Below are 57,671 nucleotides of genomic sequence, written 5' to 3'. Positions count from 1 at the left end.
GGCGCGCCGGCGTCATCGGCAACCAGGCTCTTACCATTAACAGAAACGGGAGAAAATGACATTGAAAATATGGGCAGCAAAACGAATGAGGCCTCAGCCGATGATAACCTCATTGTTCAGCTCGTTTTCATCGTCCGGCTTGACCGGAAAATGGGCGGCAAGGATTTCCCCGACATGCAGAATTTCCCGGCAGAGAAGCTCGGCGGCTCTGCCGCTCTTGAAGCCTGCGGCAACGGCAGCGGCATACTCCTGGAGTGTTTCCTGACTGATCTTGGCATAGATTCCCTTGTCGGCCAGAACCCACACCTTGTGTTCAAAAAGGGAAACGAAAAACAGCACTCCGCTTTCATCCCGGGTTTTGTAAAGTCCCTTTTCATAAAAGGCGGTGAGCGCCCTGTCCTTCACCTGCTCCTCCAGGCGGGCATCCGGGGTAAAAAACCTTTTGATTGCCGGCAGATAGTTGACAAGCCAACCGCACACCAGGGCGGACGGCAGAAAAAAAGAAAGAAAAATCCACAGGGAGTCTCCCCACAACAACTCGGTCAGTCCAAGCGCGGCCAGACCTCCCAGAAAAATCCCGGCCGACAGCTGCCCTTCCGGATAGGAATCGCTTGCATCAACCACCATGACCGCCACTTCACCCGATGTTTTAATTTCCACCCGGCGGACAGCCTCGGCTATCGTCTCTTTTTCCGCTTCTGAAAAAAACGTCTCAGCCTTCATTCTACCACCCTCCGGACGCACCGCCGCCGCCAAAACCACCCCCGCCGAACCCCCCGAAGCCGCCGCCGCGGCCGCCGAGGCCTCCCCCCATGCCGCCGCCGTAATAAACCAGCCCGCTGCGAAAAAATCCGCTGAGAAGAAACGGCAGCAACCAGCCCGCCAAGGCGCCGATCGGCATCAGAAAAAGGAGAAACAGGATGCTGAGCGAGGGCAGCAGGCCGAAGAGAAAACCCAGGGGGAAAAGAAGCCCGCCGACAACCACCCCCAGCGGACGCCAGATATTGCCGAGAAATGCGGCGAAAAAAAAGCCCATGACAACGAATTTGAAAAAGGGGGAGGCCTCTTCGCCCTGACCAACCCTTCTGCCCTCCGCCTTGAATTCGCCGCGGGTGGCCTGAACAATCGCGGCAAGACCCGCTTCAAAACCCTGGTCAAAACGGCCCGCCTTGAAGGAAGGAGTGATAATCCGGTCAATGATGCGGCCGCTGAGCAGATCGGTCAGCACCGGCTCCAGGCCTCGGCCCACCTCGATTCGCACCTTGCGCTCATCGCGGGCCACCAAAAGAAGAACGCCGTTGTCCTTGCCCTTCCGCCCCACCTGCCAGCGGTCAACCGTTCTGATGCTGAATTCCTCCAGGGAATCCCCCTGCAGGGAGGGGACGGTCAACACGGCGATCTGGGTGGAATCGGTCAGGTCAAAGGACTGCAATGCCCGCTCAAGCCGCACCTCGACCTGCGGCGATATCATATCGGCATAATCATTGACATAGCCCTTGTACGGAGGAACCTCCAGGGCGAAAGCGGGCCGCGCCATGCCAAGCAGGACGGCCCAGCAAAGCATCAGCACCCCGATGCGCCCCGTCCATCCTCTTTTGCCGTCAACAGGTGTGTGCACTTTTTCCCCTTCCAGACCGGCGCATTTGTTAAAAAGAGACCTTCGGCGCTTGCTCCGCCCCAGCCTCGGCCTTGAACGGTTCCCGCCGGGGCAGCTTCAACAGAAAATTATTGGTCAGGTTGCTGGGAAAGGTGCGGATCGAGGTGTTAAAGACCCTCACCGCGTCATTATAGCGCACCCTGGCGACATTGATCCTGTTTTCCGTGCCCTCGAGCTGATGCTGCAGGTCGAGAAAATTCTGGTTGGCCTTCAGGTCGGGATAACGCTCCACCACCACCATCAAGCGGGAAAGGGCTGAACTGAGCCCGCCCTGGGCCTGCTGGAAACGGGTAAAACTCTCCTGATCATTGATCACATCGCTGCCGAGCCGCAGCTTGCCCACTTCGGCCCGGGCCTCGGTGACCGCGATCAGGGTTTCCTGCTCATGGGCCGCATATCCCTTCACCACCTCCACCAGATTGGGAATGAGATCGGCCCGCCGCTGGTAGGCGGCCTCCACGTCACCCCAGGCCGCGATCACCCCTTCATCGTTTTCCTGGATGGTATTGTAGCCGCAGCCGGATAAACCCATGCCCAGCAACAAAAACAAAGAAATCAACAAAGCAGTTCGTTTCATAACACACCTCTTCCTCACATGTATTTGTTCATTTGGAATGCAATAATCAATGGTTTGGCAGAACATCCTTGCAATACATTATTTTTTCACAGCCCGCCTTCACGGGACAAACGCTCTGTACTTCTTGACAAAATCCACCGGTTTATAGCTGAGCTTGGCCTGCCGCAATCCCGGGTTCCCCAGATCCTGCTCCCGGTTAACGGTTTCATAGTGTTCCGGCAGGATGGAAGCAAAGGCCTGGTTGACAAACTGCCAGAGTCCCTTGTATTCAGCCACCGCCTTTTCAAAATGGATGGCAAAACTCCTGCCCCGCATCAGCTCCTCCCCCAGGGAGTAGGCAACCGGCCGATCGTCAACATAGTAAATGCCGCCGCACAACTGCAGCTCCTCCGCCCTTTCCAGCCCCTCCCGGGCGGCAAGGTAGTCACCGGCATCATCCCGCCCCTGCCGCCACTCCTCCAGAATCCGCAGGGCATCCGGCATGTACTCCGCAAGCAACGGCTTGCCCTCATACGAATAATTGCTCAAAAAAGCCTTGATCAGATTCCGCTTGCTGTGAAATTTGCCGCCGGTCAGTTCCGCCAGATCGCGGCGCAGGTAAAGATAATCAAAGTTATCACGATCTTCGGAAATATTGTAGCCCATTTCCTTTAAGCGTGTCGCCTGAGAATCCGACACGCACTTCATCATCCCGAACGCGGCAAACAGCGCCCGCAGGGTGTGGGTTTCCGGGAGGCCGAAGGGGAGCATGAAAAAAGGGTTGCCCGTGTCCGATCCGCTCAGCAGGATGGTCCCGTCGGCAAGCCGTGCGATCCGGTATCCGTGGGCTGCCCGAAAGAGATAGATATTGGCGAAGGTAAACTCCGATATGCCATCCGGCAACTGCTGAAAGAGCGGGTGCAGCAGGTCGCGCATCGCCAGGCCAAGCTCGGCGGAATCGGGGTAGGGAGGTATCATGGACGCATGGTCTCCATGGATAAAGAGCGTTCAGGGCCAATGAAAAGAAGCAGGGTTGTCGGCGAATCAGCCATTTTTTTCTGTACTTCCCGGAAAAATTAAAGGATACCTTTATGCAGAAGGCTGGACAGGGTTCATTTTATGGTTCGGCATGAACCAAAGTCCAAAAAGGAGATCTTTATAATAAAACCGCTGCCCATCCTTTGTCCATCCTTTTTCAACCAGGCACGAAAAGGACGGCGGACAGGCCGCGGAATCACCATACATTGACACGGAGAGTGCTGATGGCGGAAGAAAAAACATCCAGGCTGTTTCTGCTTGCCGCGACCATTGCCTACATCCTCATCGGGGTGGAGATCATCATTATGATATCTCCCTTTGCCCTCTATTTTTACTCGGTCTACGGGCCGATCCTCGATTTTTTCTCATCCACGCCGCTTCTGAGCTGGACCACCGAATTTTTCCTGCCGCACATGACCTTTCCGGATGACCCGGCAATTGTCGCCCTTTCCTCTCTGCAACTGCTGCTGCCTGTCGGCCTGCTGCTTTTCTTTTCCGCCGCAGTCCCGCTTTACTACGGCCGCTTTACCAACAAAGGCGTGGTACGGATGAGTTTTTACTCAAAAATACGACATCCGCAATATCTCTTTCTGGCCATCTCCGGATTCGGCCTTCTTCTTTACTGGCCTCGCTTCATTATCCTCATCATGTATGTGACCATGCTCTTCATCTACTACCTGCTTGCCCGCAATGAGGAATGGCGGATGAAGCAGGAAGCCCCGGCAGGCTATGAGGAGTACATGAAAAAGACCCCCATGTTTCTGCCGGGTGAACCGGGGGGCAGAATCCACTCCCTGCTTCTCGGCTGGATCAAGCCGAAATGGCTCGGCATTCTCGCCCTCTACTGCCTTGTCCTTGTGCTTTCCGTGGGAACGGCCATGGGAATCAGGGAGTATACCGTCAGCAGGCTCCCCCTTGTCACGACCGACACAATGACCCTTCTGCCGGTGTTTCCACGTCCGGCTGATGAAGTCAAAAAATTGTACCGGGCGATTCTCTCCTCCGCCGAGGCGGGACCGATTCTGCGGGAAAACAGGGCCGCACACCTTGCCTATATTTTCCCGGCTGATTTTTTTCTGACGGCACTGGTCACCGACGAGGACCGTCGCTTCTCCGATGATATCATTGAGCGCTTTCCGGAGGTTCTTGAGTGGCACCAGCATAAGTTCAGCGGCGGCTTGGGGAAATTCTTCAGGATTTTCTATAATTTCTTCAAAACCCTGGGATCCGTGGAAACAAACTATGACGTCGAACGTTTTGTTTTTGTGTCGGTGCAGGACGAAAAAGGAAAATTGGCGGCAGGCAAGGATCTTTTTTCATTATTCACCCGCAGAACCCCCATGCTGCTGATCGACGTTGATGCCCACGATCATCGGGTTCTTTCCATCATCCAGACATCCGGCCGTCATAAATGGGGCGCCATGCCGATGCCCTCGTTTTAGGAAACACGAACAGGGCCGGGTGCATCGCCGGTTCAGCATTTGCGCACAGGTCATTGCTCCCTTCATGCCTCCGGCGGGGAAGGCTATGATGCCTCGGCCGGCGGTATTGTAATCATGTCAAAATAAGACCCGGTAAGACACCTGCCTCCGCCGGCGGTCACTTCAAAGGTGTTTTCCACCCCGACCATGCCGATTTCAGGGATGCCGATTTTCGGCTCCACCGCCAGGACCATGCCTTCTTCAAGCGGCAGATCAAATCCCCTGGCCAGCACCGGGTACTCGTCAATGGCCAGGCCGATGCCATGGCCGACAAAAGCAACCTTGTTGCGGCCCAGCGCCATGAACCCTTCCGCCCAGCCGCTTTTTTCCGCCCGCACCAGGCACTGTTCCCATATCGCTGCCGGAACAGCCCCCGGCCGGAGCAGGTCGGCAATCCACTGCTGAATTTCAATGCAAAAATCATGGGCCGCCCGTACACGACCGGGGATGCTTTCAGCATTTCCCAGCCAGTAAACCTGGGTTTTATCGGTATGATACCCCTCAAAGATGAAACCGATATCAATCGTCAACGCCTCGCCGGCCGCCCACAGCTTACCGGCCGATCCCATATGGGGTACGGATGGATGCATGCCGCGCAGCCCCACCGGCCCATTGAAGACGCTCGGATAGTTGGCGCTGTCTCCTGCCGCAATATGGCCCAGAAAAACCTCTTCGCCGTAATTCTCCATCCGCAGCATCCCATGATGGCCCTGATCAAGCAGCAAAGAAAAAAGGGTGCGCGATATTTCCAGTTCACTTTGTCCCTCGCGCAGCAAAGGCGGCAGCAGTTTTGTCAGACATCGGTCGTGCCGCGCCCCTGCCTCGCGGATTTTAGCAAGTTCCCAGGCTGATTTCGTCCCCCTGGCCATGGCAAGGATTTTATCCCCCGGCAAAAACTCATGCCGGCCCAGATGGCCGGTGAAGCTTTCGGCCAGCGACCAGGAAAGGCCGTTCATTTCCGCGGCTACTTTTGCCGCCAATGGGGATCCGCTGTTTTCCAGAAGGCCTTCGACGTCCTTATACGACCTGAAAGGAAAAATTCCGGCCATGGATGATTCAAGTGCCGCCCGCTCCAGCCCGCGGCGGCAAAGCAGCACCGGTTCCCCCTCAAGCGGCAACCAGAAAATGCCGTTGCCGAAGGTGCCGCTCAGGTAATAGATATTCAGTCTGGAAAAAACAATAATCCCTTCCGCCCGGGGGACGAAGCGGACCAGCAGTTCGCGGCATCGCTGCCAGCGCGATTGAAGTTCCGTTAATGGAATTCGTTCCACATCACACTCCCTTGTCGTCATGGCATTGCCTGCTCGGCGCGCCGCCCCGTAATTCATTTCTTCTCGCAATCATCCTTGCGGCCAACATCAAAATCCGGATAGAGTTTCCTGATGCATTCCGGACAGATTCCATGGGAAAATTCCGCGCCGGAATGCTCTTTGATATAAATCTCGATCTGGCGCCAGTATCCTTTGTCATCGCGAATCTTTTTACAGGAGCAGCAGATCGGCAGAATCCCGCGCAATGTTTTTATTTCCGCCAGGGCCTTTTCCAGGCTGACGATCAGCTGTTCTTTTCCCCGCTCGACTTTCCTGCGCCTGGAAATATCATGAATAATGGAATACAACAACTTTTGCTTGTTGATGGTAATCGGGCCGCTAGAGACCTCCACCTCCCGAATCTCGCCATTTGCCAGCCGATGGTGAAAGTTGAAATAATTTCGCCGTGCAAGTTCGGCGTTTTGCATCTCCTCGCGCACCTGCTCCGGGGAAAGGACATTAATGTCCATGATGTGCATTGCCGCCATCCGTGCTTTGCTGTAGCCGTAATATCGGCAGGCCATTGCATTGGCATCCCTGATGGCCCCGCTTTCCGGATCAATAAGAAGCATAACCGAGTGATTGTTCTCAAACAGGCTGTCGAAAAGCTCTTTCGCCCTGACCGCCTTGTCCCGATATTCGGCGACCAGCTGATGCAACTTGTTCCACGGTTAATGATTCATCCGCCATGATGCCCCCCCTTGCCCAGGCTGCGGCTGCTCCCGAGCCCGCGCCGCTCATAAGAACCATTACACCATTTCATGCAATTGCTTGACAAGCGATATTTCTCGGGTTTAAAGAGTGCTATGCTTTCACTGCCCGACATAGATCCCGTCATCTTTCAACTGGGACCGCTGCAGATTCGCTGGTACGGCATGATGTACGTACTCGGCTTTGCCGCTTCCTATTTCCTCGTTCGTCATCAGATGAACACCTTCCGGCTGGACAAACTGGCCGCTGAATTTGAAAACCTCAATTTCATTCTCATCATCAGCCTGGTGCTGGGCGGGCGGCTCGGCTATGTCTTTTTTTACAACGCCTCGTACTACCTGAGCCATCCGCTGGAAATACTCGCAACCTGGCACGGCGGCATGTCGTTTCACGGCGCGGTGCTCGGACTGCTGCTGGGCGGATATCTTTTCTGCCGCAAAAAAGGGCTGAACTTTTTAGAGACGGCGGACATCTATATCGTGACAACACCAATCGGATTGGGACTCGGTCGGATCGGCAACTTCATCAATGCCGAGCTGTATGGGCGGGTAAGCGATGTTCCCTGGGCCATGCTCTTTCCCGGGGCCGGCCCCCTGCCCCGTCATCCCTCCCAGCTTTATGAATCCTTGCTCGAGGGACTCCTTCTTTTTGTTCTTCTCTGGCGCCTGAAAACAGAAAAACAGCGTCACCGCTGGGGTCACGGCACCATGCTGGCCGCATTCCTGATCCTGTACGGTGTGTTCCGTATTTTTGTCGAATTTTTCCGCCAGCCGGACGCCCATATCGGCTTTCTTCTCGGCGTTGTCACCCGCGGCCAGCTGTTAAGCGCATTCATGATTTGTGCTGGATTAATTCTTTATTTTAACGTAAAAAACAGATCTGCATCGTGACGCAGGACATGCCATGAAACGGACCCCCCTTCTTTTACTGCTGACAACACTATTAGCCATTATTATGACGACACAGACAACAGAGGCCAAAGAGCTTGCCCCGCATCTTTTCAAGGAAACCCTTGCCAACGATCTAACCGTCATTGTCAAGGAAACGCCGGGAACCAAGGTCGCCACCGTGCAGATCTGGGTGAAGGCGGGCAGCATTTACGAGGATGCGGATGAAGGCGGCATTACCCACTTGATCGAACATATGATCTTCAAAGGGACTCCCACCAGGGGGCCGGGCCGGGTCGCCGGAGACATAGAAGAGGTGGGTGGCCGCATCAACGCCTACACCTCCTTTGAATACACGGTTTACCATGCCACCCTTTCCTCCAGATTCTGGGAAAGGGGCCTTGACGTGCTGACCGATGCCGTCCTCAACTCAACCTTTGACGCCGACGAGCTTGAACGGGAGAAAAAGGTCATTCTGGAAGAGATCAGCATGCGCAACGACAGACCGCAGACCAGACTCTTCCAGGAACTGATGAATACCGCCTATACCGCCCATCCCTACCGGCTGCCGGTCATCGGCACGGTGGAGAGCGTCACCGGTTTCAGCCGCGACGACATCCTCGCCTATATGGAAAAACATTACCATCCGAAAAACCTGACCGTGGTGGTGGTGGGCGATGTCCGCTTCGGCGACGTGATCGCCTCGGTGAAAAAACAAATGGGCCACCTGGAAAAAGGTTCATACCCGGAACCGTCTCTTCCCCGGGAACCGTCCCAGGATACCGCCCGTTTTTTTTGCCTCAAGGACGATACCAGCCAAAGCCACCTGGCCCTGGCCTTTCCCATTACCCCCTTTACCCATCCGGATACCCCGGTGCTTGATGTTATTGCCAGTATCCTGGGCCAGGGCGAGACCTCGCGTCTGTACAATGCGCTCCGTAACGAAAAGGGGCTGGTGTACCGGGTCAGCGCCGCTGCCTTTACCCCCAAGGACCAGGGACTGCTCGAAGCCACCGCCACCCTGGAGTCGGACAATGTCGGCGCCGCCCTTGCCGGGATTCTTGAAGAGTTTTTCAAACTGAAATACCTGCGGGTGGGGGACGATGAACTCAACCGCATCAAACGCAACCTGGAAGGAGACTTTGTCTTCAACCTGGAACGGGCGGAGGGACAGGCACGCACCCTCGGCTCTTTCGACTTTCTCACCGGCGATCCGCGGGAGGATGATTATCTGGCCAAGGTACGCTCGGTCAGCGCCGATGATATCATGGAGGTGGCCCAGCGCTACTTTACCCCTCGCAACATTTCCGCCGTCTGTCTCGTTCCGTCGGCGGTGGACATCCCGCTTGACAACGGAGCCCTTGCCGATATCATTGCCAAGGCGGATGAAGCGGCGCAGCGTGCCGTTCCCCCCTCGCTGCTGCTTGACGCCTACCTTAACGATGTCCACCGTTTCAAGCTGAAAAACGGTATCACCCTGCTTGTTCGGGAAGACAACACGGTTCCCACCGTCTCCCTGCGGGCCATCTTTCCCGGCGGTCTGCGCGGTGAAACCGAGGCCACCAACGGCGCGTTCGCCTTTATCACCGAGCTGCTGCCCCGGGGAACAGAAAAGCTCACTCCCAGGGAAATTGCCATTGAGATCGCTGATATGGCCGGTTCCATTTCCGGCTTCAACGGGAAAAACACCTTTGGCGTGAAAGCGGATTTTCTCGCCCGCTTTTTTGATGAGGGGCTCAAACTGGTGAGAGACATCGTCATCACGCCGCGATTCGACCAGGCTGAGGCGGAAAAAATCCGGCCGGAATTGCTGTCGCAGCTCAAACAGCAGGAAGACTCCCTTCCTTCTCTCGGTTTTCGCGAATTCAACCGCCTGCTTTTCCAGGGGCATCCCTACGGGCTGAACACGGCTGGTTCCGAATATGCCATCAAAAATTTTTCTCCAAGCGCGCTGAAAAGCATCTACCAGCGCCATGCCGTGCCGGAGAAAATGGTGCTTGCCGTCTCCGGCGCCGTGAAGGCCGAGGAGGCGTACGAATTGGTCCAGAGTTACTTCGGCTCCTGGCCCGGCAAGGCCACGGCTTCTCAGGAAATAACAGAATCGTCTCTTCCCCCTTCGCCTCCGGCTGTGCCGGAAATCCTCACCGTTGAGCGCGACAAGGAGCAGATCCACTTTATCCTTGGTTTTCTCGGCGCCACCCTGACAAGCGCCGACAGATACGGGCTGGAAGTTATTGAAACCGTGTTAAGCGGCCAGAGCGGCCGGCTTTTCACCGAGCTGCGCGACAAGCAGAGCATGGCCTACAGTCTTTCCGCCTTTACCCTGTTCGGGCTTGATACGGGTTCATTCGGCATATACATCGGCACCAACCCGGATAAAAAGGACGATGTCCTCAAGGCGGTCTGGAAGGAGCTTTCTCTTCTCCAGGAAGAGGCGGTGAGCGAGGAGGAACTGACCAAGGCGAAAAACCTGCTGATCAGCAACTATGAACTGGGGCTGCAGACCCATGGCGCCCAGGCCATGGAGATGGGACTGAACGAAACATACGCCCTGGGCCAGGATTACGGCAACCGCTATATCAGCGAAATTGAAAAAATTGACGCGCAAAAGGTCCTTGAGGTTGCCCGCAAATATATCCTGCCGGACCACTATGTCCTGGTGACGGTCGGAGCGAAATAAGGCACAAAGGAAAACAGCGATGCAAAACAAAATGATTGCACCTTCCATATTGTCCGCGGACTTTGCCCGTCTGGGCGAAGAGATAAACGCGGTGATCGAGGCCGGGGCGGATGTCATTCATGTCGACGTCATGGACGGCTGCTTCGTGCCCAACATCACCATCGGCCCGCCGGTGGTGGCGGCGGTGCGGAAAATATGCAAGCATCCCCTGGACGTGCATCTGATGATCCAGGATGCGGACAGATACATAGAGACCTTTGCCGCCGCCGGCGCGGACTGGATCACCGTGCATGTGGAGGCCTGTCCCCATCTGCACCGGACGGTGCAGCAGATAAAAAAACTGGGCAAAAAAGCCGGGGTCGTGCTTAATCCCGCCACCTCTCTTGCCACCCTGGACTATATTCTGGAAGATGTCGATCTGGTCATGCTGATGAGCGTCAATCCCGGGTTTGGCGGCCAGTCCTTCATCCCCTCCACCCTGGATAAAATCCGCGCATTAAAAGGGCGTATCGACCAGCTTGGGCTGAAAGTCGGCATCGAGATCGACGGCGGCGTGAGCCCGGAGACCATCGGTGCCATTTCCCAAGCCGGCGCCAATATCTTTGTCGCCGGTTCCGCTGTTTTCAACGGTGACTACAGGGAGAAGATTTCCTCCCTGAAGGAACGCTGGTAAATCACGCACAGCCCCGCTTTTAAGGAATCACCCTGCCATACAGGGGCGAATTACTACCACCACTTCCGCTATTTTCACCATGCCAGAGAGCGGTACGACGACGGGAAACGGCGCGTATTTTAATGTTCTTCACCGCTGTTTTTCCCGTTTCATCCACTGCGGTCAACCGCAGGACCGGCCCCGGATCGGAAACCGTGTTGAAAGAGGAAGGGGTGGAAAAGGAAATAATGGATCCTTCGTCATTGAGGTTTTCAATGACCACCGGGGTTCCCGATAACTGATCCCAGCTGAAACTGACATTGGACCTGGACTCGTCCCGTGTTTGACTGGCGTCAACAAGCACTGTTTCACCGACCTGGTAGCTGTCGGCCAATCCGGAGATACGGATTTCCGGGGGCATATTGGCCGGGGGAGCCGGCCGGGCCACCCTCTTCGTGCTTCTTGATTTATTCAATGTCTTCTTTTTCGCCACTTTAACGGTTTTTGCCGCGGCCAGTGCTTTCTTGCGCGCCTCCTCTTCCTTCTTTTTCTCCTCCTCGGCCAGTTGCGCCAGATTAGGCCCGCTGATGACAACAGACGCCGGGCAGCTTGAATCCTTCCCGTCGCTTGCCACAAATTCAAACCTGTCCTCGCCGGGAAACTCTTTGTTCGGCAGATAGGTCAGCGCCGGAGCCTCGCCGGAAAGGCGACCATGCAGCGGCTGCGATGCGACCTGGAAGGTCAAGGGATCATTGTCATCATCCCGGGCTGCCAGCACAACGGCAACTTCTCCGCCACCGACCGGCATCTGGAAATGCCCGCCGCTTGCGACCGGAACAAAGTTCCGTGCGGGCGGGGCGCTCTCCGGCGCCTGGACCAGCGGTTCGCCGATGGGCGGCAGCGGTTCCGGTCCGGAAGATCGGAAAAAATAAAGTCCGATCCCGGCAACAAGCACCAGACACGCGGCAACGGCGCCGGCTACCGCCTTATTGATGGCTTCCGGAAAAAAGGCAAAACCGCCCTTTTTTTCCGCTTGCGTCTCCGATTCCGCCTTTTCCTGGTCGGAGTGGATAGTTGCCATTGTCGCTTCCCTGTCGCCGCCGATGGTCATTCCTCCGATCGAAGGTTCCTTCTCGTCGCCGAGTTCCAGAAAATCATCACCACTTTCCAGCACATCGGCAAGGTCCATGTCATCCGACTCAAAGGGCTCGTCCACCTCCCCTTCATCGTCATCAAGTCCGGCAAAGAGCTGATCAATCTCGTCCTGATCCACATCAATGCCGCCGGCCATCTCGCCCTGCGGCGGAGCGCCCCCGCCGAGCAGCGAATCAATGCTGCTCTGACCGAGCGGGTCGGCCTCTGATTCCGTTTTTTCATCTCCGCCAAGCAGCATGTCGATATCCGACTGATCAAGCTCGCCGCTTTCCTCCGCTTGAGCCGGCATTGCTTCTTCCCGGGCCGGGGCATCGGCGCCGCCATTAAGCAGACTGTCAATATTCGCCTGATCAAGCTCCAGACTCTCTCCCGGCTCTCCGGCGGCCGGCTCATCCCGGCTCGAATCATCGGACATCTCACCAAACAGGGCGTCAATATTCGCCTGATCAAGCTCGGCCGGCACCTCGTCGTCAGAGGCGGCCTTTTCTTCGTTTTCCGCGCCGGCCTCTCTGCTGCCGCTTAACAGGGCATCAATATTGTCCTGATCAAGTTCCCCGGAAAAATCATCCGCATCATCCAGATCATCGAGCCAGTCATCAATATCCGCAGTCTTCTGTTTTTCATCCGCCATGGTCAGCGCCTTTCCTTTCTCTTTTCAGTGACTTTCCACATAGGAATGCAGAAATCTGTAAATCGGTTCGGACATTTCCACATTGGCCACATAGCCGCGCCGTTCCCCCATGATATTTCTGCCGCTGATATGCACCCGCAGATATCCGTCCATCTCTTCGATCACCCCTTCCATTGTCTGGGCATAGTGTTCCCCCTCGCGAAAACCGGCGGCAGGAGCACTATTGATCATGGCGGTCATCTGATCGGCCATGGTTATGCCGAGCATGGTCATTTTTCGTACCCGATAATCGCTGATAACGGCAAAGGGAGAGACGGCCACATCGGCCGGCCCGTAAAATCCCCTGAAAACCTCGCCGGCATCATCACAGACCCCGGTGACAAGCTCGGAAAGATTTGAATATCTGAGATAACTGACGCGCCTCTCAACCGGACTTTGCCCCATCGACGCCATGCCGTCGTTACTTTCCGGCGCCGCGACCGGCTGCCCGGCGGTACATCCGGCCAGAAACAGCAGACACCAGGATGTGATTCCGAATATGCCTTTCCCTTTTTTCTTCATTTTTTCTCCTCAAACACGGAAATTACTTCTTCACATTCCCTTCACGGCAATGGTCGACGGCTGCTCCCCATCATGAAACAAAGCAAGCAGCTCCCTGGTCAAGGGCATGGTGTAACGCCAGGATGACTGTATCAGCCCGTCATGCAGGCTCACCAGCCTGCCCTGAACGATCAGTGTTTTCCTGGTGTTGGAAAATGTGGAGACGACAACATAATCAAGCTCCGGCGCAACATTGGCAAGCTCGCCGATATTGCGGGACAGGATAAACTCGCCGGTTTGGGCGAGGATATTGATTTCCTTTCCCAAACGCAGTTCGGTCACCTTGATGCCGCGATCGGCAAGATCGGTCAAAAAGAATTCAGCCAGCACACGGCCGAATTCCGTTTCCCGTTTGAGATCGGACAAAGGCACCGCCGCCACGACAGCTATGCGCGCCGTGTAGTTCTTTTCGCCATCCTCCTTCAACTCATAGTAGACCTTTCCCGCCACTTCCCTGGAAATATCGGAAAGCTGGCCCTCGGTGCCCTGCGAGCGGGAACTTTCCGGCATGTATTGATAGATTCGGTAACGGGGAGAAGGGGCGGTACGCACGGCATCCTTTTTCCCCATGGCCTCCGCTGCTTCATCTTCTTCAAGATGGAGATAGGCGCTGGGGTATGATCTGTTCCGTGCCGCAGCAAGAGATGGGTCATCCGGATCATTGCTGTCTGCCGCGACATCACCCCCTGCCGCCAAAAAAATACCAAGCATCATCAGAGCACCGCAAAGCGCCGCTTTTTTCATCAGATCCTTCATTTTTTTCTCCCCATTGTCTGGAAAACCGTTTTCTTCCCGGTAAATTCTTTCATCTTTATCATCACAGTTCAAGTTTTTTCATATAAATGACGCTCTCCGAATCCGAATCCTTGCGAATGGAAGCGGAGTCTTTCAACATCAGATTATTCAAAGCATTACGCGGCAGGATAAGCGTCCCGCTGGACAGCAGTCTGGCCCTTTTATTGTCCACAATTTCCGCGTTGACGATGATTTCACTTTCCCCCACGAGGTAGGTGCCGGTAAGCACGGCTCCTGCCGCGTGAGCGGCCGGAATCTCTTCCGGGTCCCGCGAAAGACCGAACTCTCCCCGCTTTTCCTGAACCATGATGCTGAGACTTTTCCGCATATCGATGACGGGATAGAAATTACGCTGGAACTCATTCATCAACTGGACGGCCACATAACGGCCGAAAGACGATGTCCGGTACAACTTATTAATGTCGACAAAGGTGCAAACCAGCAGGCCGTCGGCCACGCCTGCGCCAAGAGGATCATCATCCCCCAGGTTGACGATCAGCTCCTTCGCCAGACCCTCCAGCATCCGTTTCATTTCGCCGGCTTCCCCGCTCGATGCCGCACCCGGCTCAAGAATGTTTGCCGGTTTTTGATAAGGCGGTGGATTATTGTCTTCAAAGGGTTCATAAGCCAAGCACTTCCCAGCGGCAAGGGCGAGAAGAAAAATCATCATAAGGGCAATGGATTTAACGGAAATCATTGTCTTTCCTTTGTCTGGCGTTCTTCATCATATGGGGTATGCGAAACTCCCGGCCGGAAAAGACAGGGTTTCACTCTTTCTGTAACCGTAACCATCGGTATAACCTGCCATATTCTTTAAAAAATAATAATACGGCACAAAAAAAATCCTCGCCGCCGTCCCGCTCCGGTTGCGCACATGGGGGAAAGAGCTGGAAAAGGTACGCCTTTTTATGGTAAATCTGCGTCATAAATCCCTGACACGAGGCCACGAAACGCCTGATACTCACCCGCAAATTAAAAATATTTTTCCGTGCAGCCACGACAATGAACCCTCTGGATATCTACCTGGAAGATGAAGCCTTTATCATAGAAGATTCAGGCGAAATGCCTGAAGTAGCGCTGCACGGTTCCCTCTATTTTCTCTGCGGGGATCCGGACGGACCGGGACTCACCTTGCGCCCGAAAGATCTGCTGCCGCTGAAGAAGGCGGTCATCAATCGTTACCAGACCATTATTCTCCGGGATCTGACCCCGGAAAACAGAAGAAAAAGGATTTACCGGGGATTGCAGCGAAGTGCCGTTAACTGGCAGCGCATGAAACTTTTCGCGGAAAAAGAAAACCTGGAAATCAGCCAGGTACGCCGGAAAGTCTCCGCCGCCCTGATCTCTTTCCTTGCCCATGAAACGAAATGCGTCACTGAAGATGGTGAAGCGTCGTGCATCAACTGCAGCCTGGAAACCTTGCTGGAATTTGCCCGTGATCTGGAACTTGCCGGAGAAGAACTGATGGATGACTGGGGAAAAATCCGCCCCCCCGAGTGATGGCTCGGTTCCGGCCGTTTGCTGAGAACCGGAGACCGGGCGGTGAACAAAAGGCCGCCCGGTCTCCGATTGATGTAATGAGAAAAAACTATTCCGTATACTGAATGGTGATAAGCACGGTCCGATTCAATGCCCTGCCTTCCGGCAACGTGTTGTCATAGGGGGGATCATTGGGCCCGACACCCTCATGGGAGATCTGCGGCCCGACAGCCAGCCCGGTTTCAATCATGGAACCGTAAACAGCGGCGGCCCGCCGCTTGGACAGCTCAATGTTATACTCTTCGGTGCCGATGATATCGGTGTGACCGGTAATCTGCATCAAGGGTGACGATAAGACCGCCATTCTGTTGATAACCCGGTTGACGATAATCTGATTTCTTCCTTTGACCTGGGCCCGGTCATATTCAAAGAGGATCAAACCGTATTTCTCAACCACCTTGGATTCAAGCTTCTGGGCAATGCGCTCTTCCCGTTTGAGGAAATTGATGGTGGTCGGCGCCGTTGTCGATGTCCAGAAGACGTTGCCCTCATTGTCGGTCACACTGATCTCGGCGCTGAATTGTCCAAGCGCGGCAATCTTGCGCATGCCGAGCGACTCAATGTCAAAGGAAAATTCCGCCGGCGGATTTCCGGTTCCTTCCTTGGTCACCAGCACCTCGTCACCGCCCAGCAGCTTGAAGTTCCAGCTCGAAATGGCGGTTTCACCCTGGATTGCCGGGATAACCTTTATCACCTTGGTATCGCACTGCTCCACCGTATAGGTGCTTTTGATGGTATCGAGAATGGCGGGATGGTCGGAATGGATCTCAACCCGCTGGTTTTCCGCCACCCCTTCCGGGATCCGGCTGGTGCTGGGCACCTCGGGAAGATTGCGCGCCTTGGCTTCCATCCGGGCCGGATCAATGCCCCAGACATAACGAAAATAGGATAAAACCGCATCAGCCCGGCTCCGTGACAGGGTGATCTGTCCTTTTTCCTCGCCGGTATTGGAGTTATAACCGACAATGCTTATCCTGGCATCCGGATTCATCGCCAGACGTTTGCCGATAACATTCAGCACATGGTGATACTTCTCCATGGTGCCGGTGAGCTTTTCCTCGGCAAAATCCTTGGTCTCCTCGGAACGGGTAAAGGTGACGTATCTTTCGGGAATGTCGCTTTTTCCGGTGTCAAAGTAGATATAATTCAACAGGGGAGAGCTGTCCACCATGGTCACCTCTTCGAGGTTGACGACCGCGGGTTCAATGGTCAGGGTTCCGCTGGGCGGATTGAGAAAACGAAAGGTAACCGCATACCGGTGGAAAATCGTGGTGGAAAACTCTTGAAAAATGGAAAGAAAATCATCCGCTGAATGGGCCTTGCGGATTTTCCCGCCGGTGCCTTCGGCAAAGGACTGGAGAAAGGGATCAAGACCGGGCCGGTCCATGTAATCCACCGCATAGGTCACGAAATTCTTGAGACCACGAGCGGCGAACTGTACCTCCTGACTCTTGATGATACTGTTGATGTCCTCGCCGTCCGAAAAAACAACCATGAACTTCTGGCTCTTTTCCGGCATTGATTTAACGACTTCAATGCCTTTCAGCATGGCTTCATAGAGGTAGGTGCCGTCGGTGGGATCGCTGTAGCTGTCCTTGAGGGTCAGACCGAGCGTGGTGGGATCACTGCCCCGGGTGGCGGTGGAGGAAACCCTCTCCCGTCCGCTTTTCGGGTCGGCAAAGGTGATGATGTGGACATCATCAATGGGCCGCACCAGGGAAAGGAATTCATCAAGCGCGGCAAGCACCGGATTGACGGCCTTGCGTAATTTCATGGAATAGGAATTGTCCACCACCAGAACGATATTCAAACCGATGTCCCGTTGTTCCGCGACATCTTCCACCGAGATGATTTCCGCCTTTTTCGGCCCCTGGGTGATGAGAAAATCTTCCTTTTGCAAACCAAGGATGGCATCTCCCTCTTCATTTAAGACGGAAACCAGCACCTTGCCTTCATGAAGCGTTTGAAAGGTGAGTTTTCCCTTCTGACCGGGCGTCTCCACCTTGAGGTCGTCAAAGGCGAAACCCGTGCCCGCCCAGGAAAAAACGAACAAGAGCATGCAAAGCATAAAAGCTGTTTTTTTCATGATGTTCCTCCTTTTGTGATCATCATTTTCAGACCGGGACCATGAAATCTTAGCGGGGGTGTCATATCCCCGACCGTCCCCCTTTGTCCGGTCATTCATCATTACTGATAGCTCAAAAACCTGACTTTTTCAACTTCAATCAACAGGCCTTTTTTTTCGGGCCCGTCACAGATTCCTGATTTTTTTGATGAGTCCGCTGGTGGAAAAATCAGCCACCAGCTCGATGGTCTTCACCTCGCCGCCGGCCGCCAACACCTCGTGGGCGCCGACGATTTTTTCCACCGGCCAATCTGATCCCTTCACCAGCACATCCGGCATGAGGGAGGTAATAAGCGAGTGCGGCGTCAGGTCGGAAAACAAAACAACATGATCAACACAGCCAAGGGCCGCCAGCAAACGGGCCCGGCTTGTTTCACGGTTGACCGGCCGTTCCGGCCCTTTGATGGCGGAAATCGAGGCATCGCTGTTAAGTCCCACCACCAGGTAATCACCCTGCCTGCGTGCCGCTTCCAGATAGGTGACATGCCCTTCATGAAGAATATCGAAACAACCGTTGGTAAAAACCATCCTTCTGCCGCATCGCCGGTAACGGCCCACCTTTTCCAGAAGGTCGGGCAGATCGCAGATCTTGTCCCTGTCCTGAAATCGGTAGGGGGTATGCCCCCCTGTCTGAAATCTTTTGCGGATTGCCTGGAAAAGAAGGGGGTCAAGCGGGGCCAGGCCGTTTTCCATCTCCTCGCCCGCCTCGGCCAGTATCGAGCCGTCCGGCGCGACGATCATGGAATGGCCGCCGAAAGCCGTATTGTCCGTCATTCCGCAGCGGTTGCAGCCGATAACATAAACCTGGTTTTCGATGGCCCGGGCCTGGAGGAGAATGCGCCAATGGTGTATTCTTGCCGCCGGCCACTGGGCGCTGACCGCGATGACGGCCGCCCCGTGCGCCACCTGGCTTGCCGCGAGCTGCGGGAAGCGGAGATCAAAACAAACCAGCCCGGCCGCAACGCCCCAAGGGGTCACCACCGGCAATGGACTGTCACCGGCGGTAAAGTGACGCTCTTCCGCCATGGGGCCAAAGAGCTGCTGTTTGCGGTACGACCCGAGCAGGCCGCCCGGTCCGCAAAAATACAGGGTATTATAATAACAGGTCCTGCCGTCCACAATTTTCTTTTCCGGCAGGGAACCCGCCAGACATATGCGGTGGCGCGCCGCCAGCTCGGAGAGAGCCGCCAGCATGGCATCGGTCATTGCCGCATGGACTTCCAGCTCCTCATAAACGAAACCGGCCGACCAAAGCTCAGGCAGGACAATGAGGGATCCTTCCGGTGGGTCCAGCCGGGCAAGAGCCCCTTTTACCGCCTCCATGTTTTTCCCGGGAAGGCCGGCTTGAACGTCCATCTGGAGAAAGCCGCCATGGGAAGGAAGAGATAACCATGATTCATTACTTGAGTTTTCTGCGCTTTTCATGATAATTTGTCCCTGATTTAAAAATGACCCACCCGTCACACCACATCAAATCATCCGAAGCCATCTTTAATGCAATGGCTTCTTTTTGTAAACGCGCAGAGGAGAAAAACATGGCGATTATCCAGAACCTGTTTCGCAAATCACCTTTTGGCCCGATCGTTCTGCATGCCAAAAAGGTCCACGAATGCGTGGAAATGATCAAACCCCTGATGGAGGCTCTGGCCTATGAAAACTATCCGCTGCTCAGGGAACTGCGGGACAAGGTTTCCAGCATAGAACACGAGGCGGACAAGATCAAACATGATATCCATGAAAACCTGACCAGGCGTTATTTCCTGCCGGTTGACCGGCAGGAGCTGGACGGTTTCCTCGAGTGCCAGGAAAAAATGGCTGACTATGCGGAGGATTTTGCCGTTATCCTCATGATTCGCAAGACACGTCTGCACCCGGATATCCAGGACAAATTTTTTGCCCTGGTCGACCAGATGTTCCAGGTCAGCGGCACCCTGCTGACCGCCGCGGTGGAGCTGAAAAATCTCGCCGAGGTTTCCTTCGGCGGCGCCGAGGCAAAACAGGTCCTTGATCTGATCAAGGATCTGGGCAAGGAGGAATGGAAGGCCGACCGGCTGGCCAGTGATCTGAGCATCGATATCTTTCAGCTTGAAGGCAAGGTAAGCGTTCTTGATATTCTTTTCTACGAAAAAATGCTGCTGAAAATAGGCTCCATCGCCAATGAGGCGGAAAACGCTGGCGACTTTCTCCGGGCGATGATTGCCAAGTAAAAAAAGCAGCCCGACGCCGCACCTCCCTTCAGACCCTTAACAAAGGTTTCCTCATGGAAGTTTATATCATACTTTTCACCGGTCTCATCGGTTTTTACATGGCCTGGACCATCGGGGCAAACGATGTGGCCAATTCCATGGCCGATGCCGTCGGTTCCCAGGCACTGACCATCAAACAGGCAATCATCGCCGCCGGCATCTGCGAGTTCGCCGGCGCCGTACTGGTCGGCTCAAGCGTGACGGAAACGGTACGCCAGGGCATCGTCAACCCCGGCACCATCGCCGCCCTGCCCGGCCTGCGCGAGGGAGAAGCCGCCGCCCTGGTGATTATCGGCATGACCGCCGCCCTGCTCTGCGCCGCTTTCTGGCTCCATTTCGCCACCTGGGCCGGCATGCCGGTTTCCACTACCCACTCCATTGTCGGCGCGGTGGCGGGCTTCGGTATTGTCGCCGCGGGCTGGAATTCGGTCAACTGGAACAAGATGAGCCAGATTGTCGCCAGCTGGTTTATTTCTCCCCTGGTCGGCGGCATTATGGGTTTTCTGCTTTTTACCTTTATCACCAAGGCTATTCTGGGACGCGAGCGCCCGGCCGAGGCGGCCCGGTTTTATTCGCCACCCATCGTCTTTCTCCTTATTACCGTGGTCAGCCTGGCCACCATTTACAAGGGGCTCAACCATGTCATCGACGGAATCGAGTGGCTCTCCGGCACCAACGCCGTCATCGTTTCCATCCTCTTCGGCCTCTTCTGTGCCGCCTTTTCCAGCATCTGGATCAGCAGTCACCTGAAGGGCAAGGAAAAACTGTCCCTCTCCAGGCAGCTTGAGGAGGTGGAAAAAATATATGTGCCGCTGGTGATCATCAGTTCCTGCTCCGTGGCCTTTGCCCATGGCGCCAACGATGTGGCCAATGCCATCGGTCCCTTTGCCGCCATTGCCCATATCATCCAGCACGGTACGGTGGAAATGAAGGTGGGGGTGCCCCTTTCCATCCTGGTGCTCGGCGGCGCGGGCATTGTCTTTGGTTTGGCAACCTATGGCCATAAGGTCATGACCACCGTGGGCACCAAAATCACGGAAATCACCCCTTCCCGCGGCGTAGCCGCCGATATCGCCGCCTCCGCCACCGTTCTCATCTGCACCAGACTGAGTCTGCCTGTTTCCACCACCCATACCCTGGTGGGCGCCATCATGGGCATTGGGCTGGCCCGCGGTTTAGGCGGTATCAACAAATCAGTGATAAAAAAGATTTGCACCTCCTGGCTGATCACCGTTCCCGCCGCCGCCGGTCTGTGCATTCTCTTTTTTATCGTCGGCCGTTATTTTTTCCTTGATTGCCTGATCACCATCGTGCTTGACGCCAGGAAGTAATTGTGCGCCGGATACTCGCTTTTCTCGTCTTTGTCGGCGGAAGTATCGCTTTTTTCCCCTTCACCCCTTCCAGCCTCGCCCTGAGTCCCGCCGAGATTGGCGTTGTCGCCAACCACAATAACGGGGACAGTGTCAGGCTTGCCCGGTTCTACATGGAAAAACGGGGTATTCCGGCGCAAAATCTCATCACCATCACTCTTGATCCGGCTGAACAGTGCGATCGCAGCAGTTATGAGAAACGGATCGCCGCTCCGGTCCGCAAATTTTTAACCTCATTTTCTCCAGCAGGAACAATCAAATGTCTGGTCACCATGTATGGGGTACCGCTTGCCATCACCTCGCCGGCAATGAGCCGGCATGGGGAAAAAACCATCGCCCAACTCAGGAAGAAAAAAGAAACACTTCGCACCTCTGGTGATTTGTTTGAAAACAGTATTGCGGAACTGACAAAACGAATCAGCTATCTGACCAAAACAAGCGACATGCGCGCCTCGGTGGATTCGGAACTGACCCTGGTGCGGCTCAACCAGCCGGTGTCCCATTGGCTGGCCAATCCTTTTTATCGAGGGGAAACGCCTGGATTTGCCTTCTTTGACCAACAGGACGTGGTGATGGTCAGTCGGCTCGACGGCCCAAGCCCGTCGCTTGTCGAAAAAATAATTGAGGATTCCCTTGTCGCGGAAAAGGAGGGCCTCACGGGCGGGGCATATTTCGACGCACGCTGGCCGGATCCGGGATTAAAGGAGGTCACGAGGTACGCCTGGTATGACCGCTCCATCCACCGGGCGGCGGAGCTTGTCGGTAGAAGCGGGGTGGTGGGAAACGTTGTGGTTGACCAAAAAAGCGATCTTTTTCAGCCGGGACCGATCCGCCTGACGGCGCTTTATTGCGGCTGGTACAGCCTGGGCAAATACATTGACGCCTTTTCCTGGCAGAGGGGCGCGGTGGGGTATCACCTTGCCAGCAGCGAATGCTCCACCTTAAAAAAACGGGGAAGCAGGGTCTGGTGCAAAATGATGCTGGAAAAAGGGGCGGCCGCCACCATCGGACCGGTGGGAGAACCCTATGTCGATGCATTTCCACCGCCGGAGCTCTTTTTTTCTTTTCTCACCGCCGGCCGGAATCTGGTGGAAAGTTATTTTTTCAGCCTGCCCCATCTTTCCTGGAAAATGGTGTTGATCGGCGACCCGCTGTATCGGCCGTTTGCAAGGCAAGGACAAGCCAATTAACGAAGCACGATTTTCCCCGCCGTTCCCGCCGTCACCGTGCCGATAACGGCACAGGGCAATTTCCCCTCACGCCCTATCCTCTCGGCAATGACGCGGATCTGTTCCGGGGCCCCGGCAATGAGCAGGCCGCCGGAGGTTTGCGGGTCATAAAAAACCATCTCCAGCGGATCAAGCTCTTCCAGACCGTTCTCCACCCATTTCTGATAAAATTTTTTGTTCTTGTGGGCGCCTTCGGGAATGATGCCCATGGCGGCGAAATCAAGCGTCCCCGGCAAAAGCGGCACGGCGGTGCTGTCGATTTCAATGGTCACCCCGGAGGCATGGGCCATTTCAAACAGATGGCCGATGAGGCCAAAGCCGGTGATATCCGTGCAGCCGTGCGCCCCTATCTCGGCCATGGCTTCGCCGGCCACCCGGTTCAAGGTTGCCATGCAGTCGCTGATCATCACCTCAACCTCTTCAGCGGCGAGCCCGCCCTTGATGGCGGTGGAGAGAATGCCGGTGCCGAGCGGTTTGGTCAGCAGCAAGAGATCGCCGGGACGTGCGCCGGAATTGAGCATCACCTTGTCCGGATGGACCAGGCCGGTGACGGAAAGTCCGTATTTCAGCTCCTTGTCCTCGATGCTGTGGCCGCCGACCAGGAGCGCTCCGGCCTCGGTGATTTTTTCCAGGCCGCCGCGCAGAATGTCCTTCAGCACCGATTTGTCCATATCCGCCAGGGGAAAGGCCACCAGGTTCATGGCGAGAAGCGGTTTTCCTCCCATGGCATAGACATCGCTCAAGGCGTTGGCCGCGGTGATCTGGCCGAAGCGGTAGGGGTCATCGACAATGGGGGTGAAAAAATCCACCGTCTGGATAAGGGCGCATTCGTCATTCAAACGATAGACGCCGGCATCATCACAGCCGTCCGTGCCGACAATCAGATTGGGATCGGTCGGGATATTCAAGCCGCACAGAATAGTGTCCAGGTCCCCCGGACTTATTTTGGCCGCTCAACCGGCCGCCTTGACCGTGCCTGTCAGTTTTATTTTTTTTTGCAATGCCATGTCCACAAAGAGTTTTCTGAAAACGTCCCGGTTTCAGGTTGGATTGATGCTTCCCACGCTTCTTGTGCTCATTAAATCAGACCGCGACCCCTTTCACAATGAGAAAATAAACTTGTTGGTGTCCCTCTTCTTTTGTGGTTAATATTGTTCATTATGAAAAAAACCGTCATTGATATCAAAAACATGAGTTTTGCCTACAACAGCCATGAGATCCTGGAAAATGTCACCTTCACCATCAAGGAACAGGACATGATCGGCATAGTCGGCCCCAACGGCGGCGGCAAAACAACCCTGCTGCGGCTCATGCTCGGCCTGCTCACACCGAACAGCGGCACCATCACCGTGCTCGGCACCTCGCCGGAAAAGGCGTCGTGCCGCATCGGCTATGTTCCCCAGCATCGGATTTTTGATCCGCTTTTCCCTGTTTCCGTGCTGGACGTGGTGTTGATGGGGCGGGTGGGAAAGTCCTGGGGCGGCCGTTTCTCCAGGGAAGACAAGCAGCATGCCCTTGATGCCCTGCGCGATGTCGATCTCTACGACAAGCGGACAATGGCTTTTGCCGACCTGTCCGGCGGCCAGCGCCAGCGCACCCTGATTGCCAGGGCGCTTGCCTCCAGCGCCGAACTGCTTTTTTTCGACGAACCCACCGCCAACGTCGACAGCTTCTCCGAACGGAATCTTTACAATCTGCTCGCCAAATTAAACGAAAAACTGACCATTCTCGTGGTTTCCCATGATGTCGGTTTTGTTTCCAAATACGTCGGCTCCGTGGTCTGCGTCAACAAGGTGGTGCATATCCACCCCACCAGCGCGATTGACGGCACCAATATTCAGGATATCTACGGCAAGGATCTGGCCATCATCCGCCACGACCACCGCTGTTCGGAAAAAGGACACACATGGGTCAATTTATAAGGGATCTGCAGACATACACCTTTCTCCAGTATGCCTTTCTGGCCGGGGTGCTGTCGTCCATCGCCTGCGGCATCATCGGTTCCTATGTCACGGTGCGGCGCATCACATACATTGCCGGGGCAATTTCCCACTGCACCCTGGGCGGCATGGGCGTGGCCCGTTATCTCCAGAAGGAGCATGGTTTTTCCATCACCCCCCTGCAGGGAGCGGTGGTGGCCGCCCTGCTTGCCGCCGTCATCATCACCGTGGTCAAACGCTACACCAGCCAGCGGGAGGACACCGTTTTAAGCGCCATCTGGTCCATCGGCATGGCGATCGGTATCTTTTTCATCAGCAAGACCGGCGGCTACAACGAGGATCTGATGAGTTACCTTTTCGGCGATATTCTCATGGTCTCCCAAAAGGATCTGCTGCTCATCGGCGCCCTTGACCTGATTATTATCGCTGTTGTGCTGCTCTTTTACAACAAGCTGATCGCCATCTGTTTTGACGGGGAGTTTGCCAGGATAAGCGGGGTGAAGGTCGATCTTTTTGAAATGCTTCTGCTGCTCATGATCGCACTTACCGTGGTGCTGCTGGTTCAGGTGGTGGGCATCGTCATGGTGGTTGCCATGCTGACCCTGCCCGCCGCCGCGGCCGGGCAGATGGTGCGGCGGCTGTGGCAGATGATGGTGGCGGCCGTGGTACTCTGTCTTTTCTGCACAACCGGTGGGCTGGCGATCAGTTATCAGCCCGATTTTCCCGCGGGAGCCACCATCATTATTCTGACCGGCATGGTCTATTTTTTAGTAACCATGGTGAAAAAGATCAGGAAGTAAGTTTGTTTGTAGAAGTGCGATATACTGATCATCTGTATAATTACTTGTTACTCTACAGAACAGGAGGTATCTTTGGACCTTGGAACGATTCATCAAGTAGCCTTGAAAGAACTCTGGTCGGGTGAGGCCACACACTTTACCCCGTGGCTTGCCGAACACTTGGATGTATTGGGCGAGAAGTTGGGTATGGACCTTGAGCTTGAGGCCACAGAAGCTTCGGCTGGTGATTTTTCAGCCGATATCGTTGCTCGCGATCTCTCAACCAACAAGCTCGTGGTCATCGAGAATCAGTATGGTGGCACTGACCACAAGCACCTCGGTCAGCTCATCACCTATGCCTCGGTCCTTGGTGCCGGAGCAGTGGTTTGGATCGCCGAGGCCATTCGCCCTGAGCACAAGTCTGCTATGGATTTCTTGAACCAAAACCTGAAGGAGAGTCTGGGCCTGTACGCGGTCAAAGCCTCTGCCATTCGTATAGATGAGTCCAAGCCTGCATTCGTGCTTACCCTTGTGTCGATGCCGAGTGAGGCTTCAATCGCCCAGGACATCGCGCCTGCACCCTCCGAAACCAAGGAACGCTATCGCACTTACTTCCAGGGCTTGATCGACGAGCTCCGCGAAGCCCATAAATTCACAAACGCCCGCGCGGGCCAACCGCAGAACTGGTACACATTCGCTTCCGAAAATTCCAGGGTCTATACATATTCGACTTCCTTCGCGCAAGGTGGCCGAGTAAGGGTTGAGCTGTACATTGACTGCGGTGACAAGACCAAGAACGAGCAACTCTTCGAGTTCCTTCAGCAGCGAAAGCAAGAGATAGAGGGCGCCCTCGGTCTAGATCTCAACTGGGAAAAACTGAAGAACCGTCGAGCCTGTCGTATTGCGGCCTATCGAGATGGAGACATCAATGCCGATTCCGAAACGCTCGCCGATATCAAGAATTGGACGGTTCAGAACTTACTCAAGTTCAAGGCGGTTTTCCCGAACGAGGTGCGGCAGTACACCTTAATAAGCCCAACTAGCGGGTCAATCTGACTGCGAGAAAGTCTACGGTGCTGACGCTACAAGTAGGGATGGCACGGCAGGCCACCCTTATTGTTATGTATGTAAAAGAAAATTTGCATGAGTGATGAAGATAAGAAATATGATGCCATGTTCGATCGTTCCCACGCTCCAGCGTGGGAATGCAGCCTAAGACGCTCCAGCGTCCCGACATAGCGCCAGGCCATGAGCAGAAGCCGATACGTCATCCTGGAGCTGGACAAGCCGCATTTTTTGACTTGCACCGTGGTGGAGTGGTTACCCGTGTTTACCCGCCCCGATGCGGTGCAAATCCTCCTCGATAGCTGGACGCACCAGCGCCAGCACGATGGCTTGCGGCTTTTCGGTTATGTGATCCTGGAAAATCATCTGCATTTTGTGGCCCAGGCACCGCGTTTGGATAAATGCTTGAGCAGTTTCAAGTCGTACACCGCTGCCCGGCTCATCGAGTTGCTGGAAGCGCGCAAGGCGGAGCGACTGTTGGCGCGGCTGCGATTCGCAAAACTGGCGCACAAGCGTGATCGGGAATATCAATTCTGGCAGGAAGGAAGCCACGCCGAAATGGTATTCAGTGAAACCGTGATGCGGGAAAAGCTGGACTATATCCACCGCAATCCGGTGAAGCGCGGCTATGTGGATTTGCCGGAGCAGTGGCGCTATTCGAGTGCGCGGAATTATCTCGGGCAGCCTGGGTTAATCGGCATTGATTCATGGTGCTGAACGATACGGGGCGCTGGAGCGCCCAAGAATGCGTTCCCACGCTGGAGCGTGGGAACGATGAAAAATGAAGATTATAAAAGCAAGACACGCCAGGGAAAAAACATCAGAACTCCATCTCCTGTTTCTGATCACGGGTAAGAAGCGACATCACCGCATCCCGACAGGATTTGTCTTCGTAAAGCACCTTGTGGATCTGCTCGAGAATGGGCATGTCCACCCCTTCCCGTTGCGCCAGCTTCCAGGCCGACCTGGTGGTTTTCACCCCTTCGGCCACCATTTCCATCTCAGCCAGGATTTCCGTGAGTTTTTTCCCCTGGCCGAGCTTGAGCCCCACCGTCCGGTTGCGGCTTAAATCGCCGGTACAGGTGAGCACCAGATCTCCCAGGCCGCCGAGTCCGGAAAAGGTGAGAGGATTGGCCCCCATCTTCACCCCCAGCCTGGTGATCTCGGCAAGGCCCCTGGTGATGAGCGCGGCCCTGGTATTGGTGCCGTAGCCGAGACCATCGCAGATCCCGGCGGCAATGGCGACAATATTTTTCAGCGCCGCGCCCAGCTCCTGACCGATGAGATCGGTACTGGTATAGACCCGCAGCCGTTCTGTGAAAAAGACGGTCTGGATCAGGGCGGCAACTTCTTTATTTTCCGCCGCCACGGTGACCGCGGCCGGCATGCCGGCCGCCACCTCCCGTGCAAAGGAAGGCCCGGTCAGGACGCCGATGGCCGCCTTTTTCCCGGAGCGGGACAGCTCGTCGGCCATCACCTGACTCATGGTCATCAGGCTTTCATTCTCAATGCCCTTGGTGGCGGAAACAACGAGGGCATCGTCCCGCAGCGCGGCAAGAACCCGGGAAAAGACCGAACGATAGACATGGGAAGGGACCACCATGAGAACAAACCCCTTACCGCTGACCACCTCCGCGAGATCACTGCCTGCCGTGATCCCGGCAGGCAACGAGAAACCGGGCAGATATTTTCCGTTCTCATGGTCGCGGTTGATCGCCGCGGCATGCTCGGGCCGATGCGCCCAGAGATGGACCGCATAGCCCTTTTCAGCCAGCAGCTTTGCCAGGGCGGTGCCCCAGCTGCCTGCGCCGATAACCGCTATCTCTTGGCCGGAGGTCGTATTCATCCGTTCGTTTCTTCCACTTCCGCATCGTCTTCATCGTCCCCGGCCTCGGAGGCCGGCACCATGTCCATGGCCACCACTTTTTCCCCGGCTTCGAGGTTGATCAACCTCACCCCCTGGGTGGCGCGACCGATGACCCGCATCGCGCTCATATCCATGCGGATGATTTTGCCGCCATCGGTGATGAGCATGATCTCGTCCTCGCCGGTAAGCTGGCAGGCGCCGACGATTTTGCCGTTGCGTTCGCTGGGCTTGATGGCAAAAACGCCCTTGCCGCCCCTTCTGGTCAGCCGGTATTCCTCAACCGGGCTTCGCTTGCCGTAGCCGTTTTCCGTCACCACGAGAATGGTATGCTCCCGGTTGATGACCACCGCCGCCACCACATGGTCATTTTCAGCCAGGTTAATGCCGCGCACCCCGCTAGCCATTCTTCCCATGCCGCGCACATCGTCTTCATGAAAGCGCACCGCCATGCCGTTGCGGGAAACAAGCAGAATATCCGATTCACCGTCGGTCAAGGCGGCGCTGATGATCTCATCGTCTTCCCTGATGGTCAGCGCGATCTTGCCTCGCCGGATGGGTCGGGCGAATTCGGCAAGCACGGTTTTCTTGATAATTCCCTTTTTGGTGACCATCATCACATAGCACTGGGCCATTGAACAGTCGAAATTCTGCACCGGGAGAATCGCGGCAACCTTCTCATCATCCGACAATTCAAGCAGGTTGACGATGGCCTTGCCCCGGGCAATGCGGCTGGCCAGGGGAATCTCATACACCTTGCGCCAGAACACCTTACCGTGGTTGGTGAAGAAGAGAAAGGTGTCATGGGTGGAAGCGAGATAGAGATTGTTGACAAAATCCTCCTCAACCGCGGTAATTCCCTTGATTCCCTTGCCGCCGCGGCGCTGGGAACGATAAAGATCCACTGAATTTCTCTTGATATAGCCGCCGTGGGTGACGGTCACCACCATGTCTTCCTGCTGGATCATGTCTTCCGGCAGAATTTCATCCGGCGCGTCGATGATCTCGGTCCGCCGCTCATCGCCATACTGCTCCCTGATTTCAACGAACTCGTCGCGGATAATACTCATGACCAGGCTTTCGTCGGCCAGCACCTTTTTATACCAGGCGATTTTTTCCAGCAGCTCGGCCAGTTCGTTTAGAATTTTTTCCCTTTCCAGGCCGGTCAGCTTCTGCAGACGCATATCAAGAATTGACTGCGCCTGAATCTCGGTGAGAGAAAACCGTTCCATCAGGCCCTGCTTCGCTTCCTGGGGATTGGCCGATGCCCTGATCAGCGACACCACTTCGTCCATGTTGTTGAGGGCAACCTGCAGACCCTCCAGGATGTGGGCCCGGGCCTCGGCTTTTTTCAATTCAAAATTGGTGCGCCGATAAACCACGGTTTTCCGGTGCAGCAGGAAATATTCGAGAATCTGCCGCAGGTTGAGAACTTCCGGCTTGGCGTTGACGATGCTTAAAAAGATAATGCCGAAACTTTTCTGCAGGGGGGTCATGATGTACAGCTGATTGAGCACCACCTCGGCGTTTTCATCTTTTTTCAGATCAAGAACGATGCGCATGCCTTCGCGGTCCGATTCATCGCGGATTTCGGCAATTGACTCAATCCTTTTTTCCTTGATCAGCAAAGCAATTTTTTCCACCAGTTTCGCCTTATTCTGCTGATAGGGAATCTCGGTGATGACAATCGACTCGCGGTTTGCCTTTTTGCTCCCTTCGATATGACTTCTGGCCCGCATCAGCACACTGCCGCGTCCTGTTTCATACGCCTCGCGGATACCGGCCCTGCCGCAGATAAACCCGCCGGTGGGAAAATCAGGCCCGGTGATGTAGTCCATCAGCCCGTTCACCGTGATGAGCGGATCATCAATCATGGCAATGAGCCCGTCAATCACCTCTTTCAGGTTGTGCGGCGGGATATTGGTTGCCATGCCGACGGCGATACCGGAAGAGCCGTTGATGAGCAGATTCGGTATCTTGGCCGGGAAAACAACCGGCTCGCTTAACGAGTTATCGTAATTAGGGATAAAGTCGACCGTATCTTTTTCCAGATCAGCGATTATTTCCTGATCCAGCTTGGTCATCCTGGCCTCGGTATATCGCATGGCGGCGGCGGAATCACCGTCCACCGAACCGAAGTTGCCCTGACCGTCCACCAGCGGGTAACGCATGGAGAAATCCTGGGCCATTCTGACAATGGTGTCATAGGCGGCCATATCGCCATGGGGATGGTACTTACCGATGATATCACCGACGATCCTGGCTGATTTCAGATAGGGCCGATTATGGTAGTTGTTCAGTTCCCGCATGGCGAAAAGCGCTCGGCGGTGAACCGGTTTCAGCCCATCTCGTACATCGGGCAGAGCGCGCCCGATGATGACGCTCATGGCGTAATCGAGATAGGATTTTTTCATCTCTTTTTCGATGGAAACCGTTGGTGATAAAACTTCCTCGTTTTCAGTCATAGATACCGCTTTTTATTAGAATTTATATGATGCGAAAATCAGAAGCCGGAAGCCTGAAGAGTGATTTCGGACTGCCGGCGTCTCCAAAGGGATCAGCACTCTATATGTCGAGTTCGGTTACTTCCAGGGCGTGACTGTTGATAAAGTCTCTTCGTGGTTCAACCTTATCCCCCATCAGGGTCGTAAAAATATCATCCGCTCCTTCCGCATCTTCAATTTTTACCTGCAGCAAAACCCTGTTTTGCGGGTTCATGGTGGTGTCCCACAACTGGACGGGATTCATCTCGCCAAGACCCTTATACCGCTGCAGACTGCTTCCCTTGAATGATTCCATCTTCACCTTGTCGAGCAGCTCCCGCCAGTTTTCCACCTCAACATCTTTTTCACCGGTGACCAGGGTAAAACGGGAGGTCAACAGCTCTTTCACCGCGGGGAAGATGGAAATGGCCGAGCGATATTCGGAGATAAGGGGAATCTGCGGACCCACGGTGAGAAACATGTGGGCCTTGTCCTTCACCGCCGCATCGAATTCATAGCAGCTCGTTTTCCAGCGACACGGCCGTAAATTACCGAGAACAAGATTTCCGTCCAGCTGTAATGTGTTCCGCAGCCGGGAAACAAATTCCTGATCGGCGAACTGATCCGCCGTGTGGATTCCCTGCTCCAGGAAAAAATAAACAATATCTTCCCAGACATTGATTCTCTGCAGAAAATCGGTCAGCTTCTTGTAGTTGGATAAATTTCGCAGTACATGAACAACGTCCTGTTCTTCAATAAATTTTTCACCGTTGAGCCGTATCTTCATGTTGGCGCTGGCCTGCTGAAAGAGAAAGATATTCAGATCTTCCTCGCCGCTGAAAAACGTTTCTTTCTTGCCTTTTCCCAGGCGATACAGGGGGGGCTGGGCAATATAAACATGGCCCTTTTCCACCAGAAGCGGCATCTGCCGGTAAAAAAAGGTGAGCAGCAGGGTACGGATATGGGCTCCGTCAACATCTGCGTCGGTCATGATGATGACCTTATGATAACGCAGTTTGTCCTCTTCAAAATCATCCGCTCCCACCCCGGTTCCCAGGGCGGCAATGATCTGCTTAATCTCTTCGCTTGCCAGTATTTTATCGAACCGGGCCTTTTCCACGTTCATGATCTTGCCGCGCAGCGGCAGGATAGCCTGAAAAGCGCGGTCGCGCCCCTGTTTGGCGCTGCCGCCGGCGGAATCACCCTCCACCAGAAAAATTTCCCTTTCCTGGGGAATCTTTGACTGGCATTCCGCAAGTTTGCCGGCCATCAGCAGATCAATGCCGGAACCTTTTTTGCGGGTCAGTTCCTTGGCGCGCCTGGCTGCTTCGCGGGCCCTGGCGGCATCCACCGCCTTGGCGAGTATCTTTTTCGCCTCCTGGGGATTTTTTTCCAAAAAAATGGTCAGTTTTTCATTACAGATTGACTCGACAATGGATTTTACTTCGCTGTTGCCGAGTTTTGTTTTGGTTTGTCCTTCAAACTGCGGATTGGGAACCCGCACGGAAATCACACAGGTCAGTCCTTCCCGGACATCGTCGCCGCCCATTTTTTCACGCAGATTTTTCGGGACAATATCGTCGGTGGCATAGCGGTTGATGCATTTGGTCAGCGCGCCGCGAAACCCGGTGACATGGGTGCCGCCTTCCTTGGTGGGGATATTGTTGACAAAAGAAAACAACCGCTCTGAATAGCCGTCATAATACTGGAAAGCTATTTCCACCTGAACATCTTCTTTTTCACCGCTGAAAAAGATCGGATTTTCATTGATCGGGGTGCGTTTTCTATTGAGATACTCCACATAGGAAACAATGCCGCCCTTGTAATGAAATTCATCCTCCGCCCCGCTGCGGTCATCCTTGAGCAGGATTTTAACTCCCTTGTTCAGAAATGCGAGTTCGCGCAGGCGGGCTTGAATGATCTCATATTTATATTCCGTTGTTTCGGTAAATATTTCCGGATCAGGCAAGAAGGTGATGGTTGTGCCGCTCAAGGTTGTTTCTCCCACAACCTGAACTTCCGATTCTTTTATGCCGTACCGATATGTCTGCTCGTAAATAAAACCGTTTCTCTTTATCTGTGCCTTTGTCTTGATACTCAAGGCGTTCACCACGGAAACACCGACACCGTGCAGACCACCTGAAACCTTGTAGGAGGAATGATCGAATTTTCCTCCGGCGTGCAGGGTGCAGAGAACAAGTTCGAGTGCGGAAACGCCTTCCGTCGGATGCATTTCAACGGGAATACCCCTGCCGTTGTCTTCAACCGAAACCGAACCGTCAAGTTGAAATGTGACCTTTATCCGGTTACAATGTCCTGCCAGGGCTTCATCAATACTGTTGTCGACAACCTCATAAACCAGATGGTGAAGACCGCCTTCACCCGTATTGCCGATATACATGGAAGGTCTTTTCCTTACCCCTTCCAGTCCGGATAGAACCTTTATCTGTTCCGCACCATAATCGTTTTGTTGTTCTGTCAAAATTTTTCCCTCGAAACCGGTATTTCTGATTTAATAGTGAAACAAAATTTAACGCGTTTTCATATTTCCATCGGCATGATGATACTTATAAAATCAGGTTCGTTTTCCGAATATATCATGCATGGCTTATCTTTTCCGGAAATAAAAATTTTCACATCTTCCGCTGTCATCACCTGCAGCGTATCTATGAAATATCTGCCGTTAAATCCAAGCTTCAGTGGTTCGCCCGTGTAGTTGATCGGATGGTTTTCCTTGGCATTGCCTAAATCCATGCTTTGGGAACTCAGGATTATTTCATTGTTTTCCATCACGCATTTGACGACATTGAATCGATCTTCGGTAAAAAGATTCATTCGTTTCATGGCATTGAGAAGTGTGAGTCTTTTTATTTCAATAAAATTATCTTTGTTTATTATCTTAAGAAGATTTCTGAAATTGGGGAAATCCCCATTCATGAGGCGAATGATAAGAATTGCATTTTTGCTTTTCAGCACTGCCTGCTTTTCTTCAAAACCAAGCAACACCTCTTTGAAATTTTCACAGAATTTTTTTATTTCCTGCACACCCTTCCTGGGAATAAGGGTTGTTTTTTCCAGATGAAAACGGGAGATATCGCCTTCAATCTCTTTTTTCATCAAGGAAAGCCGGTGACCGTCGGAAGAAACCATGCGAAGAAAGTTTTTAGTGTCCTCTTGCTCTTTTTCAACCAGAACGCCGGTCAGGGTGAAATTGCTTTCCGTATCTGAGGCAACGGAAAAAATGGTTTTTTCGATAAGATCTCTGATATCATCGGAATTGACCTTGATCAAAAAATCTTCATCATACTCGGGGAAAGAAGGAAATTCCTCCGCGGCCATTCCGGCCATATTGTAATCACTGCTGTCCGCCGTGATTCTAACCCAGTTATTTTCCCTTTCCTCCAGATGAATATGAGAGGAATTTGATTCCCGGACAATTTCAAAAAGTTTTTTTGCCGGCAAGGTCAATTTTCCCGGGGAAAGAATTTCCGCCGGTATGTCCAGGCGTATCCCTATCTCAAGATCGGTTCCGGTCAATTCCAGAAAATCAGCTTTGCTGCGCAACAGGACATTGGATAAAATAGCCATTGTTCCTGTTTTTCCCGTTACATTCTGCATAGCTGCGAGTGCCGACAATAAATCTTCCCGAGCAATATTAAGAACAAGAGACATAGATAACCTTTTTAAATGGATTGGGTGGAAGGTGGTTTTTCAACCAAGGAAGTTTAAAAAAATAAGATATTTTAAAAAATACTTTATTGTTATTAAATCTGTTATAATGTGGATAAATGATATAACAGATTAATTTAATTATATTTTTTAGTAAGATTAGGTTTTGTTTAAGTTTGTGATAATTTACGCTGAAAAACTTATCAACAGGTTATCGGGATCAATTCAACACGTTGTGAAGGAGTCCCCTCGGAAAAACAATAATTATCACTGAAAAACAAAATGTTACGATGCGAAATTATAGTTTAAAACGCAAAAAAATTCAATACTAATAGTGCAAGTAAAATTCTTTTTCGCGTTTCTTTTTTTTATATAAAAAAATAGAAAAATCAATTAGTTAAAAAATAATTTTCATTTTCCGAAATGAGACGAAAATCCCGCATAAACGAGTTCGTCGAACTCATCTCCAATATCATGGAATCCTTTACAGCCATAGTCTTTCTGGTTGATGAAAATGAAACCGATTTGTTACGAATAAAAGCCTTTTATTCTCTCAGTAAAAATATTAAAGAAGAATGCCTGTTGCGAAGTGGGGAAGGTATTGTCGGGTGGGTGTTTCGGGAGCAGAAAACCGTTCTGGCCGCATACTTTGATAAAAGAGACGCAACCACGCTTCAATTTTATGATAAAGATGAAGAGATAAAGTCGCTGCTGGCCGTTCCTCTCGCGGGAAAAGCAGGGGTTCTCTATGTCGACAGTAAAAAAAGTTATGTTTTTACCGAAGAACGCGAGAAAATATTGAAACAAATGGGTCATATTCTTTGTTCCATTATAAATACGGAAAATGAAATTAAGGAAAAAAGGACCAATGAAAAATTACTTTCATTTTCTTTAAATATTAACGAAATAACAGTTAATACAAAAAACAGAAAAGAATTTGTTGAGAAAATATTATATCAAATGTTTGATATGTTTTGTTTGGGTATAGTAGTATTTTTGATCGAAAGTGAAAAAATCTATTATTTGTATAATTCAGATAATAAAAAACATTTTAATGAATCAAATTTTGATTTTTATGATAAATATGGATTGTCAGGTTGGATTATAAAAAATAATCAAGAATTACTTCTTGAAAAAATAAGTAAAAATGAAAAATCATATATCGTAAACAAAAATGAAAAGTTTGATGATTTAACAAATTTTTTAGGATTACCTCTTTTTTTAGATGAAAAAAGAGGTGTTATTTCCTTTGTCAAAAAAAATAATGAAAAATGGTTATCAAAAGAAAAAAAACTTTTGACTTTTATAAGTGATCTTTTTTTTAAGGAATATTTTCAAAAAAATGAGCCTGTTTAAGTTACCTGCACTTTTTTCAAAAAATATGGCAATGGATCTGGGCACAGCCAATACCCTTATTTATGTCAAGGGTCAGGGAATCGTGCTGAATGAACCGTCGGTTGTCGCCTACAATACCTATTCAAAAGAAATACTTGCGGTGGGGAAATCGGCAAAAAAATACCTGGGAAGGACCCCGCAGCATATAAGTGCTGTTCGTCCCATGAAAGACGGGGTGATAGCTGATTTTGTCGTCACCCAGGCCATGATTCGCCATTTTTTTCTGAAAATTCAAAGGATGAGCCGTTTCTTTAAACCGAAGGTGGTTATCTGTGTGCCGACCGGCATCACCCAGGTGGAAAAAAAGGCGGTGGTCGAGGCTGCTGAAGAAGTGGGATGCGGCAAGGTGTATCTGATAGAAGAACCGATGGCGGCTGCTATCGGTGCCGGTCTCGATGTCAGTGAAAACAGAGGAAGAATGATCATTGACATCGGAGGCGGAACCACGGAGGTGGCGGTCATCACCATGTCGTCGGTGGCTTATTGCGAATCGATCAAGGTGGCCGGTGATGAACTCAATGAAGCCATTATCCGCCATCTCCTGACCAAACATAAGATATATATCGGCGAAAACAGTGCGGAAAAATGCAAAATAGAGATTGGCTCCGCCCTTGATACCCACGGGTATTTTGACTCCTACAGTCTTATCGGCAAGGATGCGTTAACCAGCAATCCGAAAGAGGTGTCTCTCACGTCCGAGGAAATACGAACGGCGTTGCGGGAGCCGGTCAAGGCCATTGTTGAAGCGGTGCGGAGGGCTCTGGAAAAAACCCCGACCGAACTGGTGACCGATATTTACGAGGAAGGAATTTATATGGCGGGCGGCGGCTCCCTGCTGCGTGGTCTTGACAAGCTGATAGAGCGGGAAACCAAGATTGACTGTCATCTCACCAGTGATCCGCTTCTTGCCATTGCCATGGGCAGCGGCATTGCCCTGGAAAATCTGAAAGGGTATAGAAAGGTTTTTATTAATTAGGGCAAACCCTGCTTTGGACTATTTTGTTATGGCTGCCTGTGCCGTTTCCGCCATCCTGATGACGACATCACATTGTGACCGCGGCCCCCAAGGATGAAAAATATTCCTTCAGCCTTTCTGCAACGACTTGATCCCCTTTTGCAAGAAGCCTTGGCCGGTAATGTTTTTTCCGGTGCCGCGGTGGGCCTTTGTTTGCCCGGAGCAGGGGAAAAAAGATTTTCCTCGGTATGGGGCAAGAGTTCGCTCCTGCCCGGCTCACCCCAAATTACCAAACACACTCTTTTTGATCTCGCCTCCCTCACCAAACCGCTGGCCACCACCCTGGCTCTTCTTTGTCTTGAGCAGGAAGGCAAAATAGTACTTGATGAAAGTCTGCCTTCTCTTCTGGAAAAAGAAGACGCATGCGCGGGCAAACAAGATATTACCCTGCGGCATCTGCTTAATCACTGCTCCGGTTTTGCCGCCCATCGTCCTTATTTTAAAGAGCTCATCCACATTGATCCGCAACAAAGAAAAAATTGGCTGCTTGATGCCGTTTTACGGGAAAAGCTTGCCTATCAACCGGGCACCAAGAGCGTCTACAGTGATCTGGGCTTTATTCTCCTGGGTCTGATTGTTGAGAAAAAGTCCGGTTTCGCCCTGGACAGCTATGTGCAGCAGGTCGTGATGGAGCCAGTTGGGCTTGGCGGCACAATTATTTTCAATCCCCTGGAAAAGAAAAAAAATGATTTTGCCGCAACGGAACGCTGTCCATGGCGGAACAGGGTGCTTCGGGGAGAGGTGCATGATGATAATACCTTTGCCGTGGGCGGGGTGTCGGGGCAGGCGGGATTGTTCGGTGATGTTGACGGCGTTCTTGCGCTTGTTTCCCTGTTGCTTGGTGTTTTGACAAAGAAACAACATCATCCGTCATTTTCCGCGGACCGGCTGCGACACTTCTGTCACAGGCAGGATATGGCGCCCGGCAGCAGCTGGGCGCTCGGGTTTGATACGCCGTCGCCGGAAGGGTCATCCGCCGGCAGCTTTATAAGTGCAAACAGCGTCGGTCATCTCGGTTTTACCGGCACCTCATTCTGGATTGATATCGACAGGGAGGTTGCCGTTGTCCTGCTGACCAACCGCGTGCATCCCACCAGGGAAAACAATCTGATAAAACAATTTCGGCCGCGCTTTCATGATACGCTGTTTGCCGCGCTTTCCTGATCCGGGTTCTTTTTTTCCGGAAACATGTTCAGGATGGCATCGCGGTTGGCCGCGACCACCCCTCTTTCCGTTATCAGCGCCGTGACCAGCCGCGCCGGGGTGACATCGAAACCGTAATTAAGCGATCTGGTGTTTTCCGGTGGAATCAGCACGGTTTCCATCCTGTGTTGCGCGGTAAGACCGGAAACGTAATTGACCTCATCCCCGGAGCGCTCCTCAATGGGAATATCGCGAATGCCGTCCCGAAGCTCCCAGTCAAAGGTTGAAGATGGAAGCGCGACATAAAAAGGTACATTGTTGTCCCGCGCCGCCAGGGCCTTCAGATATGTTCCTATTTTGTTGGCCACGTCGCCGGTGAAGGTGGTGCGGTCCGTGCCGACAATGACCAGATCCACCATGCCGTGCTGCATGAGATGTCCGCCGGTATTGTCGGCGATCAGGGTGTGCGGCACCCCTTCCTCCTTCAGTTCCCAGGAGGTCAGCCGGGCGCCCTGCAGCCAGGGTCGGGTTTCATCGACATAGACATGTACCTTGATGCCCGCGTGGTGCGCGGCATAGATGGGCGCGGTCGCTGAACCGAAATCAACAAAGGCCAGCCAGCCGGCATTGCAGTGGGTCAGAATATTGACCGGTTTCCCACCTTTTTTCCGGCTGATCGCCTCGATCAGCCGGAGACCGTGCTTTCCTATTTGCCGACAGAACAAGGCATCTTCATCGGCGATGCAACAGGCGGTGCGGAATGCGTTTTCGGCTTTTTCCTTTTTTCCGTGTGCTTTATGTATTTCCGTCAGCTGTCTTTCCACCGCCCAGGCGAGATTTTTCGCGGTGGGCCGGGTTGCCAGCAGTTTTTCCGCGCACTGTTCGATAAAATCATCAGGATTTTTTTCAGGTGCGGAAAGAGCGGCGCAATACATGCCGAATCCGGCGGCGGCGCCGATAAGTCCTGCGCCCCGCACATGCATTTCGCGGATGGCCGCGGCAAAATCATCAATGGTGTGAAGGTCTTCAATGAGAAACTGATGGGGAAGAAAACGCTGGTCGATGATCTTGATGATGGTTTGGTTGTCGGGATCCGGCCAGATGGTGCGGTAATGGCGATTGTTAATTTTCATGTTTCAGGCTTTCGCTATCGGCGATAAGATTGACGGAAATGGGTTTGCGTTGAAACCTTAAAGAAATTTGCTGAGCAGAAAGAAGGTGAGAAGACCCAAACCTATGGATCCGTAAATAACCAGTCAGGGCGTGCAATTGCTGCTTTTTATTATTTTTTTTATGAAAATGATTCCAACGGCAACGGAAATTATGGCATAGATGACTGTTTTCATTGGTTTTTCCCGGCGGTTAAACTGCTGTTCGTTTGCCGGCTTCATATGACGGCAGTATATTTTTTGCTATGTAATCAACGTTATCACGTTATGCGCATGAGTTCAATCATTGGAAAAATGGCAAAATCAGGCAGATATTTCAGGGAGGCCCTGCTTGATCTCTGTTTTCCGCCCTTTTGCCTCGCCTGCAACGAATCACTGGCGGACGGCACCTTTCTTTTCTGTGACGAGTGTTTCGGCAAAATAAAATTCATCAAGGGCCCGTACTGTTTCTGCTGCGGCAGGCCATACGCTTCCGGTGAAAATCATCTTTGCTCCCTGTGCCTGAAAAAAGGCAGGCATTTTCACCTGGCACGTGCCGTTGTTCTCTATAACGAAACCGTGGCTGTGTCTATCCGTGCCTTCAAATTCAGGGGCAGAAAGGCCGCTTTGTCGACCTTTCAGAAGATGAAAGAACAGAGCCTGTGCTGCCGTGACCTCGGCGATCCGGACATCATCATCCCCGTTCCCCTTCATCCCAAGCGCCTGCGGAAGCGGGGATTTAATCAGGCGCTGCTGCTCGCCCGCCTCTTTTTTCCCGATCAAGGGGGGAAAATTGAAAAATCCCTTTTGCTGCGCCGGCGTGATACGGTTTCCCAGACCGGCCTTGACGGCATGTCCCGCCGCAAAAATATGAAGGATGCCTTTGTCGTCAAGCGGCCGGATCTGGTAAACGGAAAACATGTCATCGTGGTGGACGATGTCTTCACCACCGGCACGACGGTGGATGAATGTGCCAGAGTGCTCATGGCGGCGGGGGCAAAACGGGTTGAGGTGCTGACCCTGGCCCGGGTTGATAAATAGGCACGCCTTTGCCGATCAAGGAAAATCCGCCACAAAGGTCACAGGCCGTTGAGGTTGGCTGCGTAGTGCCGCACACCATCGGCGATATGACGGGCCACCGCTTCAAGATAGCGATCATCCCGCAGCCGTTTTTCGTCTTCACTGTTGCTTAAAAAGGCGATCTCGGTGAGAACCGCCGGCATCTGGGCGCCGATCAGGACGATGAACGGCGCTTTCTTTACTCCCAGGTTGTTGACTCTGTATTGCCGGTTCAAACCGGTTATCAGCGTGTTCTGGACACTGCCGGCAAAGCGGACCGACTCTTCTATCTTGCTGTTTTGCATCAGGTCTTGCAAGATATTCTGCAGATCGCTGAGCCGGCTTGCCGATGCGGCATTTTCCAGGGCCGCCGCCTGCATCTCCTCCCGGCTGGTGGCAAGACTGAGATAATAGGTTTCCACGCCGCTGGCGCTTCTGTTCTCGGCTGAATTGGCATGAATGGAGAGAAAGAGATCCGCGTCCCGTGTGTTGGCAATGGCGGTTCGTTCCTCGAGCGGCAGAAAAACATCCCTGTCCCGGGTGAGAATGACATTGAAAGCAGTTTCCTTCCGCAGGATGTCCGCCACCTTTTTCGCCACTTTCAGCACGATGTCCTTTTCCTTGAGACCGTTGTTTCCCAGGGCGCCGGGATCCTTGCCGCCGTGTCCCGGATCGATGACGATGTTTTTCACCCCGAGCCCGAACTGCTCGGCCAGGGTGGGCAACCGGTCCGCGGTCCTGGTTTTCACTTTTGCCGGTGTCGTCTTCGGTCTGATCTGCGGCGGTTTCTTTGCCTGCTGCCGTGTGCCGGTAACGTCGATCACCACCCGGAACGGGTCGTCAAGGGCAAAAACCTTGTGACTGCCCACCGATTCCGTATCAAGCACCACCCGCACCGTGTCCTGATTGAACTGGGCCCCTCGCACCCGTTTCAGCAGGCCGTCGCTGATGGGGATGGGGTTCTGAAAGGTCGGCGCTATCCGGCAGTTGAAGAGATCAATATAAAGCCTTTTGGGCAGGCCTTTTTCCGCCGGCAAAAAGGCTTCCTTGAACTGAATCGGCTCGCTTGTTTCAATGACAATGCGGGTATAGTCCTTGGTTGACCAGAATTTGATGGGCTGGCTGAGGTGTGCCGGGGCGGATTGCTGCCTGGGGCTGCTTTGCGCGGCACCGTTTTGGGGAAAAGTTTTTATTTCCCGCAGTTTGTCCGCCGCCGCGGCCGCCATGTCGCCCTGGGGGTAAACGGTGATAAGGCGGGCAAGGAGCATTTCCGCCTTTTTGCCGTTTTCCTTTTTATCGATGGAGATGACGGCGAGATGAAAAAGCGCGTCATCCGCCAGGCTGTGCCCGGGAAAGATCATGGTCAGATCTTCATAATAGCCGGCTGCTTCGGTCAGGTCATGGGAATCATGAAAACGGTCATACATCTCATTGTAGATTTTCCCCAGCATATAAAGACAAAAAGGGGCCTTATCGTGCCCCGGGTCCTGATGATAGGCCTTCTGGAACATTTTTACGCCGTCCAGCCAGCGCATGCGCTCCCGTTCCCCCTTGTTGAAGATGAGGTTGTTGTAAAAAGTCGCTGCTTTCCGGTAACGCTTTTCAGTCAGGGTGGAAGAATGCACGGCCGCGCTGTTGCTTGCCGGCAGGAGCAGACCGATCAGCAGAAAAAAAAGCAGACACAGGCAAACCGATCGGTTACGCATCTTTTTTCAGCTCATAAAGAAGGTTCAGGGCATCAAGGGGGGTTACATGGTCCAGTTCGATTTCCCGGATCTTTTTTCTGAGCGGATCGTCTTCCGGCGGGAAAAGGGCGAGCTGGCTCGGATGATTGGCGCGGGTTTTCTTATCAGGGGCGATGCGCGGCGCCCCTTCGCTGTTCAGTTCCTCTTTTTCGATATTGTGCAGCAGCTCCTTGGCCCGCTCCACCACCCTTTTGGGCACCCCGGCCAGTGCCGCCACCTGGATGCCGTAACTCTTGCTGGTGCCGCCGGGCAGCAGTTTATGGAGAAAGATGATGCTGTCATTCCACTCCCGTACCGCGATATGGAAATTCTGCACTCGGCTGTGGGTGAGACTCAGTTCGATCAGTTCATGGTAATGGGTGGCGAAGATGGTTTTCACCCCCTTGCCGTTGACGTTCGCCAGGTGTTCGGTGACCGCCCAGGCGATGGAAAGCCCGTCGTAGGTGCTGGTTCCCCGGCCGATTTCATCGAGCACCACCAGGCTTTTTTCCGTGGCGTTGTTCAAGATGTTGGCGGTTTCATTCATCTCCACCATGAAGGTTGACTGTCCGCGCCGCAAATCGTCCATGGCCCCCACCCGGGTGAAAATACGGTCAACCGCACCGATGCGGGCGGACGAGGCCGGGACAAAACCGCCCATCTGCGCCATGAGCACGATGAGTGCGGTCTGCCGCAGCACGGTGGATTTGCCCGCCATATTGGGGCCGGTGATGATCAGCACCTCCCGGCTTGTCTGGTCAAGATGAATATCGTTGGGAACAAAGCGGCCGACCGGCAATGCCCGTTCAATCACCGGGTGGCGTCCCTCGCGGATGATAATCTCTTCACCGTCGTCAACCTGGGGCCTGATATAATTGTAACGCCGCGCCACCTCGGCCATGGTGGTAAAGTAATCCACCCGGGCGATAAAGGAGGCTGTCTGGAGAATCCGTGAACTCCGGGCGGCCACCTGCTCCCTGATCCGGCTGAAAAGCTGATATTCAAGCTCAACCCGCTTTTCCTCGGCGCCGAGAACCTTGCTTTCAAACTCCTTCAACTCCGGGGTGATGAATCGTTCGGCATTGACCAGGGTCTGCTTGCGGATAAAGTTTTCCGGCACATTGGCCAGCTGCCCCTTGCTCACCTCGATAAAATAACCGAACACCTTATTAAAGCCGATCTTGAGCTTGGCGATGCCGGATCGCTGCCGCTCCTGTTCCTCCAGGGCAAGAATATGTTTTTTGCCGTCGGTCATGATGGAGACCAGATCATCGAGTTCCGGGTCGTATCCGGGCCGGATCAGTTTCCCCTCCCGCAGGGTCACCGGGCAATCCTCGCGAATGGCCTGTTCCAGAAGATGGTGGATATCCTCCAGGCAGTCAAGGTCGCGGCTTTCCTCCCGGAGAATGCCGCTGGTGTGGGATGCAAGCCGCTGCAGCCCCGGCAGCAGGGCAAGCGACTGTTTGAGCGCGTTCAGATCACGGCCGTTGGCGCTGCCCAGCACCACCCTGCTGTTGAGTCTTTCCAGGTCATACATGCCGGACAGGGCTTCCCGCAGGTGCCGGCGCAGTTCTTCGCCGTTTACCTCGGCGTCGATCTTCCCCTGGCCCGTCAGGGCGGCCAGGGAGGGACCCATCTTATCTTTGCCCTCGCAGAGAAAGGAAACCGTTTCAAGCCGTTTGTTGATTTCACCGGTGTCGCGCAACGGGAAAAGCAGATTTTTTTTCAGCAGCCGCGCGCCCATCGGCGTGCGGGTATGATCGAGTGTGGCCAGCAGCGATCCTTCCCGCTGGGCGCCGATGATGGTCTGGGTCAGTTCGAGGTTGCGGCGGGAGGAGTCGTCAACCAGCAGGACGTTGTCCCGTTCAATGGCAACGAGGCGCTCGATATGGGCCAGATCCGTTTTCTGGGTTTCCTGGATATATTTGAGCAGGGCGCCGGCTGCGGATACGCCTTCCTGGAAATGATCACAACCGAAGCCGGCCAGATTGGCGGTGCGAAAATGCTCCAGCAGGGTTTCTCCGGCCGTGTCCCGGTGAAAGGAAAAATGCGGTCGCCTGGTCAGGCAGGTCTGCGGCAGAGAGGGGGTGATGTCCGTGAGATACTCGGCCTCGTGGTCGGCCAGCAGCAGTTCGGCCGGCGCAAAGCGGGTCAGCTCATCCAGCAGTTCTTCCGGCGTATCGTATTCGCCCAGCAGAAATTCGCCGGTGGAGAGGTCAATCAGACTCAGTCCCCAGGCCTGGCGGTGGTAAAGCGCCGCAACATAGCGGTTCGATTTTTCATCAAGGATCTGCTCATCCGTTACCACCCCCGGGCTGATGACCCGGACCACTTCCCGCTTCACCACCCCTTTGGCCTCTTTCGGATCCTCCACCTGCTCACAGATCGCCACCCTGAATCCGTTGTTGACCAGTTTGGCCAGATAGGAGGAGGCGGCATGAAAAGGAACACCGCAGAGGGGAACCCGGTTTTCGTCATCCTTGCCGCTGCGCGAGGTCAGGGTGATGCCCAGCACCCGGGAGGCGGTGACCGCGTCTTCAAAGAACATCTCGTAAAAGTCGCCCAGACGGTAAAAGAGGATGGCGTCCCGGTGCTGCTCCTTGATCTCCATATACTGCCGGAGCATCGGCGTTATTTTCGGCTGGTTCGTCATGATGGGGAATGGTCCTGAAAATCGGGCAGCAGCATGTCATAGGTCTGGTCGATATGCTGGGGGATGGTGCGGATGTCGCTGATGACCGTCATGAAATTGTGGTCGCCCAGCCAGCGGGGCACCAGGTGAAAATGAAGATGATCCGCCAGGCCAGCTCCGGCGACGGCGCCGATGTTCAGGCCGATATTAAAGCCGTCGGGGCGCAGATGTTTTTTCAAAATAGCCTCGCTGCGGCGAATATGTTCCATGAGGGCGGCAGCCTCCCGGCTGGTGAGATCCGTCAGATCGGGAGCATGACGGACGGGGGCCACGAGAAGATGGCCGTTGGCGTAAGGAAAACGGTTGAGCAGGATTACTACCTCGCGGTCGCGATACAGCATCAACTCCTTTTTGTCGCAGCTCCTGTCCGGAGACCGCTCGAAAAGGCAGCCTGGTTCACGTTTTTCCGAGCCCAGGATATATTCCATCCGCCATGGGGTCCACAGATTCTTCATCGTTCACCGAAACTGCGGGACATCAAGGATCCGGCCGGTAAGCGCGGTTCCGGTTTCCAGCAGCGCATAGGTGCCCGGCGCGCCGTAGCGGCCCGAGCCCATGAAGCTTCCGGGGTTAATGAAAAGAATATCGTAGAGATGGCGGCACACCGGCCGGTGGGTATGGCCTGAAACGATACAGTCAACATCGGGAAATTCCCGGAGCAGAAAATCCTCCACATGGTGGCGGTAGCCCATGCCGTGGATCAGGCCGATGGAAAAACCGTCGATGCGGACAACCTTTTTTTCCGGCAGGCTGTTACGGGACGAGGCGTGGCACATATTGCCGTGCACCGCATGGACTTCCTTGCCCCGGAAGGCATCGAGGATACTGATGTCGGTGAGGTCGCCGGCATGGAGAATGACCGACGCATCGGCAAAACAGAGATCCACCGCTTGTTGAAAAGGGGGATCACGCCGGATCATGTGGGTGTCGGAAAGAATGCCGATTTTGGTTGTCATTTCTTCCCTTCATCCGATTGGCTGCGGCCTTCGAGAATTTTCTCCGCCTGCTCGATGCCGATTCCGTCAACCAGGCAGCGCTTGTGGCGGCTCTGCCGGCCGCTGATGATGGTGACGGAGGATTTTGTCACCCCGAAAAGTTTGGCGAGATAGGCAATCACCGCCTTATTTGCCTTGCCCTCCACGGGAGGGGCGGTCAGGGCGATTTTCAGTTCATTGCCGTGCAGACCGCAGACCGTATTTTTTGAGGACTTGGGCTGGATGTAGAGGGCGAGCGCAACCGATCTGTCGGAAACCGCCTCCATAAAACTCATTTCACCTTGACGTTTTCCAGAAGATCTTCGTCATAGTGGCCGTCAATGGCGATCTTCGGTTCATGTTCTTCGTCCAGGGGGTCATCAAGGGCAAACAGCATATCGCCTTCCAGATCGGGAATGGTCAGGTTCTTTCTTTCTTCTTCAGACTCAGGCTCAAGGGATTCATCGTCAATCAGGGCGCGGGCCATCGCTTTTTGCGTTTTTTCCTTCACTTCCTCGGTGTGATCGATTTCTTGCGGCAGATCTATTTTTTCATAAAGCGAATCAAGATCATCCTCTTTTTCAACCTCCCCCGGACTCTCCGTGATATCGGACTGCAACAGGGAAATCGGACTGTTTTCCTCGGCCGCCGGATCCCGGTCAAGGCGGTTGAGGTAATCCTGCAGATAGGCTTTCAGGTCGTATTTAATCTTTTCCTTGCTTTCCCGCAGCTCTTTTATCTGCTGCTGCAGGGTCTCCTGCTCTTCTTTTCCCGCCGCGCGCAGACGTTCGATTTTCTTTTCCGCCGCGCTCAGCATTTCCTGTGATTCCCTGCGGCTTTTTTCCATCATCTCGTCGGCAATCTTCTGGGCGGAAATAATGGCATGCTGGAAGGTTCTCTCCTGGGAATGAAACTCCTTGATGGTCATCTCCAGTTTGTCGACCTGTTCCTTGAGCAGTCTTTTTTCATCCTGCAGCAGGGCGTAATTTTCGGCAATGCGCTCGAGAAAGGCATCAACCTCTTCAACATCAAAACCGCGAAAACGGACATGAAACTGTTTTGTTTGGATATCTTCAGCAGTCAGCGACATACGCGCTCTCCTTGGACCTTAAAGTGTAAAGAAAATAATAGTGCATCAACCAAACGACCTGGCTATTCCGTGCAGGGTCGGAACAAGAAAGCTCTGCAAAAAAAGTATGACAAGAATAAGGATCATCGGCGAAAAATCAATTCCACCGACCGAGGAAAAGGGAATGATCCGTCTGATTTTTGATAAAACCGGTTCGGTGATGTCGTAGAGAAAACGGACGATGGGGTTATAGGGGTCGGGATTGACCCATGATATGATGGCCCGCCCGACAATAACCCACATGTAGGCGCCGAGAATAAAGTTTATCAGGTTGGCCACGGCACTGATAAAATTGCTGATTACAAACATGTTTTCTTCCTTATGATTCGGGAGTTACCCTGTGGATCTGGTTGCAAGTATGACGGCTTCGCATTCGTCCCGCCGTCGCTTCCGCGCGATGAGGTATCATGGAGTTTCATGCGCGAGCGGATGCGGGGTTTTGCCGCGACCGTCACAGAATGGTGTTGCAGATCTCCATGACCGCCATGCTGGCTTTTGCCTTGGGCTGGGAAACCAGAAACGGCTTCTGGCGGCGGACAGCCTGGGCCACCACGTTGTCCTGGGGAATGGCGCCCCGGTAATTGGGCGTGATTTTCAGGAAATTCTGCAAAACAGCACTCATGCTGTTAAAGACCTCCTGCCCCTCTTTTCTGCTTTTCACGTTATTGACGATCAAGTGGAAATTACTCTTATTATAACGTGTTTTCAAGACTTTAATCAATGCGTACGCATCGGTCATGGAGGTCGGGTCCGGGGAGAGGATGGTGAAATTGGTGTCCGCCCAGTCGTTGAACCAGAGAACCGAATCCCCTATTCCCGCCGCCGTATCCACCAGGACGAAATCGAATTTGCCGGTAATGTGTTCCAGGCTGTCGGTGAGAAACGCCTGCTCCTCATAGGAGAGACTGGCCATTTCCGGCACACCGGAGCTTGCCGGCAGGACAAAGAAGCCCGGCATGATTTCAATCAGTGTCTCCATCGGATCCCGGCCTTCTTCAACGATTTCCCGCATGGTGTGTTTGACGTTGAGGCCGAGCATGACATCAACATTGGCCAGACCGAGATCGCCGTCGATAACGAGAACCTGTTTGTTTTTCCCGGACAGGGCCGCGGCAAGGTTGATGGTAAACGAGGTTTTGCCGACCCCTCCCTTGCCGCTGCTGATGCAGATAACCTGCGGTTTTTTATTTGTCGTCGCCATTTTTTTTACTCTTTTTTTCCGCCGTGGATAAAGCTGAAAAGCTGGGCCCGTTCCTCGGCTGTTACCTGACAGAAGTCGTCGTGCTGTTCCTGGAAGGAGTGAAAAACCCGCCAGCCTTCCTCTTTTGCCCGCACAAGTTCTTGTGCCGCCCTGTCGATGAATCCGTCCACCGCCGGCACGTCCCTGGCCACGCAGACGTTCAGGCCGATGCAAACCCGCCGTGAAATTTCCGCGACACAGGCGCTATGGAGGATCCCGGCCTGGTCCAAGGCTTTTTTCCGGTTCAAACCGGGCAGCAGCAAGGCGACGGTGGATTTGTCATAGTGGGCCAGCAGGCTGTCCCGGCCAATCTCTTTTTTGATAATGGGCGCCGCTTTTTGAAGGGCATTGCCCGCCCTTGTCTCGTCAACCCGGATCAGCAGCAATGCACAGGGAATCCTGCTTTTTTTCACCCTGGCGAGTTCAACGGCCACATGGCTTCGGAAATTTTCCATCCCCGGCAGGCCGCTTTGTTTGTCCAGCAGGACAATGGACGGCTGCTGGTTGTTTCCGGCGCCGGCCTTGCGGCACAACTCTTTTTTTTGTGCCGCGGAAAGGCTGCTGTCAAGAAGCAAAAGGGCACGGGGGGTATCGGGGTTTTCTTCCAGCCGGACAAACTCCACGGCAAATCCCGCCGCTTGCTCTTCAACGAGGCGGAGAAAATCGGCAAAACCCGTGTTGCCTTCCTGCCGTCTGACCCGTGCCACGGTTTACGAAACCTTGCTTCCCGGGGTTACCGGCGCGGAGACGGCGGAGAGAAACAACCGGTCCTGATCCCTGACCGCCAGCACCATGCCGTGGGAGGTGATGCCCATGAGCTTGGCCGGTTTCAGGTTTGCCGCGATGATCACCTGTTTTCCCACCATCTCTTCCGGGCTGTAAAATTCAGCGATACCGGCGACAATAATGCGTTCCTCCGGCGCCTTGACGGTGAGCTTCAGCAAGCGGTCCGATTTTTTTATTTTTTCAGCGGCCATTACCTCGGCCACCCGCAGATCGACCTTTTTAAAATCATCAAAGGAGAGCAGCTCCTCTTCCGGTTGTTTTTCCTCGCTCACGACGGTTGTTTCCTTTGTGTTTGGTTGGGCGGGCCGAGCCGCCTCCTGTTTTTTCTTGCCGCTCTCAAGCCGGGGAAAAAGCGCCGGTGGAGTGGTGATCGCGCTTGCCGGCTGCAGCAGTCCCCAGACGGCCTGGTCGGTGAGATTGCCGTCCATGGGCAGGCCCAGGGCGAGCCGCATCTTGGCCGCCGTTTCCGGCATGACCGGCTGCAGGCAAAGGGAAATAAGGCGCAGTGTTTCCAGCAGGTAATAAAAAACCGTATTCAGCCGTTTTTGGTTGGCCGGATCCTTGGCAAGCTCCCAGGGGGCGGTTTCAACAATATATTTATTGGCCCGGCTGATCACCTCCCAGACGGCGGCCAAGGCCCGGTTAAAGGCAAAGCCGTCCATTTCCCTGTGAAATGTTTCCAGCATGGCTTGCGCCGCCCTTGCCAGTTCCCGGTCGATTTCCGTCGGCGTTCCCGGCGCCGGGGCGCGGCTGTCGGCGAACTTGGCGACCATGGTCAGCGAGCGGCTGAAGAGGTTGCCCAGGTCGTTGGCCAGATCCGAATTCTGCCGCGCCACCAGGGCATCGGAGGAATAGCCGGAATCCAGGCCAAAGGACATTTCCCGCAGGAGAAAATAGCGCACCGTGTCGGCGCCGTATGCCTCAACCATCTCCGCCGGGCGGACAACGTTGCCGAGGCTCTTGCTCATCTTGGTTTCGCCCACGTTCCAGTAGCCGTGCACGTGCAGTTTCCGGAAGGCGGGAAGGCCCATGGAGCGCAGCATGGTGGGCCAGTAAATGGCGTGGGGTTTGAGAATGTCCTTGGCGATGATATGTTCCGCCGCCGCCCAGTGGGAGGAAAACTCCGCGCCGCCGGGATAGCCGATGCCGGTAAGATAGTTGATCAGGGCATCGAACCAGACATAGGTGACGAACCGCGCATCAAAGGGCAGCGGGATGCCCCAGGTCAGCCGTGTGGTGGGCCGGGAGATGCAGAGATCCTCCAGCGGCTCTTTCAGGAAGGAAAGAACCTCGTTGCGATAGCGTTCCGGGGTGATGAAATCAGGATTCTTTTGAATATGATCGATAAGCCACTCCTGGTACCTGGACATGCGGAAAAAGTAGTTCTCCTCACTGATTTCGTCGGGAGTCGTCAGGTGGTCCGGGCATTTGCCGTCCAGCAGTTCCTTTTCAGTGAGAAAACGTTCACATCCCTTGCAGTACAGCCCGGAATACCGGCTGAAATAAATGTCTCCCTGGTCGTGGACCTTCTGCAGGATATCCTGTACCGTTTTGACGTGGAGCGGGTCCGTGGTGCGGATGAAGTTGTCCGGGGCGATGTTTAAAGGCGGCCAGGCCTCGCGGAATTGCCGGCTGATCCTGTCCACATATTCCTTGGGGGAAACGCCGGCTTTTTCCGCCGCCTGGACGATTTTGTCGCCGTGCTCATCCGTGCCGGTCTGGAAAAACACCTGGTCGCCGCAAAGCCTGCGGTAGCGGCAGTAGGTGTCGGCAACAATGGTGGAATAGGCGTGGCCCAGATGCGGTTGGGCGTTGACATAAAAAATCGGCGTGGTGATATAGCTGTTCATTGTTTTTTCTGTTTTGAGGTCTTTTCTTGTTTGGCCGGTTGTTGTTGTTTCTTGCGAGGCCGAGGAGGGGGTGGTGGTTGCTGGCGGCTGCCTTTCTGGTTCCCCTGTTCCCAGTCCTCCCGGGGGAGAATAACGGGTGTTTCCGGGGATTCCGGGTCAATGGCCGTGACGGTTTCGTCCAGGACGTTCTGGCCGATGATCTTGTAGGATTTGCCGTCCACCATCAGTTTTTTGCCGACCCGCGGCATCTCTTTTTTGATATCGCGATAGGTCGGGTATTCGTATGTCAGACAGCAAAGCAGGCGATTGCAGATACCGGAAATTTTCACCGGATTCAGCGGGAGGTTCTGTTCCTTGGCCATTTTGATCGACACCGGCGCGAAATTGTCGATATAGGAAGCGCAGCACAGCTCCCGGCCGCAGCAGCCCAGGCCGCCGATCATTTTTGTTTCATGGCGCACGCCGATCTGTCGCATTTCGACCCTGGTGCGGAATTCCTGGACCAGATCCTTGACCAGCTGGCGGAAGTCGACCCTGTTTTCCGCGGTAAAATAGAAAATGATTTTACTGCCGTTGAAAAACCTCTCCACCCGGATAAGTTTCATGGAAAGATCCTGCTTGGCGATCTGCTCCTGGCAGAAGGAAAATGCCTCCTGCTCCCTTTCCACCAGCCGTTCGTATTTTTCGATTTCATCACGGCTGCTGCGGCGCTGCATGGTATACGGCGTTTTGAGGGTACTGTCCTCATCCAGAATCGGGCCCAGACCGACAACCTTGGCCGGCTCCAGATTGTGGTCGGTCTGGATCATGACCATCTCCTTGATTTTCAGATTGTGAATCGGGGAGGTGGCGGAAAAGATCGGCCCTTTGTCGCGGAACTGGATTTTATAGAGTTTTTCCTGTTTGACGGGCTCTGTTTGCTGTTCCTGTTGCATGTTGTCGAGTCGTATTCCTGAGTTGTGTTCCGGTAATTTTTTCACCACGGAACCCGCGGAGGGCAGAGAAAAAAATCGACAAGAAGTTCCTCCGCGACCTGGGGGTGTTCCCTGGTTTGGCCGAAATGGTACGGATTTTCACCAAAGTTTGTATATACCATCAAACCAGGCCAAAGAAAAGCACTTCGCAAACCAGGGCCCGGTTGCAGTTGTGGAGAAGCTGCCGGCGGGCCCTGGTGATGAGAGAAAGTCGCTCGTTCAACTCTTCATCGCTCCATCTGGAGGCGGCGGCCGGTAAAATGTCGCGGAGATCATGATTGATCGTTCTTGCGGCGAGTCCCTGCCGGCTCAGCATGATATCCCGGATCCAGATGGTGAGGAGATCAAGCAGTTCTTCCAGGTTGTCCTTTGCTTCGGCCGCCCGCTCCGCCAGTTGGAAAACCGTTTCCACCGTCTCCGGCCGGCCCGGCGCAAGGGCAATGAGTTTTTCGACGATTTCCCGGCGCAGGGGCAGCAGTTCTTCGGCGGCAAGAAGGCGGGCCCTTCCCAGACTCCCTTCGGCAATGGCGCTGAGAGCCATGGCTTCCGTCCGGTCGATCTTGTCGTGCGTCAGTGCCTCGGCGACCGCTTCATAGGGCAGTGGAAAGAACGAGATAATCTGGCAGCGGGACAGGATGGTGGGCAGAATATCGCCCGCTTCGTCACCGGTCAGGATAAAGATGGTGTCGGCCGGCGGCTCCTCAAGGGTTTTCAGCAGGCTGTTGGTCGCCTCTTTTCGGCGCATGGTCAGGTGGATGTCGCGGATCAGCACAACCCGGAAACGAGCCTCAAAAGGCGGATAGGTGAGGGTTTTTTTCAACTCCCGAATCTGATCTATCTTGATGGCGGAGGTGCCCTGGGGAAGAATCTCCAGCAGATCCGGGTGGTTGCCGGACTGGTATTTGATACAGGAGGGGCAGACGCGGCAGATTTCCCCGTTGTTCGGCTCCCGGCAGTTCACCAGGGCGGCAAAGGCCAGGGCGCAGGTTTTTTTCCCCACCCCGGCCGGACCCCGGAAAAGATAGGCGTGGCCGGTTCTTTTGCCGTGAAAGGCGCTCAACAGAAACTGTTTCGCCTTTTCCTGGCCTATGATGGATGAAAACGTGATGAGCATGGAATAAAGACGACCGGGTCACAAATTTTGAAAAAGGCTGGGCCGGCGAACTTCTTCGTCGGTTGTTTCCTTTTTTCTTTTTTTCTGGACCGGGTCGTCCGCATCATCGGAACGGCCGGAGTGGCCGGAAAGAAAAAGAAAGCGTTCCAGGTTCCGCTGGTATTCGCTCCACTGATAGGTGTCTTCCGGTACCTGGGCGGAGAGGCGCTCCACATAATTGATTTTGGCGTCCAGGTCATCGATGAAGTTGAGGACAAAGGCCTCGTGCAGCATGGGCAGGGTCGGCGCGCCGAAATCGTGCCGGCCGTGATGGCTTAAAATGAGGTGTTTGATCCGCATGGCCAGTTCCGGAGGAAAATCCTTGATCCCGGCAACCTTTTTCCCCACCATCTCGACGCCGAGCACCATGTGGCCCATCAGCCTGCCCTGGTCGGTGTAGTCGAAAAGGCTGGAGGAAACGGACAGCTCCTCCACCTTGCCCACGTCGTGCAGGATGGCGCCGGCCATGAGCAGGGAGCGGTTGACCGAGGGATAGAGGCCGCACACCTTATCGGCCAGCCGGGCCACATGGAGGGTGTGCTCCAGCAGACCGCCCAGATAGGCGTGGTGCATGCTTTTGGCTGCCGGCGCCTTTTTGAATGCTGTAAAAAAAACCTCGTCATGGAAAAACTTGAGCAGCAGTTTGCGGAGAAAGGGGTTATCAACGCTTTTGGCGAGCGCGACCAGTTCCGCGGCCATTTCTTCGATGTCGCCGGAGGTGCAGGGGATAAAGCGGGCAAGATCCACTTCCTCCTCACCCTGCCGCCGCACCTCGCTGATGATGAGCTGCAGGGCGCCTTTGTAACTCTGGGCGCGACCGCTGACCGCCAGGGGCCGGCCGGGGACGCATTCCTGTTCCCAGCGATCCGCCTCGTCCCAGATGCGGCCGGTCAGCTCACCGGTTTTGTCCATCAGTTTCAGGGTCAGATACGGTTTTCCCGCCTTGGTTTCGGAACGGATCAGCTCCTTCAGGAGAAAGACGCCGTCAACCTGCAGGCCGTCCTGGATGTCGCGTATAAAGAGGGTGTCAGTCATGCTGTTGTTTATTTTCTGTTCGGTTGTCGGGCAATCGGGAGAGCGCCGTGGTCTGGATGAAGGAGCGGCTTTGTCGCATCTGCTCCGTATTTTCAGGTCGTTTCTTGTTTTTTGTGTTAAAATACCCTGATAAAAATGCTACCTTCACAAAATACGGTTTAAATCTAACATCTAACCGCTAAAACTTGAAACGTTTTTATGCAATATATTGATAACCCCGCATATCTGCTTGGCCTTCTCGTCCGGCAACGGCTTATTTCACCGGAGCAGGAAAAGATGGTTGCGCTCAAAAAGGACCAGCAGCGCCAGGTGTTGCTGCGCGCCCTGCGGGACCAGGAGAAAGGGAGAAAGGGCAAGCTCGAGGAAGAGGTTGATCTGGTCGATGTCCTTGTTTCGCTTAATTTGTTTATTCCCGGCCAGCAGAATGTCACCCTGACCGAAGAGATGATTGTCCGGGCCATTGCCGGCGACCTGGGGCTCCGTTTCAAAAAACTTGATCCCTTGAATCTTGAGCTGGACGTCGTCACCAAGACCATTCCCGAATCCTTTGCCCTGAAGCATCTGCTCCTGCCCTTTGCCGTGAAGAACGGGGTGCTGGAGGTGGCCATCTATGACCCGGAAAAGCGCGCCCTGCTGGACGACATCGAGAAGGCCAATCAGATCAAGGTGCGGGCCTACCTGACCACCAAAACCGACCTGAAAAAAATTCTTTCCGAGTTTTTCGGTTTTAAATCATCCATTTCCGCGGCCGAAACCCATCTCGGCGGCCCCCTGGTCGATCTGGGCAACCTGGAACAGTATGTCAAGATTTCCTCGGCCCGGGAAATTACCCCCACCGACCAGAACATCAAAACCGCGGTGGACCATCTGTTCAACTACGCCTTTGACGAGCGGGCAAGCGACATCCACATCGAGCCGAAACGGGACATCAGCCGGGTGCGGCTGCGGATTGACGGGGTGCTCCATACCATTTACGAGCTGCCCAAGGTGGTGCATGCGGCCATTATCTCCCGCATCAAGTTTCTTTCCCGGCTCGATATCGCCGAAAAACGGCGGCCCCAGGACGGACGCATCAAGGTGGACCGGGGCGGCAAGCAGGCGGAGATCAGGGTGTCAACCATCCCGGTGGCCTTCGGCGAAAAGGCGGTCATGCGTATCCTGAGCTCGGACATCCTTTTTCAGGATATCCGCTCCATCGGTTTTTCCGAGCGGGACCACGGGGTGTATAAAAAATTCATGGAGGCGCCGCACGGCATCGTGCTGGTCACCGGCCCCACCGGCAGCGGCAAGTCCACCACCCTCTACTCCACCCTGCAGAATCTGGCCTCGCCCGAGGTGAACATCGTTACCGTGGAAGATCCGGTGGAAATGATCCATGAATCATTCAATCAGATTGCCGTGCAGACGCAGGTCGATGTTACCTTTGCCACCATTTTGCGCAATATCCTGCGCCAGGATCCGGATATTATTATGATCGGCGAGATCCGCGACCTGGAGACGGCGACCAATGCCATCCAGGCGGCGCTTACCGGCCATCTGGTTTTCTCCACCCTGCATACCAATGATGCGGTGTCGGCCATCACCCGTTTGCTTGAGCTCGGCGTGCAGCCCTTTCTGGTCAGCTCCACCCTGCTCGGCGCCATGGCCCAGCGTCTGGTGCGCACCATCTGCCCCCATTGCGCGGAAAATTATACCCTGCCCACCGCCGACCTGCAGGGCTTCGGCTTTCCCCTGCCGGATCAGCCGACGCTCACCCTGCGCCGGGGCAAGGGGTGCCGCATGTGCCGGGGCACGGGGTTTCTCGGCCGCTGCGGTATTTTTGAGATTTTCCCCCTGTCGAGTCGGATCAAGCAGCTGGTCGGCCGCCAGGCAAACGCCGGTGAAATCGGCCGGGCGGCGCGAAGCGAGGGCATGACCACCCTGAAGGAAGATGCCTGGCAAAAGGTGATGCAGGGCGTCACCACCCATGAGGAGGCGATCCGGGTAACCGGGGCAGCCGAGCTTGATTAATAAATGGAACAAAGAAAGAACGTGAATGTCTGGTAAAATAGTAGCAACAAACAAGAAGGCGTATCATGAATACCATATTGACTCCGTCTTTGAGGCGGGCATGGTGTTGCTTGGCGCTGAGGTGAAATCCCTGCGCGCCGGTCGGGCCAATCTCAGGGACGGCTATGTAAAGATTAAAAACGGTGAGGTTTTTCTCTACAGCGTGCATATCTCGCCCTACAAGTTCACCACCCAGGACGCCCCTGACCCCTTGCGGGTAAGGAAGCTGCTGCTTTCGGCCCGGGAAATCAAAAAACTGATCGGCAAGGTGCAGGAAAAAGGATTTGCTTTAATACCAATAAAGATTTACTTTACCAGTAAGGGGTTGGCCAAGCTCGAACTGGGACTCTGCAAGGGGAAAACGCTGTATGACAAGCGCCACTCCATCAAGAAGAAAGAGTCCGACCGCGAGATGGACCGGCTGCGGAAAACCTATAAATAATTTTCAACCAACACACAAAATTCGCATAAGGGGGCGAAACGGATTCGACGGGGATATATAAGCTCAGGCTGCATACCGAGGTCTCTGATTGCTCGTTAAACGTCAGTACTTAAATATAGTCGCAGATGACTATGCATATGCTGTAGCAGCATAAATAAGCTACTGTCCTACCCGGTTGCTCCTGCGAAACCGGGATTGGGCATCGACTCAGCGGGATAGCTTCCATCTTTCACCTGTGGGAATGGCGGCGAAATAAAACAGAGGGTAGCGTCGAAAGTTTCTTGTCCTGGAGGAAGCAAGGCGCGATAAACAACTAAACAGGACTATGTATGTAGACGCTTGAAGGGGAGTATTTTCGGACGCGGGTTCGACTCCCGCCGCCTCCACCATTTAGAAAAGACAAACCCGTCTCTCTGGGGTCATTCTCCGGGGTGACGGGTTTTCTTTTTCCCCTTGTTTCTAAAGGGGTTGCGCCCGTTTCACATCTTTCCAAAGCACCTCTTCGCACCATCGATTCTCCCCATCCTCCCGCCTTTTTTTCTCTGTTTGGCCCCTGATTCTCTGTTTTCTCCGGACCAAGTCCGAAGCTCGTCCGGAAAGCTACATCCTTGATTGATATGGGTTTGCGGCTGGTTGCCGTTTTGGGCGGTTGTCTTAGGTCATCGTTCGATGCCGCAACCGGACGTTTTTTTCGAAATCACCCGCCTCGGCCATGAAAAGAAGCGTGGTCAACTCCGGTTTCCTGCCCCCTAAAGAAGAAAAGCCGACGCTGATGGTCGGCTCTCTGGGGTGGTCTCCGGTCCGGTCGTCAGTCGGTGGCGAAGCCGAACTGGCGGCGCTGCTCGGCCCAGTCCTCGGGGAAGGTCTGGGTCAGCTTGGCCAGCGAGAGCCCGTTGGGTTCCTCGCCGTTGATCAGGGCTTCGACGATGTCGGGGGCCAGGGTCGTCAGCTTGAGAATGCGGGCCACATACGAGCCATCGACGTCGAGGGTACGGGCAAGCTCGCTGATGGACTTGATCTGGCCGGATTCGAGGATGTCGGCCCAGGAAAAGGCCCTTCCCAGCGCCTGGAGGATGGCGGACTGCACCGGTTCCTGCGCTCCGGTGATTTCTCCATCCAGGGCCTGGGGAGCGATGACCGTCTTGCGGCCGCGCATGCGCCGGATCAGCATCGGGATGTGGATCTGCAGGTTGCCGTTGTCGGCAACGGTAATGGTCGGCTTCATTTTCATCGGCTTGCCCTCCGTTCGGTGACTTCGCATGCCAGACCGGCCAGCTCGGCGATGAGCGTTGTCAGCCCGTTGGTGCGCAGCTCCATGTCGATTCCGGTCTCGCGGATCTCGACCTTATCCACCAGGAGGCGGATGAGCCGGTTTCGCTCCACCGGGAAAAGGTCTTCCCA

General features: G+C 54.1%; 51 protein-coding genes and 1 other RNA gene. 20 read left to right on the top strand and 32 right to left on the bottom strand.

Features of this window, described 5'->3' with window-relative positions; translation table 11 throughout:
- Positions 1 to 93 precede the first annotated feature (93 nt).
- The 4 genes from BM485_17590 to BM485_17575 form a co-directional block, all read right to left on the bottom strand.
- Positions 94 to 723 (bottom strand): hypothetical protein, encoded by a 630-nt coding sequence (locus BM485_17590; GenBank protein OKY73631.1) that lies wholly within the window; start codon positions 721 to 723, stop codon positions 94 to 96.
- A gap of 1 nt (position 724) precedes the next feature.
- The gene (locus BM485_17585; protein ID OKY73726.1) at positions 725 to 1,570 is read right to left on the bottom strand and encodes a hypothetical protein; all 846 of its coding nucleotides are present in this window, start codon (positions 1,568 to 1,570) and stop codon (positions 725 to 727) included.
- A 76-nt stretch (positions 1,571 to 1,646) separates the two neighbouring features.
- Positions 1,647 to 2,234 carry a hypothetical protein gene (locus BM485_17580; GenBank protein ID OKY73630.1) on the bottom strand — a complete coding sequence of 196 codons (588 nt, stop codon included), beginning with the start codon at positions 2,232 to 2,234 and terminating at the stop codon, positions 1,647 to 1,649.
- Positions 2,235 to 2,333: 99 nt separating this feature from the next.
- Positions 2,334 to 3,191 (bottom strand): ABC transporter permease, encoded by an 858-nt coding sequence (locus BM485_17575; protein OKY73629.1) that lies wholly within the window; start codon positions 3,189 to 3,191, stop codon positions 2,334 to 2,336.
- A gap of 284 nt (positions 3,192 to 3,475) precedes the next feature.
- Between BM485_17575 and BM485_17570 the strand changes: the two genes are divergently transcribed.
- Positions 3,476 to 4,693, top strand: coding sequence for a hypothetical protein (locus BM485_17570; GenBank protein ID OKY73628.1), 1,218 nt, complete (start codon positions 3,476 to 3,478; stop codon positions 4,691 to 4,693).
- Between the two features lie 83 nt (positions 4,694 to 4,776).
- Here BM485_17570 and BM485_17565 read toward each other — a convergent pair whose 3' ends face one another.
- Both BM485_17565 and BM485_17560 read right to left on the bottom strand, forming a co-directional pair.
- The gene (locus tag BM485_17565) at positions 4,777 to 6,024 is read right to left on the bottom strand and encodes a peptidase M24 (protein ID OKY73725.1); all 1,248 of its coding nucleotides are present in this window, start codon (positions 6,022 to 6,024) and stop codon (positions 4,777 to 4,779) included.
- 32 nt (positions 6,025 to 6,056) lie between these two features.
- Positions 6,057 to 6,701, bottom strand: a complete 645-nt coding sequence (locus tag BM485_17560; GenBank protein OKY73627.1) for a hypothetical protein — start codon at positions 6,699 to 6,701, stop codon at positions 6,057 to 6,059.
- Positions 6,702 to 6,848: 147 nt separating this feature from the next.
- On the opposite strand from BM485_17560, the gene BM485_17555 reads away from it, so the two are divergent.
- Genes BM485_17555 through BM485_17545 form a run of 3 tightly spaced genes read left to right on the top strand, consistent with a single transcriptional unit; the run spans position 6,849 to position 10,993 of the window.
- Complete coding sequence (locus tag BM485_17555) at positions 6,849 to 7,643, top strand: prolipoprotein diacylglyceryl transferase (GenBank protein OKY73626.1); 795 nt, start codon at positions 6,849 to 6,851, stop codon at positions 7,641 to 7,643.
- Between the two features lie 13 nt (positions 7,644 to 7,656).
- The gene (locus BM485_17550) at positions 7,657 to 10,320 is read left to right on the top strand and encodes a peptidase M16 (GenBank protein OKY73625.1); all 2,664 of its coding nucleotides are present in this window, start codon (positions 7,657 to 7,659) and stop codon (positions 10,318 to 10,320) included.
- Positions 10,321 to 10,339: 19 nt separating this feature from the next.
- Positions 10,340 to 10,993, top strand: coding sequence for a ribulose-phosphate 3-epimerase (locus BM485_17545; protein ID OKY73624.1), 654 nt, complete (start codon positions 10,340 to 10,342; stop codon positions 10,991 to 10,993).
- A gap of 19 nt (positions 10,994 to 11,012) precedes the next feature.
- On the opposite strand, the gene BM485_17540 is transcribed toward BM485_17545, so the two are convergent.
- From BM485_17540 to BM485_17525, 4 genes are read right to left on the bottom strand one after another with little or no spacing between them, the layout of a single operon-like run.
- A complete protein-coding gene (locus BM485_17540; GenBank protein OKY73623.1) occupies positions 11,013 to 12,758 on the bottom strand; it encodes a hypothetical protein in 1,746 nt (581 codons plus the stop codon).
- A gap of 24 nt (positions 12,759 to 12,782) precedes the next feature.
- Positions 12,783 to 13,319 (bottom strand): hypothetical protein, encoded by a 537-nt coding sequence (locus tag BM485_17535; protein ID OKY73622.1) that lies wholly within the window; start codon positions 13,317 to 13,319, stop codon positions 12,783 to 12,785.
- Positions 13,320 to 13,349: 30 nt separating this feature from the next.
- Entirely contained in the window at positions 13,350 to 14,186 is an 837-nt protein-coding gene (locus tag BM485_17530) for a hypothetical protein (protein ID OKY73621.1), read from the bottom strand.
- On the bottom strand, positions 14,176 to 14,850 hold the full coding sequence (locus BM485_17525; GenBank protein ID OKY73620.1) for a hypothetical protein: 675 nt from the start codon (positions 14,848 to 14,850) through the stop codon (positions 14,176 to 14,178). The genes BM485_17530 and BM485_17525 overlap by 11 nt, the downstream gene beginning before the upstream one ends.
- Positions 14,851 to 15,155: 305 nt before the next feature.
- Here BM485_17525 and BM485_17520 point away from each other — a divergent pair, with 305 nt between their 5' ends.
- Positions 15,156 to 15,653 carry a hypothetical protein gene (locus tag BM485_17520; protein OKY73619.1) on the top strand — a complete coding sequence of 166 codons (498 nt, stop codon included), beginning with the start codon at positions 15,156 to 15,158 and terminating at the stop codon, positions 15,651 to 15,653.
- 88 nt (positions 15,654 to 15,741) lie between these two features.
- Here the strand turns inward: BM485_17520 and BM485_17515 are convergent, their stop codons facing one another.
- Positions 15,742 to 17,778 carry a hypothetical protein gene (locus tag BM485_17515; protein OKY73618.1) on the bottom strand — a complete coding sequence of 679 codons (2,037 nt, stop codon included), beginning with the start codon at positions 17,776 to 17,778 and terminating at the stop codon, positions 15,742 to 15,744.
- Between the two features lie 165 nt (positions 17,779 to 17,943).
- Positions 17,944 to 19,242, bottom strand: a complete 1,299-nt coding sequence (locus BM485_17510) for a hypothetical protein (protein OKY73617.1) — start codon at positions 19,240 to 19,242, stop codon at positions 17,944 to 17,946.
- Positions 19,243 to 19,352: 110 nt separating this feature from the next.
- Between BM485_17510 and BM485_17505 the strand changes: the two genes are divergently transcribed.
- From BM485_17505 to BM485_17495, 3 genes are read left to right on the top strand one after another with little or no spacing between them, the layout of a single operon-like run.
- Positions 19,353 to 20,024 (top strand): TIGR00153 family protein, encoded by a 672-nt coding sequence (locus BM485_17505; protein OKY73616.1) that lies wholly within the window; start codon positions 19,353 to 19,355, stop codon positions 20,022 to 20,024.
- A gap of 53 nt (positions 20,025 to 20,077) precedes the next feature.
- Complete coding sequence (locus BM485_17500; GenBank protein OKY73615.1) at positions 20,078 to 21,394, top strand: hypothetical protein; 1,317 nt, start codon at positions 20,078 to 20,080, stop codon at positions 21,392 to 21,394.
- Positions 21,395 to 21,405: 11 nt separating this feature from the next.
- Positions 21,406 to 22,623 carry a hypothetical protein gene (locus BM485_17495; GenBank protein ID OKY73724.1) on the top strand — a complete coding sequence of 406 codons (1,218 nt, stop codon included), beginning with the start codon at positions 21,406 to 21,408 and terminating at the stop codon, positions 22,621 to 22,623.
- Here the strand turns inward: BM485_17495 and BM485_17490 are convergent.
- Complete coding sequence (locus BM485_17490; protein OKY73614.1) at positions 22,620 to 23,606, bottom strand: selenide, water dikinase SelD; 987 nt, start codon at positions 23,604 to 23,606, stop codon at positions 22,620 to 22,622. The genes BM485_17495 and BM485_17490 overlap by 4 nt on opposite strands.
- On the opposite strand from BM485_17490, the gene BM485_17485 reads away from it, so the two are divergent.
- The 5 genes from BM485_17485 to BM485_17465 all read left to right on the top strand — a co-directional run bounded on the left by BM485_17485 (position 23,584) and on the right by BM485_17465 (position 27,163).
- Positions 23,584 to 23,811 carry a hypothetical protein gene (locus BM485_17485; protein OKY73613.1) on the top strand — a complete coding sequence of 76 codons (228 nt, stop codon included), beginning with the start codon at positions 23,584 to 23,586 and terminating at the stop codon, positions 23,809 to 23,811. The two genes, BM485_17490 and BM485_17485, sit on opposite strands and share 23 nt — an antisense overlap.
- A gap of 11 nt (positions 23,812 to 23,822) precedes the next feature.
- Entirely contained in the window at positions 23,823 to 24,584 is a 762-nt protein-coding gene (locus BM485_17480) for an ABC transporter (protein OKY73723.1), read from the top strand.
- Positions 24,569 to 25,402 (top strand): hypothetical protein, encoded by an 834-nt coding sequence (locus BM485_17475; GenBank protein ID OKY73612.1) that lies wholly within the window; start codon positions 24,569 to 24,571, stop codon positions 25,400 to 25,402. The genes BM485_17480 and BM485_17475 overlap by 16 nt, the downstream gene beginning before the upstream one ends.
- Positions 25,403 to 25,474: 72 nt before the next feature.
- The gene (locus BM485_17470; GenBank protein OKY73611.1) at positions 25,475 to 26,437 is read left to right on the top strand and encodes a hypothetical protein; all 963 of its coding nucleotides are present in this window, start codon (positions 25,475 to 25,477) and stop codon (positions 26,435 to 26,437) included.
- A gap of 192 nt (positions 26,438 to 26,629) precedes the next feature.
- Positions 26,630 to 27,163 (top strand): transposase, encoded by a 534-nt coding sequence (locus BM485_17465; protein ID OKY73610.1) that lies wholly within the window; start codon positions 26,630 to 26,632, stop codon positions 27,161 to 27,163.
- Positions 27,164 to 27,266: 103 nt separating this feature from the next.
- Here the strand turns inward: BM485_17465 and BM485_17460 are convergent, their stop codons facing one another.
- The 4 genes from BM485_17460 to BM485_17445 all read right to left on the bottom strand — a co-directional run bounded on the left by BM485_17460 (position 27,267) and on the right by BM485_17445 (position 34,465).
- Entirely contained in the window at positions 27,267 to 28,292 is a 1,026-nt protein-coding gene (locus tag BM485_17460; protein OKY73609.1) for a glycerol-3-phosphate dehydrogenase, read from the bottom strand.
- Positions 28,289 to 30,775, bottom strand: a complete 2,487-nt coding sequence (locus BM485_17455) for a DNA gyrase subunit A (GenBank protein OKY73608.1) — start codon at positions 30,773 to 30,775, stop codon at positions 28,289 to 28,291. Before BM485_17455 ends, BM485_17460 begins: the two co-directional genes overlap by 4 nt.
- A gap of 100 nt (positions 30,776 to 30,875) precedes the next feature.
- Complete coding sequence (locus BM485_17450) at positions 30,876 to 33,275, bottom strand: DNA gyrase subunit B (protein ID OKY73607.1); 2,400 nt, start codon at positions 33,273 to 33,275, stop codon at positions 30,876 to 30,878.
- Positions 33,276 to 33,334: 59 nt separating this feature from the next.
- Positions 33,335 to 34,465, bottom strand: a complete 1,131-nt coding sequence (locus tag BM485_17445) for a DNA polymerase III subunit beta (GenBank protein ID OKY73606.1) — start codon at positions 34,463 to 34,465, stop codon at positions 33,335 to 33,337.
- A 420-nt stretch (positions 34,466 to 34,885) separates the two neighbouring features.
- Between BM485_17445 and BM485_17440 the strand changes: the two genes are divergently transcribed.
- The 3 genes from BM485_17440 (at position 34,886) to BM485_17430 (ending at position 38,036) form a co-directional block, all read left to right on the top strand.
- Entirely contained in the window at positions 34,886 to 35,818 is a 933-nt protein-coding gene (locus BM485_17440; GenBank protein ID OKY73605.1) for a hypothetical protein, read from the top strand.
- Positions 35,805 to 36,833, top strand: coding sequence for a rod shape-determining protein (locus tag BM485_17435; protein OKY73604.1), 1,029 nt, complete (start codon positions 35,805 to 35,807; stop codon positions 36,831 to 36,833). Before BM485_17440 ends, BM485_17435 begins: the two co-directional genes overlap by 14 nt.
- A 93-nt stretch (positions 36,834 to 36,926) precedes the next feature.
- Entirely contained in the window at positions 36,927 to 38,036 is a 1,110-nt protein-coding gene (locus tag BM485_17430; GenBank protein ID OKY73603.1) for a hypothetical protein, read from the top strand.
- Here the strand turns inward: BM485_17430 and BM485_17425 are convergent.
- Positions 38,006 to 39,148 carry an S-methyl-5-thioribose-1-phosphate isomerase gene (locus BM485_17425; protein OKY73602.1) on the bottom strand — a complete coding sequence of 381 codons (1,143 nt, stop codon included), beginning with the start codon at positions 39,146 to 39,148 and terminating at the stop codon, positions 38,006 to 38,008. The genes BM485_17430 and BM485_17425 overlap by 31 nt on opposite strands.
- Positions 39,149 to 39,478: 330 nt before the next feature.
- Here BM485_17425 and BM485_17420 point away from each other — a divergent pair, with 330 nt between their 5' ends.
- Positions 39,479 to 40,204, top strand: a complete 726-nt coding sequence (locus BM485_17420) for a hypothetical protein (GenBank protein OKY73601.1) — start codon at positions 39,479 to 39,481, stop codon at positions 40,202 to 40,204.
- Positions 40,205 to 40,242: 38 nt separating this feature from the next.
- Here BM485_17420 and BM485_17415 read toward each other — a convergent pair whose 3' ends face one another.
- From BM485_17415 to BM485_17355, 13 genes are all read right to left on the bottom strand, one after another.
- Complete coding sequence (locus tag BM485_17415) at positions 40,243 to 41,928, bottom strand: hypothetical protein (GenBank protein ID OKY73600.1); 1,686 nt, start codon at positions 41,926 to 41,928, stop codon at positions 40,243 to 40,245.
- The gene (locus tag BM485_17410) at positions 41,921 to 44,599 is read right to left on the bottom strand and encodes a DNA mismatch repair protein MutS (GenBank protein ID OKY73599.1); all 2,679 of its coding nucleotides are present in this window, start codon (positions 44,597 to 44,599) and stop codon (positions 41,921 to 41,923) included. The genes BM485_17415 and BM485_17410 overlap by 8 nt, the downstream gene beginning before the upstream one ends.
- Positions 44,596 to 45,093 (bottom strand): HIT family hydrolase, encoded by a 498-nt coding sequence (locus tag BM485_17405; GenBank protein OKY73598.1) that lies wholly within the window; start codon positions 45,091 to 45,093, stop codon positions 44,596 to 44,598. The genes BM485_17410 and BM485_17405 overlap by 4 nt, the downstream gene beginning before the upstream one ends.
- 3 nt (positions 45,094 to 45,096) lie before the next feature.
- Positions 45,097 to 45,594 carry a YfcE family phosphodiesterase gene (locus tag BM485_17400; protein OKY73597.1) on the bottom strand — a complete coding sequence of 166 codons (498 nt, stop codon included), beginning with the start codon at positions 45,592 to 45,594 and terminating at the stop codon, positions 45,097 to 45,099.
- The gene (locus BM485_17395; GenBank protein OKY73596.1) at positions 45,591 to 45,908 is read right to left on the bottom strand and encodes a YggU family protein; all 318 of its coding nucleotides are present in this window, start codon (positions 45,906 to 45,908) and stop codon (positions 45,591 to 45,593) included. The genes BM485_17400 and BM485_17395 overlap by 4 nt, the downstream gene beginning before the upstream one ends.
- Entirely contained in the window at positions 45,905 to 46,702 is a 798-nt protein-coding gene (locus BM485_17390; GenBank protein ID OKY73595.1) for a hypothetical protein, read from the bottom strand. Before BM485_17390 ends, BM485_17395 begins: the two co-directional genes overlap by 4 nt.
- A 45-nt stretch (positions 46,703 to 46,747) precedes the next feature.
- Positions 46,748 to 47,050, bottom strand: a complete 303-nt coding sequence (locus BM485_17385) for a hypothetical protein (protein ID OKY73594.1) — start codon at positions 47,048 to 47,050, stop codon at positions 46,748 to 46,750.
- A gap of 142 nt (positions 47,051 to 47,192) precedes the next feature.
- Positions 47,193 to 47,942: a hypothetical protein gene (locus tag BM485_17380; protein ID OKY73593.1), complete on the bottom strand. Its 750-nt coding sequence runs from the start codon at positions 47,940 to 47,942 to the stop codon at positions 47,193 to 47,195.
- 5 nt (positions 47,943 to 47,947) lie between these two features.
- Positions 47,948 to 48,688 carry a hypothetical protein gene (locus tag BM485_17375; protein ID OKY73592.1) on the bottom strand — a complete coding sequence of 247 codons (741 nt, stop codon included), beginning with the start codon at positions 48,686 to 48,688 and terminating at the stop codon, positions 47,948 to 47,950.
- Between the two features lie 3 nt (positions 48,689 to 48,691).
- Positions 48,692 to 50,617 (bottom strand): methionine--tRNA ligase, encoded by a 1,926-nt coding sequence (locus BM485_17370; protein ID OKY73591.1) that lies wholly within the window; start codon positions 50,615 to 50,617, stop codon positions 48,692 to 48,694.
- Positions 50,614 to 51,552: a hypothetical protein gene (locus tag BM485_17365; protein OKY73590.1), complete on the bottom strand. Its 939-nt coding sequence runs from the start codon at positions 51,550 to 51,552 to the stop codon at positions 50,614 to 50,616. Before BM485_17365 ends, BM485_17370 begins: the two co-directional genes overlap by 4 nt.
- Positions 51,553 to 51,712: 160 nt before the next feature.
- On the bottom strand, positions 51,713 to 52,705 hold the full coding sequence (locus tag BM485_17360; GenBank protein ID OKY73589.1) for a DNA polymerase III subunit delta': 993 nt from the start codon (positions 52,703 to 52,705) through the stop codon (positions 51,713 to 51,715).
- 18 nt (positions 52,706 to 52,723) lie between these two features.
- Positions 52,724 to 53,779 (bottom strand): hypothetical protein, encoded by a 1,056-nt coding sequence (locus tag BM485_17355; GenBank protein OKY73588.1) that lies wholly within the window; start codon positions 53,777 to 53,779, stop codon positions 52,724 to 52,726.
- 198 nt (positions 53,780 to 53,977) lie between these two features.
- On the opposite strand from BM485_17355, the gene BM485_17350 reads away from it, so the two are divergent.
- The 3 genes from BM485_17350 (at position 53,978) to ssrA (ending at position 56,659) form a co-directional block, all read left to right on the top strand.
- A complete protein-coding gene (locus BM485_17350; protein ID OKY73587.1) occupies positions 53,978 to 55,789 on the top strand; it encodes a type II secretion system protein E in 1,812 nt (603 codons plus the stop codon).
- A gap of 25 nt (positions 55,790 to 55,814) precedes the next feature.
- A complete protein-coding gene (locus BM485_17345) occupies positions 55,815 to 56,270 on the top strand; it encodes an SsrA-binding protein (protein OKY73586.1) in 456 nt (151 codons plus the stop codon).
- A gap of 29 nt (positions 56,271 to 56,299) precedes the next feature.
- Positions 56,300 to 56,659, top strand: a transfer-messenger RNA (tmRNA) gene (gene ssrA, locus BM485_17340).
- A gap of 419 nt (positions 56,660 to 57,078) precedes the next feature.
- Here ssrA and BM485_17335 read toward each other — a convergent pair.
- Positions 57,079 to 57,501 (bottom strand): hypothetical protein, encoded by a 423-nt coding sequence (locus tag BM485_17335; protein OKY73585.1) that lies wholly within the window; start codon positions 57,499 to 57,501, stop codon positions 57,079 to 57,081.
- Between the last annotated feature and the right edge of the window lie 170 nt (positions 57,502 to 57,671).

It is taken from the genome of Desulfobulbaceae bacterium DB1 (assembly GCA_001914235.1).
In the GTDB taxonomy this organism is placed as follows: domain Bacteria; phylum Desulfobacterota; class Desulfobulbia; order Desulfobulbales; family SURF-16; genus DB1.
This window is presented reverse-complemented; position numbering and strand designations above follow the sequence as displayed.

Coding starts and splice junctions, on each gene's coding strand:
- BM485_17590 (OKY73631.1), bottom strand. CDS start 723: ATGAAGGCTGAGACGTTTTTTTCAGAAGCGGAAAAAGAGACGATAGCC.
- BM485_17580 (OKY73630.1), bottom strand. CDS start 2,234: ATGAAACGAACTGCTTTGTTGATTTCTTTGTTTTTGTTGCTGGGCATG.
- BM485_17575 (OKY73629.1), bottom strand. CDS start 3,191: ATGATACCTCCCTACCCCGATTCCGCCGAGCTTGGCCTGGCGATGCGC.
- BM485_17570 (OKY73628.1), top strand. CDS start 3,476: ATGGCGGAAGAAAAAACATCCAGGCTGTTTCTGCTTGCCGCGACCATT.
- BM485_17565 (OKY73725.1), bottom strand. CDS start 6,024: ATGACGACAAGGGAGTGTGATGTGGAACGAATTCCATTAACGGAACTT.
- BM485_17555 (OKY73626.1), top strand. CDS start 6,849: ATGCTTTCACTGCCCGACATAGATCCCGTCATCTTTCAACTGGGACCG.
- BM485_17550 (OKY73625.1), top strand. CDS start 7,657: ATGAAACGGACCCCCCTTCTTTTACTGCTGACAACACTATTAGCCATT.
- BM485_17545 (OKY73624.1), top strand. CDS start 10,340: ATGCAAAACAAAATGATTGCACCTTCCATATTGTCCGCGGACTTTGCC.
- BM485_17540 (OKY73623.1), bottom strand. CDS start 12,758: ATGGCGGATGAAAAACAGAAGACTGCGGATATTGATGACTGGCTCGAT.
- BM485_17535 (OKY73622.1), bottom strand. CDS start 13,319: ATGAAGAAAAAAGGGAAAGGCATATTCGGAATCACATCCTGGTGTCTG.
- BM485_17525 (OKY73620.1), bottom strand. CDS start 14,850: ATGATTTCCGTTAAATCCATTGCCCTTATGATGATTTTTCTTCTCGCC.
- BM485_17520 (OKY73619.1), top strand. CDS start 15,156: ATGAACCCTCTGGATATCTACCTGGAAGATGAAGCCTTTATCATAGAA.
- BM485_17515 (OKY73618.1), bottom strand. CDS start 17,778: ATGAAAAAAACAGCTTTTATGCTTTGCATGCTCTTGTTCGTTTTTTCC.
- BM485_17510 (OKY73617.1), bottom strand. CDS start 19,242: ATGAAAAGCGCAGAAAACTCAAGTAATGAATCATGGTTATCTCTTCCT.
- BM485_17505 (OKY73616.1), top strand. CDS start 19,353: ATGGCGATTATCCAGAACCTGTTTCGCAAATCACCTTTTGGCCCGATC.
- BM485_17500 (OKY73615.1), top strand. CDS start 20,078: ATGGAAGTTTATATCATACTTTTCACCGGTCTCATCGGTTTTTACATG.
- BM485_17480 (OKY73723.1), top strand. CDS start 23,823: ATGAAAAAAACCGTCATTGATATCAAAAACATGAGTTTTGCCTACAAC.
- BM485_17475 (OKY73612.1), top strand. CDS start 24,569: ATGGGTCAATTTATAAGGGATCTGCAGACATACACCTTTCTCCAGTAT.
- BM485_17465 (OKY73610.1), top strand. CDS start 26,630: ATGAGCAGAAGCCGATACGTCATCCTGGAGCTGGACAAGCCGCATTTT.
- BM485_17460 (OKY73609.1), bottom strand. CDS start 28,292: ATGAATACGACCTCCGGCCAAGAGATAGCGGTTATCGGCGCAGGCAGC.
- BM485_17455 (OKY73608.1), bottom strand. CDS start 30,775: ATGACTGAAAACGAGGAAGTTTTATCACCAACGGTTTCCATCGAAAAA.
- BM485_17445 (OKY73606.1), bottom strand. CDS start 34,465: ATGTCTCTTGTTCTTAATATTGCTCGGGAAGATTTATTGTCGGCACTC.
- BM485_17440 (OKY73605.1), top strand. CDS start 34,886: ATGAGACGAAAATCCCGCATAAACGAGTTCGTCGAACTCATCTCCAAT.
- BM485_17435 (OKY73604.1), top strand. CDS start 35,805: ATGAGCCTGTTTAAGTTACCTGCACTTTTTTCAAAAAATATGGCAATG.
- BM485_17430 (OKY73603.1), top strand. CDS start 36,927: ATGAAAAATATTCCTTCAGCCTTTCTGCAACGACTTGATCCCCTTTTG.
- BM485_17425 (OKY73602.1), bottom strand. CDS start 39,148: ATGAAAATTAACAATCGCCATTACCGCACCATCTGGCCGGATCCCGAC.
- BM485_17420 (OKY73601.1), top strand. CDS start 39,479: ATGGCAAAATCAGGCAGATATTTCAGGGAGGCCCTGCTTGATCTCTGT.
- BM485_17415 (OKY73600.1), bottom strand. CDS start 41,928: ATGCGTAACCGATCGGTTTGCCTGTGTCTGCTTTTTTTTCTGCTGATC.
- BM485_17410 (OKY73599.1), bottom strand. CDS start 44,599: ATGACGAACCAGCCGAAAATAACGCCGATGCTCCGGCAGTATATGGAG.
- BM485_17405 (OKY73598.1), bottom strand. CDS start 45,093: ATGAAGAATCTGTGGACCCCATGGCGGATGGAATATATCCTGGGCTCG.
- BM485_17400 (OKY73597.1), bottom strand. CDS start 45,594: ATGACAACCAAAATCGGCATTCTTTCCGACACCCACATGATCCGGCGT.
- BM485_17395 (OKY73596.1), bottom strand. CDS start 45,908: ATGAGTTTTATGGAGGCGGTTTCCGACAGATCGGTTGCGCTCGCCCTC.
- BM485_17390 (OKY73595.1), bottom strand. CDS start 46,702: ATGTCGCTGACTGCTGAAGATATCCAAACAAAACAGTTTCATGTCCGT.
- BM485_17385 (OKY73594.1), bottom strand. CDS start 47,050: ATGTTTGTAATCAGCAATTTTATCAGTGCCGTGGCCAACCTGATAAAC.
- BM485_17380 (OKY73593.1), bottom strand. CDS start 47,942: ATGGCGACGACAAATAAAAAACCGCAGGTTATCTGCATCAGCAGCGGC.
- BM485_17370 (OKY73591.1), bottom strand. CDS start 50,617: ATGAACAGCTATATCACCACGCCGATTTTTTATGTCAACGCCCAACCG.
- BM485_17365 (OKY73590.1), bottom strand. CDS start 51,552: ATGCAACAGGAACAGCAAACAGAGCCCGTCAAACAGGAAAAACTCTAT.
- BM485_17360 (OKY73589.1), bottom strand. CDS start 52,705: ATGCTCATCACGTTTTCATCCATCATAGGCCAGGAAAAGGCGAAACAG.
- BM485_17355 (OKY73588.1), bottom strand. CDS start 53,779: ATGACTGACACCCTCTTTATACGCGACATCCAGGACGGCCTGCAGGTT.
- BM485_17350 (OKY73587.1), top strand. CDS start 53,978: ATGCAATATATTGATAACCCCGCATATCTGCTTGGCCTTCTCGTCCGG.
- BM485_17345 (OKY73586.1), top strand. CDS start 55,815: ATGTCTGGTAAAATAGTAGCAACAAACAAGAAGGCGTATCATGAATAC.
- BM485_17335 (OKY73585.1), bottom strand. CDS start 57,501: ATGAAAATGAAGCCGACCATTACCGTTGCCGACAACGGCAACCTGCAG.